Below are 56,993 nucleotides of genomic sequence, written 5' to 3' on the forward strand. Positions count from 1 at the left end.
CCGAGAACAGTGAACCACGTCGGACGGCGGCGCGACAGTCGACGAGACAACAACTTCGTAAATATCCTCGCGGGCTCTGTCCGCCCGTTCTTCTACGATCGACACGAGCACCGAGGGAGTGAGAGACAGTGAGCACGACGACCGACGCACCGGCCTCCTCGTTCGGCGGAATGCTGCTCGGACGAGCGCTGGCGGGAACGCCGCCGGGAGAGTCTCCGCTGACCCATGCGGCGGAGCTGCCGGGACGTGAGTCCCGGTACGCCGCATGGCCGCAGTGGCTCGAGCCCGCGGTCGTCGAGGTCTTCCAGGACTGCGGGATCCCGCAGCCGTGGACCCACCAGGCAGAGGCCGCGTCGCTCGCGTGGTCGGGCCGCAACGTGGTGGTCTCGACGGGCACGGCGTCGGGCAAGTCGCTGGCGTACCGGATGCCCGTGCTGTCCCGTCTGTCGACCGACGCGCGTGCCACCGCGCTCTACCTCGCGCCCACCAAGGCGCTGGGGGCAGACCAGCTTCGGGCTGCAGTGGACATGACGGACTCGCTCGCCGCGCGGGGCTTCCCGGACATCGCACCGAGTGCGTACGACGGCGACACACCCCTCGAGGTGCGCCAGTGGGCCCGGGCGAATTCACGGTGGATCTTCACCAACCCCGACATGCTGCACATCTCGCTGCTCAAGGGCCATCAGCGGTGGGCGCACTTCTTCCGCAACCTGGCGTACGTCGTCGTCGACGAATGTCATTCGTATCGCGGGGTGTTCGGCTCCAACGTCGCCCTGATCCTGCGACGACTCCGGCGCATCGCCGCGCGCTACGGCGCCGCGCCCGTCGTCGTTCTCGCCAGCGCCACCGCGTCGAATCCCGGGGCCGCGGCCAGTCGCCTGGTCGGTGCACCGTGCGAGGAGATCACCGAGGACGGATCTCCCCACGGTCCCCGGACCGTCGCCCTGTGGGAGCCACCGCTTCTGGACGTCACGGGTGAGAACGGGGCGCCGATCCGGCGCGCCGCCGGTTCCGAGGCCGCACGCATCATGGCCGACCTCGTCGTCGAGGGCGCCCGAACACTGACGTTCGTCCGTTCCCGACGCGGCGCGGAGCTGACGGCACTGGGTACCGCGCGGTTGCTCGCGGACGTCGATCCCGATCTGCCGCAGCGCATCGCGGCATACCGGGCCGGATACCTCGCCGACGACCGCCGCGAACTCGAGCGGTCGCTGTCCGACGGCACCCTGCTCGGCGTGGCCACCACCAACGCACTCGAGCTCGGCGTCGACATCGCAGGGCTCGACGCCGTCGTCGTCGCCGGCTTCCCGGGGACGGTCGCGTCGTTCTGGCAGCAGGCCGGCCGCTCCGGTCGCCGCGGCCAGGGATCGCTGGTGATCCTGGTGGGCCGGGACGACCCGCTCGACACGTACCTCGTGCACCATCCGGCCGCGTTGCTGGACAAGCCCATCGAGGCGACGGTCACCGATCCTACCAACCCCTACGTGCTGGGGCCACAGCTGCTCTGCGCGGCCATGGAACTCCCGCTGACCGACGACGAGGTGATCGAGCTCGGCGCTCAGGACGTCGCGCAGTCCCTCGCGGACCGGGGTCTGCTCCGCCGTCGGCCGCACGGGTGGTACATCACCGCGGACGCGACCCCCCATGCGGCGGTGGACATCCGGGGCGGTATCGGGTCGCAGATCGCGATCGTCGACGGCTCCACCGGACGCATGCTCGGCACCGTCGACGCCGGCCGCGCGCCCTCGACGACCCACCCCGGCGCTGTCCACATCCATCAGGGCGAGTCGTTCGTCGTGGACACGCTCGACTTCGAGGAAGGCCTCGCGGTGGTGCGCCCCGAGGAGCCCGAGTGGACCACCTCGGCGCGCGAGATCACCGACATCGTGATCGAGGACGTGCACGAACAGCAGTCGTACGGGGAGGTCGACGTCGCGCTGGTGCAGGTCCAGGTGAGCCACCAGGTGGTCGGATACCTCCGCAGACTGCCGTCCGGAGAGATTCTCGACTCCGTGGAACTCGACATGCCGATGCAGGAACTCCACACGCGCGCAGTCATGTACACGATCACGCCGGAGTTGCTCGAGTCCGCCGGCGTGACCGCCGAACGTGTCCCCGGGTCGCTCCACGCGGCGGAGCACGCGGCCATCGGTCTGCTGCCCCTCGTCGCGACATGCGACCGATGGGACATCGGCGGCGTGTCGACGGCACTGCACGCCGACACCGGCCTGCCGACGGTCTTCGTCTACGACGGGTACGACGGTGGCGCCGGATTCGCCGACCGCGGCCACGCCGTCATCGGCACCTGGCTCTCCGCGACCCGCGAGGCCATCGCGTCGTGCGAGTGTGTCTCGGGGTGCCCGTCCTGCGTGCAGTCACCCAAGTGCGGCAACGGAAACGATCCGTTGGACAAGGACGGCGCCGTGCGCGTGCTCGACGCCGTCCTCGCCTGTCTGGAGGGTTAGGCAGACACGGTGGCCGGTTCGCCGAGCGCCACCGGTAGCGTGCGGAACCCGTGCAGCACACGGGTGTCCCGCTTGACGCCGGTGCCGGCGGACGACAGATGCGGGAAGCGGTCGAACAGCGTGCGCAGTCCCACCTCGCTCTCCGCGCGCGCGAGTGCGGCGCCGAGGCAGTAGTGGCGCCCACCCGAGAACGACAGGTGCTTGTTGGCGTTGGACCGACCGACGTCGAAGGTGTCGGCGTCGTCGAAGACCTGCGGGTCCCGATTACCGGCCGCGAGGACGCACACCACCAGATCGCCGGCCTCGAGGTCCATGCCTTCGAGGGTGACGGAACCCTTCGCGACGCGGGCCGTCATCTGCACCGGCGACTCGAGCCGCAGCATCTCGTCGACGGCCGTTCCCCACAGCGACGGATCGTCCTGCAGTCGCGCGAGCTGGTCGGGGTTGTTCATCAGCAGATTGATGCCGCTGCCGAGCAGGTTGACCGTCGTCTCGAACCCTGCCGCCAACACCAGACCCGCGGTGGCGCGGAGTTCCCGATCGTTCAGGTACACCCCGTCCTCGGACGCCGCGATGAGCTGACTCATCAGATCGTCGCCCGGGTTGTCGCGCAATCCCGCGATGTGGGTGGCGAGCCACCGGTCGAAGCCCTCGAGGCCCTGCTCGACCTCGCGGAACTGCGACCACGTCAGACCGACGTCGAGACTGGGCGCCGCGAGTTCGCCGAATTCGAGCACCTTGTCGCGGTCCGCCTCCGGCACGCCGAGGATGTCGCCGATGACGGCGACCGGAAGCTTCGCGCAGTACGACGAGACGATGTCGACCGTGCCGCCGCCCGCGGCCACGAGTTCGTCGAGGAGCGTGTCGGCCACCTGCTGCACGTTGTCGCGCATCGCGTTGACGGCGCGCGCGGTGAACACCGACGACACCAACTTGCGGTAGCGGGTGTGCGAGGGCGGCTCGACCGACAGCAGCGACGGCGGCGCCAGCGGGTGCAGAGCGGCGGTGCGGGTGCGACGCTCGATCGCCCGTAGCGGCTTCGGGAGGTTGCCGCCCACGACGACGGTGCGGTAGTCGTCCGAGCGCAGGAGGTCGAAGATCAACCCGTGGTCGACGGTGAGGTAGGCGACGCGGCCCTTGACGATCCTTCCCCGGTCGCGAATCTCCTGGTAGACGACACCGGGGTTCGCGCGAGTCACCGGATCGGCGATGAGCTTGGCCTGCGGGTCACCGATCTTGATGCCGCGTGTGGCGAAGAAGCGCACCACTCCGTGCACCGCGAACCACCGCAGCCGCGATCGTGCCTCGTCCTTGACGTCCGCCACTCTCGACATTCCGATTCCCCCGATGCTCGGCCTGCGATAACCCGGTTGCGCGTTACCGCACGTCACACGTGTGACTCACCTCATGATGCGCCGGTCACGACGCCGGTGTCTACCGTCGTGTCATGACCCTGCGTCGGAGCGTCGCCTCCTTGTGGATCGCCACAGTCCTCTACTGGCCGATGCAGGTGATCGTCTCGCGTTCCTGGACCACCCCGTACAGCTGGCGTGACGACGTCATCAGCGCCCTCGGTGCGGCGACGTGCACCGACTACTGCTCGCCCGATCACGTCGTCATGAACGCGACGTTCGTGGCCGTGGGCGGCGCCACCGCAGCGGGCGCGGCGCTCCTGGTACGTCCCTCGGTGGGCATCGCACGGACGGGGTGGATCCTCGTGGCGCTCTCCGGTCTCGCGACGTGCGCCGTCGGGTTCCTCCCGATGGACGTCGCACCGGTCCCCCACACCGTCGCGGCGCAGGTGCACTTCGGCCTGCAGCTCGCCGGAATGCTGTGTGTCGCACGATCCGTCGGTCGAGTCGCCTCGCGATTCACCTACGCCTGCAGTGCGATCGCCGTGGTGGGCGGCATCGCCTTCCTCAGCCCCGGGAAATGGGGACTGGGCTCGGGTGTCACCGAGCGGCTCGCCCTCGACACCCTGAACGTGTGGACCATCGGCATGGGCGTGCTCCTGCTGGCGCGATCGTGGAATCCAGGCCCCGGAATCCGGGGTCGATAGTCCACGATCACCGAGGCACCAGTTGCGTGTCTCTGTGAGGCGGGCTGCTGCACGAGCCGCCGTGGCCGCCAGCGCGAAGACCGGCCGCCCCGTCGCACCGGAAGTACGCAGGCTCGCCGAGTCGCGCTGACCGACATACCGAGGTGCTGGTTCACTCCTTCACCGGCCCCGCCCGCGCAGAGGCCACCGCATCCCTCTCCCCTAAGCGCAGCAGCGCGATCCGCACTCGCACCCGGACCTGCACGTCCCACTCCTCCACCGCGCATCCGTCCAGCACCGCATCCATCCGGGCAGCCGATGCCGTCGCCGCCGCGCACCCTGCCTCGGACCCCGACGTCAGTGCGGCGGCACCCGCCAGCGCGGCGAGGTCCGCCGCCGACTGCGCCTGATGACGGGCCGAGACGGCGGCACCCACCGAGACCACCGCCGCGGTCACCACCACCAGCGCCGCCGTGACGAACGCTCCCAGCACAGTCGCCGAACCGCGGTCATCCACCCGTCGGCTCCGCCGTCGCCACCGCACTCGCCGACACCGTCAACCCGGGCAGCGGCGACGACGCCTCCACCCGCACCGTCACCAGATCGCCGACGCGCGACACCGTCACCCGCGCACCGGGCGGGGCCACCGCCGTCGCCGACGTCACCGCGCTCTCGTCTCCGAGCGCCGAGAGCCGGGCACCCTCCCGCGCCGCGTCGATGCACCGGATGTGCTCGGTGACGGTGACCAGCGCACCGAGGCACAACACCAGGACGGCGACGATCGACGAGATCGCCAGCGCCGCCTCGACCGTCACCGCCCCGCTGTCGCCCGTGAGACCCGAGTCCGCCGTCAGACCTGTGTCTGCAGCGCCTTGTCGATGATGGACGTCAACGCGGTCACGATGCTGTCGCCCGTCACCACCGTGTAGAGCACGGCACCGAACGCCGCCGCCGCGATGGTGCCGATGGCGTACTCGGCCGTCGACATCCCGTCGTCCTCCCGCGCCACCATCAGGATGCGCGCGCCCACCTCGGTCAGGAACTTGCTCATGTTCTCCCCCTTCGTGTTCCGAGGAGGACGTTCCCCCTCGGCGTTCTCGGGCGGGGGTCACATCACCCCGCCGTTCAGGACCGACCCGGCAAGCCCGATCACCACGGGCACGATGCCGAGGCAGACGAACGCGGGCAGGAAGCACAGCCCCAGCGGTCCGCTCACCATCACTCCGGCGCGTTCGCCCGCGGCAGCGGCGGCATCGTCGGCCCGCACGCGCAGATCGGCTGCCGCCTCGGCGGTCGCGTCGGCCATCGAGGTTCCCGACCGCGCCGAGCGGAGGATGACGCGTGCCACCGACTCGGTGTCGGGATGCGCCGCCAGCGCCGACCAGGCTGCATCGGGATCCGCTCCGAGAGTGAGCAACTGGGCGGCGCGGCGCAGTGCCGACGCCATGGGTTCGGGCGCGACGGAGGACACCGCCGAGGATGCGCTGCCGATGTCGAGTCCCCCACGGAGACAGGCGGACAGCAGGTCCAACGCGCCCGCGGTGGCGTGGTGGTCCGTCGGTGCGACCCTTACCGATGCGGAACCGTTCGCGCCCGGCACCCGGAGCCGGGCGCGCACACCGACGGCGGGCGGGAGCGCGAGCACCGCGGCGGCGAGGAGCACGAGAGTGATCGTCACGGTGCCACCTTCGCGACGATGGCGTCGGTCCAGAGCAGCCCGGCGCAGGCGAGGGCCACTCCGACGACCAGCATGATGCCGCCGGCGCCGCCTCCGGTGAGAACCGCGAGGGGCGCTGCGCCCATGGCCTGGCCGAGCAGGACGCCGACGGCGGGCAGCGCGGCGAGGACCATCGCCGTGGCGCGCGGGCCGGCCATGGACGCCTCGATGCGCCGGGCCGAGCGTCCGCGATCGCGCAGATCGGAGCGCACCGCGTCGAGCAGTGCCGCGAGACCCAGCCCGTGCACCTCGGCCACGCACCACACGGCACCCACCCGGTCCCACGCCTGCCCGTGTCCGCCGACACGCACGGCATCCGACATCGTGCCGCCCAGTTCCGCACGGGCCGCGGCCGCCGCGAAGACCGTGCCGACCGGTCCGGGGTGCTCACGCGCAGCGGTGCGGCAGGCTGTGGCCGGGTGGGCTCCCACGCGGAGTTCGGCCACCACCGTCTCGAGCGCCGCCGCCAGGGTGTCCCCCGCGCGGCGACGGTCCGCCCGCACGGCGCCTCGGGTGCGCCGCACGGCGACGGTTCCCAGCACCACGGCCACCGCGGCGCCCACCGCGGCACCGAGGCCCAGCGCTGCCACGCCTGCCGCCACCGGTATCCAGGCAGGCGCCGGCACTCGCACGGACACGAGCGAGTGTCGGCGCACCGGTCCGAGGCGCCGGCGCGCGTCCGTGCAGGGCAGCACCAGCAGAGCCGCCGCGAGACAGACCGCCGCGAGCATCACGCGGACCCCTCCCGCCGACGCAGGATCGCGGTGAGAGCGTCGAGTCCTGGACCTCGTGCCCGCGTTCGCGACCAGGCGTCGACCACGGTGCACAGCCCGCGGTCGTCCCGTTCGAGCACGCCGATGGACGACAGCACACGCTGACCGCTCGGCGTGCGGGCGGTGTGCAGCACCACCTGCACCGCGGCGGCGAACTGGCTGTGCAACGCCGCCCGGTCCATGCCACCGAGGGCCGCCAGCGCTTCGAGTCGTGCGGGTACCTCGTCGGGCGAGTTGGCGTGCACGGTGCCCGCGCCGCCGTCGTGTCCGGTGTTGAGCGCGGTGAGCAGGTCCACGACCTCGGCACCGCGGACCTCGCCCACCACGATGCGATCGGGACGCATGCGCAGGGCCTGACGCACCAGATCGCGCACCCCCACCTGGCCCACTCCCTCCACGTTCGCGGGCCGGGCGACGAGCCGCACCACGTGGGGGTGCGAGGGCGCCAGTTCGGCGGCGTCCTCGACACAGATGATGCGCTCGGCCGCGTCCACCTCACCGAGCAGTGCCGCCAGCAGGGTGGTCTTCCCCGTCCCGGTGCCACCGACCACGAGGAAGGCCAGGCGTCTGGACACGATGCGGCGCAACAGATCTTCGGCGCCCTCGGCGAACGCGCCGGTCGCGGCGAGGGCCGAAAGCCCCTGTGTCGCGGGGCGCAGGACGCGGAGCGACAGGCACGTCCCGCCCTGCGCCACCGGCGCGAGAACGGCGTGCAGTCGCACTCCGAACGACCCGGGATCGATTCCGGGCAGACGACCGTCCACCCACGGCTGCGCATCGTCGAGCCGCCGCCCGGCCGACAGCGCCAGCCGCTGGGCGAGGCGGCGCACGGCGGCCTCGTCCCCGAACCCGACGCCGGCTCGCCGCAGACCCTGGCCCCGGTCTACCCACACGTCGTCGGGTCCGGTGACCAACACGTCGGTCACGCCGGGCTCGCGCAGGACGGCGTCGAGCACGCCGGCACCGCGGAACTCGGTGTCCAGGAGATGCAGTGCGCGCAGCAGATCCGCGTCACCGAGCACGCCGCCCGCCTCGGCCCGGAGCGCCTCCGCGATGAGGGCGGGCGTCGGATCCCGGTCGGCGTCGACGAGGCGCACCCGGACGCGATCGAGCAGATCCGTCGACACCCATCCCGTCATGTCGTGGGCGCCGAGGTGAGCAGTGCCAGGACGTCGCCGGCAGCTCGCGCCAGGGGAGATCGGCGGCCGAGGACCAGTCCACGCCCGTCGAGCATCGCGGCGAGTCGACGCTCGGGGCGCACGGAGGCGAGCAGGGGAAGACCCACCACGTCGGCCACCTCCGCGGCCGTCAGTCCGGACGGCGCGGGACCGCGGACCACCACTCCCACGTTGGCCGATGTCGAGGTGATCGACCGGGCGAGACACTGCGCCGCCGCGGCCGACCGCACCGTCGCCGGGACCAGCACGACCACCAGATCTGCCGCCTGCACGGACATCTCGTGAATGGGGCCTGCGCGCGGTACGTCGCATACGACGACCTCGCCCGCCGTGACTCCGGCGTCGACGACGGCGCGCCAGGCCGCTGCCGTGATGGTGTTCGTCTGCTCGCGCCGGGTCGAGAGCACCGCCAGATCGCCGCGCCCGGGCAGCGCGTGATGCAGTGCGTCGGCCGTGACGGTTCCGCCGTCGATCACCAGTTCCGGCCAGCGCAGGCCCGGTGTGCCGTCGAGTCCCGTGACGAGGTCCATCCCGCCGCCCGCCGCGTCTCCGTCCATCAACACGGTGCGCCCGGACCGGGACGCGACGACGGCCGATGCCGCGGCGAACACGGACGCACCGGCGCCGCCGCAACCGCCCACCACCGTCACGACCACACCGCCACCGACGGGGACACGTGCGGCCGCGGACAGCACCCCCATGAGATCGGCCTCCTGCGCCGGCAGCGCGAGCACACGGGAGGTGCCGAGCCGCGAAGCGCTCTGCCAGGCCTCGACGTCCGCCGGTCCGTCGGTCACGACGACGACACCGGGATGCCTCGGAAGGTGTTCCCGCACTGCTCGTTCGGCAGCTGCCGTTCCCAGCACGACGATGTCGGAGGACTGCCACAGCGCGCGGTCCGGCAGCGCGCCGAGGTGCGTCGACTCCCGACCCGCGGCGGCGGCGATGCGCCGGACGCGATCGGAGAGTGCGGCGTCGGGCACGATCACCAGGAGTGCTGAATCGAGGTCGGTCACGCCGTCGATCGTGCGGCGTCCGCGGTCGGTCCGCCAGGGCGACGAGCCGAACCTGTGGACAACTCGGTACCCGGGGACGGCGCCTGCGCCAGCGCGGAGAAGGTGCTAGCGCACCGGAAGTAGGGGACGACCCCCGCCAGGGGGGGGAGGAGGCGGGGGTCGTCGGAGTTCAGCCCCGGGGGGTCGGGCTGAACACGCCCGGTTCGAGACCGGGTAGTCGAAATCTTACACCGCCGACCACCCGCACCGACACGGACGACCGTCGGTCCGTCGCGCCGTCGAAGCAGGTGGAGACACCGTGACCCGCGATCCACCTCCGGGCACCCTTAGGCTGACGGGGTGAGCACACCCCTCCGCCCGGACGCCCCCGGCCGCGTCGCCGCGTTCTTCGATCTGGACAAGACGATCATCGCCAAGTCCTCGACGCTGGCCTTCAGCAAGCCCTTCTTCGACGGGGGTCTCATCAACCGCCGGAGCGTGCTCAAGAGCAGCTACGCGCAGTTCCTGTTCCTGGTGTCGGGCGCGGATCACGACCAGATGGAACGGATGCGCATCCACATCGCCAACATGTGTACCGGCTGGGACGTCGAGCAGGTCCGAGCCATCGTCGCCGAAACGTTGCACGACATCGTCGATCCGCTGGTCTTCGCCGAGGCTGCCGACCTCATCGCCGACCACAAGCTGCGCGGCCACGACGTCGTCATCGTCTCGGCCTCCGGCGAGGAGGTCGTGGCGCCCATCGCGGAGGCTCTGGGCGTGGACCACGACATGGGTACCCAGATGGCCGTCGAGGACGGCAAGTACACGGGCGAGCTCTCGTTCTACTGCTACGGGCCCGGCAAGGTCACCGCCATGGAGGAGTTGGCCGAGCGCGAGGGATACGACCTGTCTCGGTCCTACGCCTACTCGGACTCGATCACCGATCTGCCGATGCTCGACGCGGTCGGACATCCCACCGCGGTGAACCCGGATCGAGGCCTGCGCCGCGAGGCGTCGGCCAGGGGATGGCCGATCCTCACGTTCTCCGACCCGGTCTCGCTGCGCGCCCGGTTCCAGGCCCCGTCGTCGGGCACGGTGGCCGGCATGGCCGCCGTCTCGTTCGGCGCCCTGGCCGCGGGCGCCGCGACGTACACGCTGCTGCGTCGGCGACGCTGAATCGATCGGGTTCGCGAAACCCTTGCTGTGGCGCGAGTCACAGAGTACAAATGGTCGTACGGGAAGACGGAAGGCCAAGAGCGGGCCGGAAGAGAAGGATCGCTCTCCCAGCCGGGCTTTCCCCAGCACGACCGATCAGTACCCACGCGTAGCGCGCCGCTATGATGGCACAAGCGTTGTGGGCCTGCGAAAGTCGCGCATCAGGGATGAGAACTTCGCACTGGTTGCGGACACGAGTCCCGGGCGCACGATTTCTCGCCGAGGCCTCGCGGAGTCCGCTCCGCCGCAACCCACTCTGCACGCCTGGTAACCGACGTTCGTGCTGACGGGCGACGTCGTCGAGGTGAGAACTCGGCAGCGTCGCCCGTTTCATGCGTCAGACAGAGTTGTCCGCGATGGTGGTCGCCTCGGCTGCTCCGGCCTCGAAGGTGCCGCAGCACAACAGCACCCAGCTCCCCACGCCCTGCTCGGTGCCGCGGGCGAAACCGTCGGCGCCGGTGCGGTACGCGGCGAGCCGCTTCGCCCAACTGATCTCCGGGACACCGAGATTGTGGGGGTCGAAGCCCGTGGACACGGCCACCAGCCGCGAGGCCGCCCGGGCCACGATGCCGTCGGCCGTGCCGAACGGCTTCAGCGCCAACAGTTCTCCGTGCACCACGGCGGCCAGCACCGGGGCGGGCGCCTTCGTGGCGCCGGTCACGAGATCCGCCAGGAACGCCAGGCGGTCGGCTGCGTCCGCACGGGGTCGTCCGAGATCGTCCTGTGTCGTCGCCAGGTCCGCGGCGGCCAGGAGGTGCAGCCGCGCGAGTGCCTGCAGCGGCGCCCGCTGCCAGACGCCCACCATGATCGGCAGGGAGTCGCCGTCGAGAGCCTGGGCCACCCGCAGCGCGCCGGCGAGCAGGGGCGGAGCGGCCTCACCGTCCTCGGGCATCGCCGTGGAGGAACCCTCCATCGCGGCGGAGGCCCGCGCGGCCCGGACCGCCGCCTCGGCTGCCGTCGCCTTCCATCCGCGCCGGTTGGCCTTGTGCCGGTGCACCTCGCCCAACGCGTTCCGCGCCCGCTCGGCGGCGTCGCGCACCCCCTCGAGCTCCAGGATCGGGCCGAGGGGATCTGTGGCTGAGCTGGTCATCCGGTCAGGCTATCGGTGGTCCTACGTCGCGGCGGATCCGGCGTTCCGCTCGGCAGCCATCAACTCGGCACGCTCGCGGCGCCGGACGGCCTGCTGCTCCGGGTCCGGAACGGGCACCGCGGCGAGCAGCCGCTTCGTGTACGGGTCGGCCGGCGAGCGCAGGATGGTGTCGGTCCGATCGAACTCCACCAGCTTGCCCGCACTCATGACGGCGATGCGGCGAGCCAGCACCTCGACCACGGCGAGGTCGTGGCTGATGAACAGGCATGCGAAGCCGTACTCCCGCTGCAGCTCCTGGAAGAGCTCGAGCACCTTGGCCTGTACGGACACGTCGAGCGCGGACGTCGGCTCGTCGGCGACGAGGAGGGTGGGTTCAAGAGCCAGGGCGCGGGCGATGCCGACACGCTGGCGCTGACCACCTGACAGCTGATGCGGGTAGCGGTTGCGCATGTCCCGCGACAGGTGCACCTGATCGAGCAACTCCTCGATCTTGGTGTTGCGCTGACCACGGTCCATCTCGGTGTGCAGCAACATCGGCTCGCCGATCGACTGGCCGATGGGCCACCGCGGGTTCAGCGACGAACCCGGATCCTGGAACACGATGCCGACCTTGCTGCGCACCGGACGCAGGTCGCGGGTCGACATCGACGTGATGTCCGTTCCGGCGATGGACAACGACCCCGAATGCAGCTTGAGCAGGCCGACGGCTGCCTTGCCGATGGTCGACTTGCCCGATCCGGACTCACCGACCAGACCGACCACCTCGCCCGGCTCGATGGTGAGGCTGACACCGTCGACCGCGCGGAAGCCACCGGAGCGACGCGAACCCGGGTACTCGATGACGGCGTCGACGAGTTCGAGCGCGTACCGCACGTCGGGGGTGTCGTCGGTGCCCGCCTGTCCGGTCCGGGAACCGAGGTGGGGCACGGAGGCCAGGAGTTCGCGGGTGTAGGCGTGATCGGGACGATGGAAGATGTCGCCGGAGGTGCCCTGCTCGACGATGTCGCCACCGCGCATGACGAGGATGCGGTCGGCCATGTCGGCGACCACGCCCATGTCGTGGGTGATGAGCAGGATCGCCGCGTCGACCCGACCGCGGAGGTCGCGCATGAGCTGCAGGATCTCGGCCTGCACGGTCACGTCGAGTGCCGTGGTCGGCTCGTCCGCGATGAGCACGGACGGCTCGGATGCCAACGCCTGGGCGATCATCGCGCGCTGGCGCTGGCCACCGGACAACTGGTGGGGGTAGTACTTGACGCGCTTCTCCGGCTCCGGCATCTCGACGAGCCGCAGCAGCTCGATGACACGGTCCTTGGCCTGCGCCTTACCGAGCTCGCTGTGCGCGCGGATGGCCTCGGTGATCTGCCACCCGATGGTGTAGACGGGGTTCAGAGCCGTCATCGGCTCCTGGAAGATCACGGCGATGTCCTTGCCGCGCACCGAGTTCAGCTCACGTTCCTTCAGGCCGATCAGTTCGCGACCGTTGAGCGTGATGCTGCCGCTCACGCGGGCGTTGTCGGCCAGCAGGCCGGGCACCGCCATGGCGGTGGTGGACTTACCCGAGCCCGATTCGCCGACGATGGCGAGGATCTCGCCGCGAGCGAGGTCGAACGAGACGTCGCGCACGGCGGTGCGCCAGGTCTTGTCGACTTCGAAGTCGATCGTCAGATCCGAGACTCCGAGAATCGGGCCGGTCTTGTCGTCACTCATGTCCGTCAGCTCCGTTTCGGGTCGAGCGCATCTCGCAGCGCATCGCCCATGAGGATGAAGGCCAGCACGGTCACCGACAGGAACCCGGCGGGGAAGAGCACCAGGTGCGGCGAGGTGGAGATGTAGTTCTGGCCGAGGTTGATCTGCAGGCCCCACGAGATCGCCGGCAACTGCAGCCCGATACCCAGGTAGGACAGCGTGGCCTCGGCCGCGATGAACGTACCGACGGCGATGGTCGCGTACACGAGCACGGGTGCGAGGGCGTTGGGCAGGATGTGGCGGACCAGGATGCGGAACGTGCTCGCGCCCAGTGCCTGTGCGGCCTGCACGTACTCGCTCTGCTTGATCGAGATGACCGACGAGCGGACCAGTCGCATGGCCGTCATCCACCCGAAGGCGATGAGGGCCAGCGCCACCGTGGTGACGGTCCGCTCACTGGTGACGGTGAGCAGGACCAACGCGCCGAGCAGGAGCGGGATGCCGAAGAAGATGTCGGTGAAGCGGGCGAGCAGGCTGTCGAGAACGCCGCCGAAGTACCCGGCGAGCGCGCCGATCAGGACGCCGATGATCAGCACGCCGATGACGGCGAGCAGTCCGATGGTCAGCGAGATGCGGGCGCCGTAGATGACGTTGGCGTAGTAGTCGCATCCCTGCAGGTCCGTTCCGAACCAGTGCTCGGAGCTCGGCGAGAGCCGGGTGTCCGACAGGTCGCAGGCGCGCGGATCGATCCCGCGAGCGAACAGCTGGGGCACCACGGCCATCAGGACGAGCACCGCGGTGATGACGGCACCGAACCAGAAGAAAACGCTGCGCCGCAGCTTCTTCCACGCGTTACCCCACAGGCTCGCCTGGCCGACCAGCTCCTGTGCCTCACCGGTCACGACGTTGCCCGGCTCGCCCTCGGCGGCGACATGCTGTGCATCGTTGGTCATAGCGCCTACTCGTATCGAATTCGGGGATCGAGGAGCGCGTAGAGCACGTCCACGACGAGGTTGAAGAAGATGTAGAAGAAGACCATCAGCGTGACGATGCCGACGACCACCGCGCCTTCCTGACGCTGCACGGCGTCGAAGATCGCGCGTCCGAGGCCCGGCAGGTTGAACACCGACTCGGTGACGATGGCGCCGCCCAGCAACGCACCGATGTCCGCGCCGATGAACGTCACGACGGGAATCATGCTGTTGCGCAGTGCGTGACGCAGGACGATGCGCCGGTACCCCACGCCCTTGGCGCGGGCGGTGCGGATGTAGTCCGCCGCCATGGCCTCCGACACCGCGGACCGCGTGAGACGCGCGACGTACGCCATGGACAGCGACGCCAGGACCAGGCCAGGCAGCAGGTAGCTGTACCACCCGTCGTTGATACCCGCGATGGGGAACAGGTCGAACTTGTAGCCGAAGAGGTACTGGGCGACGAAGCCGAAGACGAACACGGGAACCGACACCAGCAGCGTCGTCGACACCAGCACGAGGTTGTCGAAGAAGGAGTTGCGGCGCAGACCGGAGAGTACACCGGCCGCGATGCCGATGACGGCCTCGAAGACGATGGCCACGATGGTCAGCCGCACCGTCACCGGAAGACGCTGGGAGATGGTGTCGAGCACCGGGCGCCCGGCGAAGTCGGTACCGAAGTCACCCTGCAGGAGCCCGCCGACGTACTTGACGTACTGCACCAGGAACGGGTCGTCGAGGTTGTACTGCGCACGCAACTGCGCGACGACGGCCGGGGCGAGCGGGCGATCGCCCGCGAGCGCGCGGATGGGATCGCCGGGAAGGGCGTACACCATCGCGAAGATCAGGAACGAGGCGCCGATCAGGACCGGGATGGTCAACAGCAATCGGCGCGTGATGAAGCGACCCACTGGGTTCTCCTCTTCGGGGTCTCACGGTTCACGCGTCGGTGGGGCGCCCTGCGTCTGCACGGCGCCCCACCGAGTCGAGAGAGAGGTCAGCTGACCGTGACGTCCGCGACCTCGATGTCACCGAACAGGTCGATCTTGACGTTGTCGACCCGCTCGCTCCACACGGCCTGGTTCAGACCGTAGAAGAGCGGAGTGGCCGGCAGGTCGCGGAACAGGATGTCCTCGGCCCGCTGGTACTCGGTCGTCGCGGCGTCGATCGACTCCGCGTTGTTGCCCTGCGAGAGGGCGGCGTCGAACTCCGGGTTGGAGTAGAAGCTGACGTTCGAGCCCGCCGGCGGCAGTGCTGCCGAGCTGTAGACCGGCGACAGGAAGTTGTACAGCGACGGGTAGTCCATGATCCAGCCCGAACGGAACGGACCGGTCATGCCCTGCGCGTCCTGCAGCGGGAGGTACTGCGCGAACTGCAGATCGCCACGGAGCACGTAGTCGACTCCGAGGTTGGTGCGCAGCTGGTTGCCCACGGCGGTCATCCAGGTGTCGTGTGCCGCACCGGCGTTGAACCACAGCTCCACCGGCTGCGACCGGTCGAAGCCGGCCTGGTCGAGCAGCGTGTTGGCCTGAGCGGCGTTCAGCTCGCACTTGGTGCCGCAGGCATCGTCCCGGTAGCCGTCGACGACGGGCGAACCAAAGGAGGTGGCCGGCGTGCGGGTGTTGGTGAAGATGGCCTCGGTGATGGCCTGACGGTCGATCGCCATCGAGAACGCCTCACGCACACGGGGATCCGAGAAACGCGGGTCGTAGGTCGGGAACGCGAGCGAGGTGATGTCGGGGCGAGCGCGCTCGCCGTACCGGTCACCGAACTGGTCACGTGCGGTCGCCCAGGCGTCCGGCGGCAGATCCAGCATGACGTCGAGGCCGCCGGCCTGAACGTCGGTGTAGCCGGTGCTCAGCTCCGTGTAGACCTTGAACTGCACGCCCTGCGACTGTGCCGGGTTCTCACCCTTGTAGTCGGCGTACTTGGTCAGGGTGATGCCCTGGCCCTCGACGAAGTCCTCGTCGGCCTTGAACGGGCCATTACCGATCGGGCGACGTCCGAAGGCGTCGGGATCGGTGAAGAACGCCTCGGGCAGCGGCGAGAACGCGCTGTAGCCCAGGGTCACCGGGTAGATCGCGAAGGGCTCCTTCAGAGCCACGCGAATCGTGGTGTCGTCCACGGCCTCGAGGCCGGTCATCGTGGTCGCGGTGGGCTCAGCGCCCTCGGCGGCCTGCAGATCGTCGTAGCCCTGGACGTTCTCGAAGAAGTACGAGGCACCGAAGGCGTTGGTACTCAGCGCGGTGTAGTTCCACGCATCGACGTAGGACTTCGCGTCGACGGGCGTGCCGTCGTGGAACGTCCAGTCCGGCTTGAGCTTGATCGTCCAGTTCTGCTGGTCGTCGGACTCGACCGACTCGGCGACGCCGGTGTACTCGACCTCGCTGCTCTCGTCGTTGTAGTTCACCAACGGCGTGAACAGGGCCTTGAGGACCTGGTTGCCCTCACTCTCGGTGGTGTTACCGGGAACGAGCGGGTTCTCGGGCTGGCCGATGTACAGGCTGTAGGTGCCCTCGGCGCTCGAGGACCCACCCCCGCCACCACACGCCGCGAGCATGCCCACGGCGGCGATGGCCACCGAGACCACCGCGATCGTCTTCTTGACTCTCAACATGTCCTCCATCGAATCCGGCACGAACAGGGTCGACTGCACGCACCGTCCGCGGGTGGTCCGCGGGTGTCGGGTGGGCCACGGGCGATGACCGGCGTGACCCGGATATTTGCTTGACTTTAGACACACTCACAAAGGTCTGTCGTGCACTCCCCCGAAATCGGAACGACCCGGGTCCGCCCCGAAATACGGACGTAACCTGACAGGACTGGACCTCACCGGTCAGACAGCCTGATGAGAGGCGATTTTGGTGTCTCGTCACCATCCATCGCTGCTGCACACCGCCCGTCGCGCAGAACGCACCTCTCGCCGCACGTCCCGGGTCGCAGCCCTCTGCAACGGTGCGGCGCCGGTCACACGTGACTACCCTCACAGTCGCGACACACCGAACCGACACACCAGCTTTTCCGAGAGGGGCCAGGTACCACGATGACCGAGACCGTGACCGACGACGGCGCGACCAGGGACACGGAATCGGAGCACCCGGTGTCCTATCCCCCGAGTGACGACTTCGTCGCGCAGGCCAACGCCGGATCCGAGCTCTACCAGGCGGCGAAGGACGATCGCCTCGCGTTCTGGGCCGAGCAGGCGAACCGGTTGCACTGGCACACGCCGTTCGAGCAGGTGCTCGACTGGTCGGACGCCCCCGTCGCGAAGTGGTTCGTCGGCGGTGAACTGAACGTCGCCTACAACTGCGTTGACCGGCACGTGGTCGAGGGCCGCGGCGACCAGGTGGCGATCCACTGGGAGGGCGAGCCCGGGGACAGCCGCGAGATCACCTACTCCGACCTCCTCGCCGAGGTCAGCCGCGCCGCGAACGCCTTCACCGATCTCGGGCTCGTCTCGGGTGACCGCGTCGCCATCTACATGCCCATGGTCCCCGAGGCCATCGTCTCGATGCTCGCGTGCGCCCGCCTCGGACTGACCCACAGCGTCGTCTTCGCAGGCTTCTCGTCCTCCGCACTGCGCTCGCGCATCGACGACGCCGAGGCCAAGCTCGTCGTCACCACCGACGGCCAGTGGCGCCGCGGCAAGGCCGCGCCGCTCAAGGACTCGGTCGACGAGGCCGTGGACGGCGCCGCGTCGATCGAGCACGTCCTGGTGGTCAAGCGCACCGACATCGACGTGCAGTGGACCGAGGGCCGCGACCTCTGGTGGCACGACACCGTCGGGTCCGCCTCCCCCGAGCACGAGGCGCAGGCGTTCGACTCCGAGCACCCGCTCTTCATCCTCTACACCTCGGGAACCACCGGTAAGCCGAAGGGCATCATCCACACCTCCGGCGGCTACCTGACGCAGACCGCCTACACGCACCACTACGTCTTCGACCACAAGCAGGGCAAGGACGTCTACTGGTGCACGGCCGACATCGGCTGGGTCACCGGGCACAGCTACATCGTCTACGGCCCGCTGGCCAACGGCGCCACGCAGGTGGTCTACGAAGGCACGCCCAACTCTCCCGACGAGCACCGGCACTGGAACATCGTCGAGAAGTACGGCGTCACCATCTACTACACGGCGCCCACGCTCGTGCGCACGTTCATGAAGTGGGGACGACAGATCCCCGACGCACACGACCTCTCCTCGATCCGCCTGCTCGGCAGCGTCGGCGAACCCATCAACCCCGAGGCGTGGCGCTGGTTCCGCGACGTCATCGGCGCCGGCAGCGCTCCGATCGTCGACACCTGGTGGCAGACCGAGACCGGCGCGATCATGGTCTCGCCGCTGCCCGGCGTCACCGCCACCAAGCCGGGATCGGCCCAGACACCGCTCCCCGGCATCTCGGCCGCCATCGTGGACGACGACGCGAAGATGCTCGGGCCCGGTGGCAACGGGTACCTCGTACTCGACGAGCCGTGGCCGTCGATGCTGCGTGGCATCTGGGGCGACATGGAGCGCTACAAGGACACCTACTGGTCCCGCTACGCCACCGAGGGTTGGTACTTCGCCGGTGACGGTGCGCGCTTCGACGACGACGGCGACCTCTGGGTCCTCGGACGCGTCGACGACGTCATGAACGTCTCCGGTCACCGCATCTCCACCTCCGAGGTGGAGTCGGCTCTGGTGACCCACCCCGGTGTCGCCGAGGCAGCCGTCGTGGGCGCGGCGGACGAGACCACCGGCCAGGGCATCGTCGCCTTCGTCATCCTGCGCGAGGGCATCGAGAACACCGGCGACGCGCTGATCACCGAGCTGAAGGCTCAGGTGTCGAAGGAGATCTCGCCGATCGCCAAGCCGCGACAGATCACGGTGGTCCCGGAGCTCCCCAAGACGCGCAGCGGAAAGATCATGCGCCGCCTGCTCCGCGACGTCGCCGAGGGCCGGGATCTGGGCGACACCTCGACCCTCGTCGATCCGGCGGTCTTCGACGCGATCGCCAAGGCCGGCCAGAAGTAACCACGCGTCACGCAGAGAGGGGCTCGTGCACCGAGTGCACGAGCCCCTCTCTGCTGTCGGCAGTCCGTCAGGACACGGTGTCGAGATCGCGTCCGCGCGTCTCCTTCATGACGACGAGTGCGAACAGCGTCAGTGCCGCGGCGACGGCCAGGTACACGCCCACCCACGCGACACCGTAGGAGTTCACCAGCCAGGTCGCGATGAACGGCGCCACGGCCGCTCCCAGGATGCTGGCCGTGTTGTAGGAGATACCCGATCCGGTGTAGCGCACGTTGGTCGGGAACAGCTCCGGCAGAACAGCACTCATCGGTCCGAAGGTCAGACCCATCAGCGCCAGGCCGACGCACATGAACAGCAACATGCGACTCTCGGTGGCGGACTCGGGAGCAGCGAACCACTTGAACGACAGGCCGAACAGGATGATCGCGGTCGTGATGACGATCAGTGTGATGCGGCGGCCGAACCGATCCGCGAGCCAGCCGGAGACCGGGACGAACGCGGCGAAGAACAACACCGAGATGAGCTGCAGGCCCAGGAAGTCCGTGTAGGCGATGGTCACGGCGACACCGCTGTGATCGACCACCTTGCCGGTGCCGTAGCTGACCACCCACGTCGTCATGACGTAGAACAGCGTGTACGTCGCGAGCATGACGAACGTGCCGAGGATCAGCGGACGCCAACTGGTCTTGAAGACCTCCGCCACCGGCGTCTTGACGCGCTGGCCGTTGGCCACGGCGCGCTTGAACACCGGTGTCTCCTCGAGCTTGAGTCGCACGTAGAGGCCGATGATCACCATGATCGCGCTCAGCAGGAAGGGCACACGCCATCCCCACGTGAGGAAGGCGTGGTCCGATCCGGACGTCTTGGAGTCGTAGTCCATCGACAACGTCAGGATGAGGAAGATCCCGTTGGCCATCAGGAAGCCGATAGGGGCACCGAGCTGCGGCCACATCGCGGCCCAGGCCCGCTTGCCCTCCTTCGCGGTCTCGGTGGCGAGCAGTGCAGCGCCCGACCACTCGCCGCCCAGGCCGACACCCTGCGTGAAACGCATGAGCGCCAACAACATCGGGGCGATGATGCCCACGCTGTCGTACGTCGGCAGCAGTCCGATGAGGAAGGTCGCGACGCCCATGGTGAGCAGGGACCCCACCAGGGTCGCCTTCCGGCCGATGCGGTCACCGAAGTGTCCGAACAGCACCGAACCGATGGGCCGCGCGACGAAGGCGAGGCCGAACGTCGCGAACGACGCGAGCAGGGCCGTCGTGTCGTTGCCCGCGGGGAAGAACAGCCGGGGGAAGACGAGGACGGCGGCGGTGGCATAGATGTAGAAGTCGAAGAACTCGATGGAGGTTCCGACCATCGAGGCGATCACGATGCGACTGCGAGGTACGCCGTCCACTGCATCGAGATCGGAGTCCGGACCGGCGATGTTCGAACCGTCGGGGTTCGGAACGCGGTCCGCGGAAGTGCTTGTCACGGGTTTCTCCTGTTGGGAGGCGGGTTCGTCAGCAGGAAGTTACCCGACGCATCGTGACGTGAGGGCCGATACCGGCCACTCGGTTCGTGAGTGCTCACCACGCGGGGACCGACGTCCGGCGGGACCGGCCCCGTCCGGCGGCGATAGTGTGAGCCCCGAACGGGTAAGGACATAGGGTTGGCCGGTATCGCCGGACGATCACTGTCGAGCGCGACGAACATCTTCGAAGGGACTTGCACGTGAGCAGCAGCCGAGGCACCGACACGAGCGGTCGGACGACCGCTCCGGCCAGTATCTCCTCGATCCCGCTGACGGACGTCGACAGTCGCAGCAACCCCGCCACGGCCAGCATCGGCACCCTGGTCAAGGACGCGACGACACAGGTCTCCACGTTGGTCCGCGCCGAGGTCGAACTGGCCAAGGCCGAGGTGACCGGCGAGATCAAGAAGGGCCTGCAGGGCAGCGTCCTCTTCATCCTCGCGCTCGCGGTCCTGATCTTCAGCTCGTTCTTCTTCTTCTTCTTCCTCGCCGAGCTGCTCAACGTGTGGGTCACGCGGTGGCTCGCGTTCCTCATCGTCTTCCTGATCATGGTGGTCATCACGGCGCTGCTCGCGTTCCTCGGCTACCTCCGGGTGAAGAAGCTGCGCAAGCCCGAGAAGACCATCGACTCGCTGAAGGCGGCCTCCTCGGTGCTGCCGGGCCAGGGCGACGGCGCATCGCCGAAGAAGCAGCTGGACGCGCTCGACGTGCGCGCCCCGCTCTCGCGCTGACACCGCGCCCGCGTACCGACGACAGTGGCCGCACCCGACCCGTCGACCGTCCGATATCCCGGCCCGTGGCAGCACCGCGACATCCGCGCCAACGGCATCCGGTTCCACATCGCCGAGGCGGACACCTCGGCGTCCGCCGACCCGGGACGCCCTGATCCGAGTCGGCCGGCGCCGCTGGTCGTCCTCGTCCACGGCTTCGCCGACCTCTGGTGGTCGTGGCGCCACCAGCTGACCGCTCTCGGCGCCGCCGGCTATCACGCCGTGGCAGTGGATCTGCGGGGCTACGGCGACAGCGACAAGCCGCCTCGCGGCTACGACGGCTGGACCCTCGCCGGTGACATCTCCGGCCTCGTTCGCGCGCTCGGACACTCCGAGGCGGATCTCGTCGGGCACGCCGACGGCGGACTCGTGTGCTGGGCGACCGCAGCGCTGCACCCTCGCGCTGTTCGCTCGATCTCGCTGCTCGCCTCACCGCATCCGATCTCGTTGCGACGGGCCGCGATCCGGGACTCGGCGCAACGCGCGGCGCTGCTGCCGTCGTTCCTGCGCTACCAGGTTCCGCTCGCACCCGAAAAGACGCTCGTCGCCGACGACGGTGCCGAGGTGGAGCGACTCGTCCGTGCCCGGTCGTCCGCGCAGTGGCAGTCGTCCACGGAGTTCGGCGACGTCGTGTCGAGGATGCGGTCGGCCGTCCGCATCCCCGGTGTCGCACACAGCACGTTGGAGTATCAGCGCTGGGCGTTCCGCAGCCAGTTCCGTTCCGACGGTCGCCGCTTCCGCGCCGCGATCGACCGGACCGTCGATCTACCGGCGCTGCAGATCCTGGGATCTGCCGACCCGTACGTCCTGCCGACAACGGCGCGCCGCGACTCCCACTGGGCACCGCAGCTCGTGGAGCATCGCGTGACGGGATCGGGGCACTACGTGCACCAGGAACGCCCGGACGAGGTCACCGACGTTCTCCTGCGCCATCTTCGAGCGAGCGGTCAGCCCCTGTAGGGGTCGACGAGGGTGCTCTCGATGATCGCCTCGAGACCGACACGGACGCGTCCCGACGGAGGCGGTGTCCCGCGCCCGAACAACCGCACCACAGCGGCCACCGACGCGCCGCCCAGCGCCACGTCACTCCCCAACTGCGGCCACGTCGACAACGTCGTACCGATGTCCGGCAACGATGCCGCCATGCGCGGCGTGATGCGCTCCATCTCGAGGATGCGCCCCGCCAGTGGCGCCTTCTCCCGCGGCGTCATCCCCGCGACCGCCGCGGCGTCGACGTCGCCGAGCAAACCGTGGAAGTACGGTCGGTCGGGCTCGAGGTCGTAGCGCTCGATGTCGAGCACGCCCCCGTCGCTGGTCTCCATGATCACGGGAATCCCGCGGCGACGGCACTCCTGCCGCACCAACACCTTCGCGTCGATCGAGTCGCACTCCTCGACGACGATGTCGAGGTCGGCGAGAAAGGCGTCCGTGGTCGCCTCGTCGATCCCGGTCGGGAACGTCGTCACCTCGAGGTACGGATCCAGTTCGGCGATGCGGCGAGCCGCCAGCACCGCCTTGTTGACGCCGAGGTCGAACACCGACGCGGGCACACGGTTGAGGTTCGACAGGTCCAGATCGTCGAAGTCGGCCAACCGGAGCTCGCCGCACAGCCCTTCGAGAGCGAGGGTGTGCGCCACCGCGTGGCCGACGCTCAGACCCACGACGCCGACGCGCAGGCGCCGCGCTGCATTCTGCTCGTCCACGGTGATCTTGTTGCGGTTCCGGTCCAGGCGCAGCAACCGGAACCCGCGCGGACCGAGCACCCGCACGAGCGAGCGACGCCAGGGGTAGTGCACCCACCGGGTCGGCTCGTCCAGCAGCTCGGACGACGGAGTGGGCAGCAGTGCGTCGAGCGACTGGAGCTGCTCGGCGGTGGTGTCCAGGATCGCGTCGTCCCCGATCTCGGACATCAGTCGATCGAGAACCTCGTGATCGCCGAGGTCGGTCGGGTCCAGGACGCGATGCTCGCGCATGCTCACTCCTCTGCCCTCACGGGAGGGGTTCCGTCTTGTCGCGGCGCTGCACCGGCGTCAGGGTCGGTGACCACCGGACGACGTCCTCCATCGCGAATGCCACTCGATCGCGGCCCGCCGTCTTCGCCGCGTACAGTGCGCGGTCGGCCGCGTAGGTCAGTCGGTCGAGGGTGGCCTCGACGTCGTTGCCGCCTCTCTCGTCGAACACCACGTTCGCCTGCGCCACTCCGATGCTGACGGTGACGTCGCACGCGGAGCGGACGCTCTCGAGCACCTTCTCCTCGAGCCCCGCGACGGACTTGCTGAGGCCGAGCACCAGGAACTCCTCCCCGCCCAGCCGGGCGACCACCGCGTCCTCGGGAACGTAGGCGGCGATCGCCTCGGCGACCGTGGTGAGCACGACGTCACCGGCCGCGTGACCGCGAGTGTCGTTGACGGACTTGAAGTGATCGACGTCGACGAGCGAGACGACGATGGCGTCGGACTTCTCCGATGCCTCCGCGAGCATGGCGCTCACCCGCGGCAACATGCCGCGGCGGTTGAGCAGGCCGGTGAGCGGATCGGTGTTCGCCAGGGTCTCGAGGCGGGCTGTCACCGATTCGAGCGAGCTGCGCATGGTGGCGATCAACACCGCCGGCACCACCACGGTGGTGACCGCGGCGCCGGCCGCGACGAACCGCACCGCGCCCTCGGAGCCGTTGATGCTCAGTGCCGTCGCCATGATCACCGCGGCGCCGGTGAGCGAGATCGTGACCTTGGGCGGCGATCCGGACGCCGCGATGGCGGGCACGACCGCCAGCATCGCCGTGACCGCGCGGGACCCCGACGGATCGGCGATCAGATAGGCGGAGATGGCGACGCCGACCATGCCACCCGACCCCAGCACCGTGAACTGCCGGTCGGACAGACGACCGGCACGCAGGGTGATGCCCACGGTGACCACGGTGAACGCGACGATGACGGCCAGGAGCGGCAGCGTGCCCGGCCGTAGGAACGTGGGCTGGAGAATCGCGATGACGAGCAGGGGCAGCGCCCCCGAGGCACTTGCCATGACCGCCTTCGACCGCGTGTCGAAGTAGTTGCCGGCCGCCGTCAGCTGCCGACCGCCGCGGCGGCCCATCCTCGCCTCGTCTCCCGTCGTCACCGTCACCCGTCACATCCCGTGTCCGCGCGCCGCAGACCGTCGGATGATTCCCCGGGAACCGTCGGACCAATCGGACACACGTCGCGCGCCCCTCGAACAACCCGTGTCGTGATCGCCACGTCACGGCGTCGACGTACCCCCATCGATGCTCCCCCCGTCGAGCCGGGGACGCGGAGTACGTCGTCTCCTCGCCACCTTCGTGATCACGGTACGCGGTGCGGGCGCTCCTCGGCGTGACAGCCGATGCATCCTCACCCGACGCAGGATCCCGTACCGGCAGGTTGCCCGTTCTGCAGCCCCGTTGCCACCTCGTCGGCGACTTCTGCTGCGGTCAGCACGAATCCGGTATCGGAGTTGTCGACGGCGGCGCCGAAGACGACGCCGAGAACCGTGCCGTCGGTGGCCACCAACGGTCCGCCGGAATTGCCCTGACGGATCGATCCGCGCACTGTGTAGACCTCCCGGTCCACCGTCCCGGTGCGGTAGATGTTCGGCCCGGTGAGGTTCAGTGTCTCGCGCACCCGCGCGGACGATGCCGTGTACGGGCCACCGCCGGGATACCCGAGCACCACCGCGTCGGTTCCCGATTCCGCGCGCCCCGTCGCGAACGGCAGGACGTCGGCGGTCAGATTCGGCACGTTCAGCACCGCGATGTCGACGGCGGGATCGAACAGGACGACCTCCGCGTCGAGCGGGCCGTCCACGGTGTCGACGGCCACCGACGAGGTGCCGGCGACGACGTGCGCGTTGGTGATGACACGGCCCGGCCCGATGACGAAACCGGAGCCCTCGAGCGCCTTCTGGCAGCTCTCGGCGATACCGCGGATCCGCAGCACGCTGTCCTGGAGGTCCGCCGCGATCGGCGACGCCAGCACGCTGGGATCCGGCGGACCGACCTCGGCCACGGGAGTGCGGCCGAAGGGGCCGATGACGTCGGGGAGACCCGACGTGTCGAGCAGAGCCGAGAACTCGTTGGGGATCTCGCGGACCCACTCGGGCGCCACATCGTCCACGGCGCCGAGGATCGACGATCCGCGCACGGCCGCGGCGATCTGCGGTTGCGACGCCGCGGTGAGCGGGACGGCCAGCAACCAGGCCGCGACGAGCACGGCCACCGCCTGCAGACCGGCACCGATGACGCTGTCCACCGAACGCGCCGCCGGGCTGTGGATCCCGCTGCGCAACGCTCGTCCCAACACCATGCCCGCGATCTCGCCGACGATCACCATGACGACGATGAGGGCGACGCCGACGAGCACGCGCATCCGCCCTTCCTCGACGTGGTCGAGGACGCGCGGTGCGAGCAGGATGCCGGCGACGGCACCGAGGACGACACCGAAGAAGGCGAAGGCGGACGCGACCGCGCCCTGCCGCCACCCCGACGACGCGGCGAGCAACGCCACCAGTGCCACACCGATGTCGAGCCAGGTCGATCCCGTCACGGGTGCAACTCCTCACCGACGGCGGCGAGCGACGTCTCGAGGTCCCGGACGTCCTCGGTGTCCCAGGGGGCACCCCAGCCCGCCGTCTCGAGGACGCCGGACAGCACTCCGGCCGTGAAACCCCACACGAGCATTCCTCCCACTGCGAACGCCGGGCCCCGATAACCGAGGGGGTGGCGCACCACGAATCTGTTGACCGGATCGAGAAGATCGGTGAGCGGCACGGCGACGACACGCTCCGTCTCGGCGGTGTCCACGACGGACACCTCGCTCGGGACGCGCCAGTACGCGATCACCGGTGTCACCTCGAAGCCCGACGGGGGCACGAAGATGGAGTCGAGCACCGTGAGCGGCTCCACGCCGTCCGGGTCCACCCCGGTCTCCTCCTGCGCCTCCCGCAGAGCGGTGCCGACGGGTCCGTCGTCGCCGGGATCGGCTGCGCCGCCGGGAAAGGCGACCTGACCGCGATGTTGCCGCAGCGAGGACGCGCGTTGGGTCAGGAGCACCGTGGCGTCGGTGGGCAACTCCGCCGCGTCGGGCCGCCCGCCGAAGAGCACCAGCACCGCGGCCGGTCTGCCCGTCGCCCCGTCCGGTGCGTGGCGGGCGATCACCGGGTTGCTCGCGTCGTCGCGCACGGTGTGCACGGCGGCCAGACGGGACAGCCACGGCGGCGTGCCCGCGGGATCCGTCACGCCGAGACTCCGAGGTGGGTGCGCACGGCGTCCGCGATCTCGTCGACGGAGCGGAACGGCTGCGGGAGAACCGCGGCGACGGATCCGTCGGCGGCGAGCAGCACGCTGACGGGCAACACGGCCGGAGCTCCGACGGCAGCGGCGACGGCAGCGGACGGATCCTGCACGCCGGGTAGTCGGACGCCGTAGTCGGCCAGTCGGGTCAGGGCGTTGCCCTGGCGGGGATCCTCGTGCACCGTCACCACGGTAACGGCACCGCCCGCACGCTCGGCGTACTGCTGCAGATACGGCAGTTCCTCCGCGCACGGGCCGCACCAGTAGGCCCACAGGTTGAGCAGAGTCGGTGTGCCGGCGACGGCCGCACCGAGATCGACCGGCGCTCCGTCGGCCAGGCAGGTGGTGCGCAGACCCGCCAGTGGGCCGGCGGGCGCCGGGGCGCCGGCCGCCGGCACGGGGCACGCGGCGAGCGCGGCCTCGGTGCGCAGGGGGGCCAGCTCCGTGTCCGTCGCGTCGTCGGTGGGCGCCGCGCCGAAAGTGTCGCGGTAGTCGGCGAAGCTCGCCGGTCCCGTCGGATCGTCCCCGCGCGGCCAGATGGCGACGATGAGGGCGACGACCACCACGAGCGCGGCCAGGCTCCACCTCGCCGCGGACGACCTGCTCACGTCTCGATGCCGGCCAGGGCGAGGATGTGGTCCGTCTCCGGCCCCTTCACCAATGCCGCGGCCTTGACGGGGTCGGTCGGCCCCAGCCCGTACGACGGGCAGTCCTTCGCCAGCAGGCAGACACCGCACGCCGGCGTCCGCGAATGGCACACGCGGCGGCCGTGGAAGATCACGCGGTGGGACAGGATCGTCCACTCCTTGCGCGGGATCAGCGCACCGATGGCGTGCTCGACCTTGACCGGATCCTCCTCCTCGGTCCAGGCCCAGCGGCGGACGAGTCGGCCGAAGTGGGTGTCGACGGTGATGCCGGGAATGTCGAACGCATTGCCGAGGACCACGTTGGCCGTCTTGCGCCCGATACCGGGCAGCGTCACCAGCTCCTTCAGCGAGGCGGGAACCTCACCGTCGTACCGCTCGAGGAGCTCGCGGCCCAGCCCGATGAGGGAGTTGGCCTTGTTGCGGTAGAAGCCGGTGGACCGGATGTACTCCTCGAGCTCCGTCCGGTCGGCCTCCGCGTAGTCGCGCGCCGACCGGTACTTCGCGAAGAGTGCCGGCGTGGTCTCGTTGACCCTCTTGTCGGTGCACTGCGCGGAGAGGATGGTGGCCACCGCGAGCTCGAGCGGGGTGGTGAAGTCCAACTCGCAGTAGACGTGCGGAAAGACCACGCCGAGGTCGCGATTCATCCGGCGTGCCCGGCGCGTGAGCGCGAGGGCGGACTCGTCTCGTTTGCCCACGTGAGAGGGACCGGCGGCTGATTTCTGCACGCCACGACTCTACGGAACGCCCCCGACAGCACGCTCCGGTCGTGTCCGCACCGGTGACCCCGCCGTGTTCTTTTCGAGACGTCGACAGTGTTTACTCCTCGGTATGCAAGCACTCGCTGTGGTTCTGTTCCCGGTCTTGCTGATGCTGTTCGCCCTCGCCATGGAGCGCTTCGAGGCGCGGCTGAACCGCGCAGGAGTCCGCGAGCAGGAGGTTCAGGAATTCCTGGACGCCGCCAGTTCCGCCGAGGTCGCCACCCTGGCCGCGGAAGGCTTCCCGAACGCCCTCGCACGGTTCCGCACCCGACGTCGCCGCGGTGGCGACGTCATGGAGGAGGACGTCGCTCTTCTCGACGACAGGGCACGCCGCGCCAGCTGAGCACCCGCCGACACGGCCCCCGGTCCGACGCCGACGCGTCGAGGGTGGCTGTGATCACTCCTGTGGCCGCCCGGCGACGTAGACTCCGACCGGACACATGAAGACGACACATTCGTAGATCTGCCGATCTTTCAGGGCAAGGGAGTACACGTGGACGAGGTACTGGCACGAGCCGGCATCTTCCAGGGGGTCGAGCCGTCTGCGGTGTCGGCGCTGACCAAGCAGCTGCAACCGGTCGATTTCCCGCGTGGCCACGTGGTCTTCAACGAGGGTGAGCCCGGCGATCGGCTGTACATCATCGTCAGCGGCAAGGTGAAGCTCGGCCGCCGCTCCCCCGACGGTCGCGAGAACCTCCTGACCATCATGGGTCCGTCCGACATGTTCGGTGAGCTCTCGATCTTCGATCCCGGCCCCCGCACCTCCACCGCCACCACGGTCACCGAGGTGCGCGCGGTGAGCATGGATCGCGACGCCCTGAAGGCCTGGATCGATCAGCGCCCCGAGATCGCCGAGCAGCTGCTCCGGGTGCTCGCCCGCCGGTTGCGTCGTACCAACAACAGCCTGGCCGACCTCATCTTCACCGATGTTCCCGGCCGCGTCGCCAAGGCACTGCTGCAGCTCGCACAGCGTTTCGGCACCCAGGAGGCCGGCTCGCTGCGCGTCGTCCACGACCTCACGCAGGAGGAGATCGCTCAGCTCGTCGGCGCCTCTCGCGAGACCGTGAACAAGGCGCTCGCCGACTTCGCGCACCGCGGCTGGCTCCGCCTCGAGGGCAAGAGCGTGCTCATCTCCGACTCCGAGCGACTCGCCCGGCGCGCACGCTAACCGCGCAGATACGTCAGCTGGGCCTTGACCGACATCCGCGCCGCGGGCCACAGCTTCTTGTCGACGTCCGCGTAGACGTGACGCACCACCTTCAGTGGGGTGGCGTCGGGTCCGAGGACGTCGAGCGCCGCCCGCACCTGGTCGAGTCTCTGTTCGCGATGGGCCCGGTAGGCGCGCGCGAGCACCGCGGTGTCGGGCTGGTCCGGTCCGTGGCCGGGCAGCGCGACGCGTCCCTCACCGAGTTGTTCCAGTCGGTCGAGTGAGGCCAGGTAGTCACCGAGATCCCCGTCCTTCCCGTCCAGGACGGTCGATCCGGCACCGAGGATGGTGTCCCCGGTCAGCACCGCGTCGTCGAGGACCAGGCTGACGGAATCGGCGGTGTGGCCCGGTGTCGCCGCGACGGTGAGTTCCACCCCGGCGGCCGCGATCACCTCGCCGTCCACCAGCGGCGCGGCGTCACCTCGGAGGTACGTGGACGTGACCGCGCGCACCGGCGCGGACGTCGACCGGTGCAGCCGGGCGATACCGCCGGTGTGATCGTGATGGCGGTGGGTGATCAGGATCAGCGCCACGCGTCCCTGCGCCGCGATGCGGTCGACGTGCGACCGGGAGCGCGGGCCCGGATCGACCACGATGCACTGCTCGTGCCCCGGGGCTCGCAGAATCCACGTGTTCGTGCCGTCCAGCGTCATCTTCCCGGGGTTCTCGGCCAAGAGGACGGACGCGGTCGACGTCACGCGCCGCAGCCGTCCGTACGCGGGATGCTTCTCCGATGCCGTGGGATCCTTCTCCGCCATGCGACCACTGTGCCAGCCGACGCAGGTTCGGTGCAGACCGGGACAGAACCTAGGCTCGCACCATGAGAATCGGTCTGATCGGTGCCGGACCCTGGGCTCGTCAGGCCGCCGCACCCGCACTCACCGCGCATCCCGACATCGAGTTCGCCGGCATCTGGGCCCGCCGTCCCGACGCCGCGGCACAAACGGCTCCCGAGGTGCCGTACGTCGACGACGTCGATGCACTGATCGACTCCGTCGACGCCGTCGCGTTCGCGGTACCCCCCGAGGTGCAGTTCGATCTCGCCCGTCGGGCGGCTGCCGCGGGTCGACATGTGTTGTTGGACAAGCCGATCGCCGGTTCTGCGGCGGATGCGGCCACTCTCGTGGCCGCGATCGACGAGGCCGGGGTCTCGTCGATGGTCACGCTGACGCGTCGCTTCGCACCCGAGACCCGAGCATTCCTCGACGCCGTGCGCGACACGGAGGTCGCGACCGTGACGGCGACCTGGCTGTCCGGCGCCCTGCTCGGCGGCGAGTACGCCGGCTCGACGTGGCGGCAGGAGGGCGGCGCCCTCATGGACGTCGGCCCGCACGTTCTCGATCTCGCGATGGAGGTGCTCGGACCGGTCGAGTCCGTGGCGTGGGCGAGGCGTGACGACGCGTCCGACACGTGGTCGCTGGCTCTGCAGCACGGGAGCACCGCCGGAGTCCGGACGAGCCTGGTGACGCTGTCCATGCGGACGCCTGTGCGCCCGTCGGTGCTGCGGGTCGGCGCGAGCGGACCGGGCGGCCTGGTCGAGTTGTCGGACCGCACCACGCCACCCGACCGGTGTTACGCGGTACTGCTCGACGAGTTCCTGGAGTCCATCCGGACCGGCACCCGCCACGAGTGCTCGGCACATCGCGGACTCGCTCTGCAGCGCGTCATCGAGCAGTGCCGGACCCTCGTGGCGAGCGGTCGGTGACGCGCACCCGTCAGGCGGGTGCGACCTCGACGATCATCTCCACCTCGACGGCTGCGCCCAGGGGCAGCTCGGCGACTCCGACAGCCGACCGAGCGTGGATGCCGGCGTCGCCGAACAGCTCACCGAGCAGGTTCGACGCACCGTTGATCACGCCGGGCTGACCGGTGAATCCCGGAGCCGACGCGACGAATCCGACGACCTTGACGATGCGGACCACGGAGTCGATGCCGACCAGCGCGTCGATCGCGGCCAGTGCGTTCAACGCACAGACGCGGGCGGCGGCGGTCGCGTCCTCGGCCGACACCTCGGCCCCGACCTTGCCGGTGGCGGTCAGCGCGCCGTCCACCATGGGCAGCTGACCCGAGGTGAAGACGTGGTCTCCCGACCGCACCGCGGGAACATAGGACGCGACCGGCGGCACGACGGGCGGAAGGGTCAGCCCGAGCTCGGCCAGCTTCTCCGTCACACCCATGTCAGCTCTTCGGGCGCTTGAAGTAGGCGACCAGGTTCTCGCCGGTGGGGCCGGGCATGACCGTGACCAGCTCCCAGCCGTCGGCACCGAAGTTGTCGAGGATGGCCTTGGTGTTGTGGATCAGCAGGGGTGCGGTGAAGTATTCCCACGTCGTCGATGCGCTCATGGCAGGAGCCTATAGCGCACCGGGTCAGTAAGGTCGAGGACGTGTCGGAGACAGCAGGTGCGACGTCGCACCCCACCGGATCGTCCCCCCAGGCGGAGCGAGGATGGCCGCCCGAAGCGGACCGCGCTCGACTGCACTTCGTCTCGGGCAAGGGTGGGACGGGCAAGAGCACCGTCGCCGCCGCGCTCGCCCTGGCCCTCGCCGCAGGTGGGCGCAAGGTTCTGCTGGTCGAGGTCGAGGGACGCCAGGGCATCGCCCAGCTCTTCGACGTCCCCCCGCTGAGCCCGGTGGACACCAAGGTGGCCTCCGCCGACGGCGGTGGTGAGGTGTACGCGCTGGCCATCGACATCGAGACCGCGTTCCTCGAGTACCTCGACATGTTCTACAACCTCGGCTTCGCCGGCCGGGCGATGCGGCGGGTGGGAGCCATCGAGTTCGCCACCACCATCGCCCCCGGTCTGCGCGACGTGCTCCTCACCGGCAAGGTGAAGGAGCGTGCGGTCCGCACCGAGAAGAACGGTCGCCTGCTCTACGACGAGATCGTCGTCGACTCGCCGCCGACGGGGCGGATCGGGAGCTTCCTGGACGTGACGACGGCGATGCGCGACCTCGCCAAGACCGGCCCGGTGCGATCGCAGAGCGAGGGTGTGGTGAAGCTGCTCCACTCCGAGCAGACACTGGTGCACCTGGTGACGCTGCTCGAGGCGCTGCCGGTGCAGGAGACCGCCGATGCTGCTGCGGAACTCGCAGCGGCCGATCTCCGACTGGGCACCGTGGTCGTCAACCGCACCGAGGAGTCGTTCCTTCCGGCGGAGGCGCTCGCCGAGGCGGCCTCCGGGAACCTCGACGCCGCCGCGATCGAGAAGAAACTCGCCGATGCCGGAATCACGCTGTCGGAGGACGACTTCGCCGGCCTGCTGACCGAGTCCATCGAGCACGCGTCGAGGCTCGCGGCCCAGCGCGAGAGCGAACAGCGTCTCGGTGACCTCGCGGTGCCGCGCCTGACGCTCCCGGCTCTGGCCGACGGCATGGACCTCGGCGGACTGTACGAGCTCGCCCACCACCTCACGGAACAGGGAGTGCGATGAGCACCGTTCCCACTCTCGACATCGGGTCCATCCTGACCGATCCGTCGTCGCGGATCGTCGTGTGCTGCGGCTCCGGCGGTGTCGGCAAGACCACCACCGCGGCGTCGATGGCGTTGCGGGCAGCCGAGAACGGGCGCCGGGTCGTCGTGCTGACGATCGATCCCGCACGGCGCCTGGCCCAGACTCTCGGCGTCGGCGAGCTGGACAACACTCCGCAGCCGGTCGCCCTCGGGCCCGGCGCCACCGGCGAACTGCACGCGATGATGCTCAACATGCGTCGGACGTTCGACGAGATGGTGATGGAGCACTCGACGCCGGAGAAGGCCCAGCAGATCCTGAACAATTCCTTCTATCAGACTGTGGCGTCGTCCTTCTCGGGGACGCAGGAGTACATGGCGATGGAGAAGCTGGGGCAGCTCGCGGCCAGCGGTGACTGGGATCTCGTGGTCGTGGACACGCCGCCGTCGCGCAACGCGCTGGACTTCCTCGACGCCCCACAGCGTCTGGGGTCGTTCCTCGACGGTCGCATGATCAAGCTGCTGATGGCCCCGGGTCGCGGGCTGGGCCGAGTGGTCACCGGCGCCGTGGGTCTCGCGATGCGCGGCGTCTCGTCCATCGTCGGCAGCCAGATGCTCTCCGACGCTTCCGCTTTCGTGCAGTCGCTGGACTCGATGTTCGGTGGCTTCCGCGAACGTGCGCGCCACACGTACGACCTGCTGCGTCAGGACGGAACCCATTTCGTCGTCGTCGCGGCCGCGGAGCCCGACGCGCTGCGGGAGGCATCCTTCTTCGTCACCCGCCTGTCCGAGGACGGCATGCCGTTGGCCGGACTGGTGCTCAACCGCACGCACCCGACGCTGAGTTCGCTGCCGTCCGACCACGCCGTCACGGCCGCCGACCAGTTGGACGCCGAAGGCACCCCCGATGCCGCTCTGGCCGCGGGAGTGCTTCGCGTGCACGCGCATCGGGCCGTCACCGCGAAGCGCGAGATCGGACTGCTGCGTCGTTTCACCGCCGCTCACCCCCGTGTTCCCGTCGTGGGGGTGCCCTCGCTGCCGTTCGAGGTGTCCGATCTCGACGCACTGCGTGCCGTCGCCGATCAGCTGACCGGCACCGCCTGAGCCTCTGCGCTCAGGCGGTGAGCCGCAGGCCCGCGCCGGGGCCGCCGCTCTCGTCGATCGCACGCAGGATCGACACCAGGTCGGTGACGACGGCGGGGCCGATGCAGGGTGCCACGAGGTAGGCGTTCACCATGCCGACCACGGACGTTCCCCGCACCACCGGCGCACCGGAGTCCCCGGCGTTCACGCACACCTGGGCGAACACCTGCTGGGAGTTCAGGATGTCACCGTAGGAGACTCCACACGTCGCACCGGTCGTACGACCCTGCTTGCACACGGTCTCGGCCAGCCGTGCGGGATCCCCGACAGCCGTGATGGTGGTGCTGCCGACGGAGGCCACCGGGGCCACCCGCTCCGCGTCGAACTCGATGATCGCCGTGTCGTACGCGGGCAGAGCCGCGACAACGGAGCCCACATCTCCTGCGGCGGAATCGCTCTCGCTCGCCACGGTGTCGCCGACCCGCCCGCAGTGACCTGCGGTGAGCCCGATGGTGCGCCCGGCGGTGTCCGCACCGATCACGGTGAGACTGCACAGGGTCTCTCGTCCGTCCTGCGTCAGGACCAGCCCGGAACCCCCGCCCAGCTCCACGCGCTCGGCGGCGGAGGCCTGAGCCCCGCCGCCGAGAACGAGCGAGCAGAGGACGGCGAGACCGACCAGAAGTACTCGCATCGGTGTGACTACTTCTTCACTGCGGGCGGCGCCTCGAGCAGCGTGACGAACTGCTGCGCATTGGCCACGGCGGAACCGAGACCACCGATGGCGGTACCGGCGAGCGATCCACCGGCGCCGAGCAGCAGGGCGCCACCGATGCATCCGGCGATCGGGCCCGCACCGAAGAGGAGCGCGACGGGAGCGGAGACGACGCCGGCCGCGGCCGCACCGAGGAGGCAGCCGCCGACGAGACCGGTTGCGGCACCGAGGAATCCACCGACCGTGGCGGTGAGCGACAGGTTGTCCTTGACGCCGGCGACCGCGGCGGGCAGGTCCACCTGGTTCAGGCCCGGAATGTCGTAGACCGGCGCGGCGGGCGCAGCGGCGTCGACCGCGAGGGTCGCGGTGTTGCCCTCGACCTGAGCGGACACGGGATGCGCCAGTCCGTCGACGGCGAGAGCCAGCGGCACCGAATCGACGACGACACCCGAGTCGTCGCGGATGACCAGGTGGTTGTTCTCGTTGCTCAGGGTTCCCGAGTCGGTGGTCACGAGCAGCCCTGTGCCCGCGGCCACGGCGTTCCAGTGCACCTCGGGAGCAGCGGCGGGTGCCGGATCGGCGTACGCGGTCGCGGAGGCGGTGCCCAGCGACACGATCGTCATCGCGGCGACAACCGCGATCTTGTTCATCTTCATGCCCGTCGAGTCCTTTTCGCAGTGGGAGCGAATCCGCGCTGATCGTCGGATCCGTCAAGCGGCGAGTGCCGAGCAGGATTCAACGGTCACGGTGGGACGGTGTCAATCGACGTGCGAGACAACGGAAAGCGAACCGCGAGGGACGGGCCGACACACGGACCGGGCCCGGCCGGAGCACCGAACGCCGGGTCCGATTCGGTGCCGGGCACGACCGGCGCGGCGGCGGGCGAGCGGGCGCCCCCACGGTCCGCTTCGACGACGGCGCAGGTCAGAGCGTGGAAAGCCTTCCCGCGCGGGCGCGGCAGCCGAGCGACCGTGCGTCACGCTTCTTCCGATACGACCGATTCCGTTGTGACGCACACAGACTCGATGGAGGTCCGATTCGTCCGCGCTGTCGCGTGTGGTCGATCGACACGGGCGGGCGTGACAGACACCCCGCGCCCCGGACGGGTCCCGACGCGTCGTCGGGCGTTCACGAAGAGTTCATGCGGTGCGACGAGAGATCTCCCACCGCGAATCGGACATCGCGGTGGGAGATCACAGGAACCGTGGCCGGTCGCCCGGCGGCGGCGTGGGTCAGACGGCCGACTGGTGGTGACGCTGGGTCTCGAAGAACTCGGCCCAGGAGTCCACCTCGGGGTGCTGCTTGATCAGGGCCCGGCGCTGACGCTCGGTCATGCCGCCCCAGACGCCGAACTCGACACGGTTGTCGAGGGCGTCCGCTCCGCACTGCATGAGCACGGGGCAGTGACGGCAGATCGTTGCGGCCTTGCGCTGCGCGGCGCCGCGGACGAACAGTTGATCGGGATCCACTCCCCGGCATCGCGCCTGCGATACCCATGCGATGCGCGCTTCGGCTTCCCCGATGTCGAGCGCTGCATTCGGCGTTCCTGTGTGCATTCGTTGACCCCTTACCGTCGGCGAACACCGTTTCCCTGGCGTTCCGGGCGTCCCACCCGCCGACGCAGCTCACGCTGCACAGCGAACTGAGGAGCACCCCACTAACTGATGTGATTGTTATCTGAATCACATCGTGTCCATCAATGTAGGGGAAAGGCCGCGCGGGAAGCAAGGTGGGGGATCACTTTTCTGGTACGCCCGTGCGATCGGTCACATCGGAGAAGGTCAGCCGTCCACATGTCCGGTACGGGCTGTGTCCCGGAGGAGCCACGTACTCTGTTGTTCGTGCCGATCGCCAAGACTGTCGCCAAACTCGCCGGGTGCTCCGCCCTGGCCGGCGCGCTGCTCGCCGGAGTCATGTTCCCGCTCGCCGGCGGGTTCGGATTCGCGTCCAACCGCGCCGCCGACACCGTGGACAACGTCTCCGCGGAACTCGTCGAGGGAACGGTGCCCGCCGTGTCCACGATGGTGGACTCCGCGGGCAACCCCATCGCGTGGCTCTACGAGCAACGACGCTTCGAGGTGCCGAGCGACCGCATCTCCAACGAGATGAAGCTCGCCATCGTCTCCATCGAGGACCGCCGGTTCGCCGAGCACGAGGGCGTCGACTGGCAGGGCACGGTGCGCGCCTTCCTGACCAACACCACCAGCGGACAGGTGGAGCAGGGCGCGTCCACCCTCGATCAGCAGTACGTGAAGAACTACCAACTGCTCGTCGTCGCCAAGACGGACGCCGAACGCCGCGCCGCCATCGAGACCACTCCCGCGCGCAAGATCCGCGAGATCCGCATGGCGCTGACGCTGGACAAGCAGCTGACCAAGGACGAGATCCTCACGCGCTACCTCAACCTGGTGCCGTTCGGTAACTCGTCCTACGGCATCCAGGACGCGGCACAGACGTACTTCGGCATCGACGCGAGCCAGCTGAGCCTGACGCAGGCGGCGATGCTCGCGGGCATGGTGCAGTCCAGCTCCGCCCTCAACCCGTACACCAACTACGACGGCGTGATGGCGCGACGGAACACCGTTCTCGACACGATGATCCAGAACATCCCGGACCGCGCGGCGGAGATCGAGGCCGCCAAGGCCGAGCCGCTGGGCGTGCTGCCGGAGCCCAACCAGTTGCCGCGCGGCTGCATCGCCGCCGGTGATCGTGGCTTCTTCTGTGACTACGCGCTGCAGTACCTGGCCGACGCCGGCATCAGCAAGGACCAGGTGGACAAGGGCGGTTATCTGATCAAGACCACTCTCGACCCGGCCGTGCAGTCCTCCACGAGCTCCGCCCTGTCCGGGAACAGCAGCCCGGATCTCGACGGTGTCGCGACGGTCATGAACGTCATCGCGCCGGGGCAGGACTCGCACCGCATCCTCGCGATGGGGTCGTCGCGGCGCTACGGCCTGAACGGCGACGCCAACGAGACCGTGCAGCCGCAGCCGTACTCCCTGGTGGGCAGCGGTGCCGGGTCGATCTTCAAGATCTTCACCACCGCCGCCGCGATGGAGAAGGGCCTCGGCACGTCCGCGGTCCTGCAGGTGCCCAACCGCGTCGAGGTCAAGGGACTCGGCGACGGCGGTGCGCGCGGGTGCCCTCCCTCGACGTACTGCGTGACCAACGCCGGCAACTACCCGCAGTCACTCTCGGTGACCGACGCGCTGGCACAGTCCCCCAACACCGCCTTCGTGAAGCTGATCGAGTCGGTCGGCGTCACCCCGACGGTCGACATGGCCGTCCGCCTGGGCCTGCGCTCGTACACGCTGCCCGGCACAGCCGGCCAGGGCACCGACCAGAGCCTCGCCGACTACCAGAAGGAGGCGAACCTCGGCTCCTTCACGCTCGGACCGACCTACGTCAATCCGCTGGAACTGTCCAACGTGGCCGCGACCCTCGCGTCCGGCGGCAAGTGGTGCCCGCCCAACCCGATCGACAGCGTCTTCGATCGCAGCGGCAAGCAGATCCCCGTCACGCAGCAGGCGTGCGAGCAGGTCGTGGAGCCGGGACTGGCGAACACACTGGCCAACGCGATGAGCAAGGACGATCAGCCCGGCGGCACGTCGGCGTCCGCCGCGAGCTCGGTGGGCTGGTCGTTGCCGATGTCCGGCAAGACCGGCACCACGGAATCGCACCGGTCCTCGGGATTCCTCGGATTCACGAACCGGTACGCGGCCGCCGCCTACACCTACGGCGATTCCCCGACTCCCAGCGAGATCTGCTCCTTCCCCCTGCGCCCGTGTGGTTCGGGCAACCTGTTCGGCGGTAACGAGCCTGCACGGACCTGGTACGACGCGATGGATCCGGTGGCCACGAACTTCGGCGACGTCGGACTCCCGGCCGTCGACCAGAAGTACGTGCGCGGATCGGCCAACGGCCAGGTTCCCGACGTCACGGGCCTGACGCAGAACTCCGCGACCTCGCAGTTGCAGGCCGCAGGGTTCCGCGTGCAGGTGGCGACCACCGCGTCGTCGGAGGGTCGGGGCACCGTGGTCAGCACGTCACCCTCGGGTTCCGCCATTCCGGGATCGACGGTCACGATCTACATCAGCGACGGGTCCGTCCGGGCGGCACCGGCAGCCCCGGCGCCGGGGATCCAGCTTCCGGCGTTGCCGCCCGGGGTCACCCTGCCCGCGATCCCCGGGCTGACGGCACCGCCGCGCTAGCTGCGGCAGTGCCGTGCGGCGGCGAGTGCCCTACAGCCGAGCCTTGACCGCGGCCGAGATGCGGGAGCCGTCGGCCTTGCCGGCGGCGATCGCCGTGGCGGCCTTCATGACCTGTCCCATCTGTCGCATCGCCGGGCGCTCACCGAGTTCCTCGGCCACCTGCGCGATGGCCGTGTCGGCGACGTCGGCCAGTTCGGCGTCGGTCAGCGGCGTCGGCAGGTACTCGTCGATGATCTGCGCCTCGGCACGCTCGGTGGCGGCGAGTTCACCGCGCCCGTTCTGGGTGTAGATCTCGGCGGACTCGCCGCGCTTCTTCGATTCCTTGGCCAGCACGCGCAGCACGTCCTCGTCGGTGAGCTCGTGTGCTTCCTTACCCGACACCTTCTCGGTCTGTACCGCCGACAGCAGCATTCGCAGCGTCGCCGTCCGGAGCTTGTCCTTCGCCTTCATCGATGTCGTCAGATCCGCCCGCAGGCGCTTTTCCATGTCACAGTTCTCGGCCATGTCGGAAACGGTACTGTCGATGAGGTGTCCGGTACATCAGCGTTCCCCCGTCGCTCGGCGCACCCGCTCCCGAGTCTGCAGTCGGCCGCGCGTTCTCTCGCCACTCCCGGAGGGATCGCGGCTCTCGCCGCGGGATCGGCGGCGGTGGGGTTGACCTACGCCACGGCCATCGAGCGGAACGCCTTCGCGCTGCGGGAGACCACCATGCCGGTGCTCGCCCCGGGGTCGTCGACGCTGCGTGTCCTGCACATCAGCGACCTGCACATGATGCCGGACCAGAAACTCAAGCAGAACTGGGTGCGTGAGCTCGATCGGCTCGAACCCGATCTCGTCGTGAACACCGGCGACAACCTGTCCCACCAGCGGTCGGTGCCGGCCGTGGTGCAGTCGCTCGGGTCGCTCCTCGGTCGGCCAGGGCTGTTCGTGTTCGGCTCGAACGACTACTTCGCGCCCGTGCCCAAGAACCCCCTCAAGTACTTCTCGAAGAATCACAAGAAGGTGTTCGGGAACCCGCTGCCGTGGCAGGACCTGCGGGCGGCCTTCACCGAGCGCGGGTGGATGGACGTCACCCACGTCCGCCGCGAGCTCGAGGTGTCCGGCGTCCGGATCGCGACGGCCGGGGTGGACGATCCGCACCTGAAGCGTGATCGCTACGACACCATCGCCGGCGCGCCGAACCCCATCGCCGACGTGAGCATCGGCATCACCCACTCTCCCGAACCGCGCGTGCTCGATCGCTTCGCGGCGGACGGATACGACCTGGTGCTCGCGGGACACACCCACGGCGGCCAACTGTGCCTCCCGTTCTACGGCGCACTGGTGACCAACTGCGAGCTCGACCGCTCTCGCGTCAAGGGACCCTCGCGCTGGGGTGCCCACACCCGACTGCACGTCTCGGCCGGACTCGGGACGTCGCCGTATGCGCCGTACCGCTTCTGCTGCCGTCCCGAGGCCACCCTGATCACCCTCGTTCCGGCGAAGCGTCCGCCCAGGACCTCACCCGAACAGGGCGTTTCGCGTTCCGAAGCCATGGTGCGATAGAGTTGCAGAGCTGCCCTGACGGGGAGTGAACGGCCACGGGGTGTGGCGCAGCTTGGTAGCGCGCTTCGTTCGGGACGAAGAGGTCGTGGGTTCGAATCCCGCCACCCCGACTCGTGGTTGAGACACGAAGGAAGGCCCTGCACCGGGATGCCGGTACAGGGCCTTCCGTCATGTCGGGGTCAGGGCCAGGGGACAGTGGCCTGCAGAACCGCTTCCTGCAGCGCAGTCGTGCGGAGCTCCGTCACCTTCTGATACTCCGGATCGGCCACCATCTCGCTGAATGCCGTTCGCGAGGGATAGCGGACGAGAAGCACCGCGTCCCAGCTCTGTCCGGTCTCCGCGACGAGCGGTGTCGAGCCGTCGCCCGCGAACAGGACCTCGCCCCCGTGGCGGGGGAGGAAGGTCTCGTCGAGCTCACGCGCGTAGTCCGCGTACGAGTCCCGACCACCCTCCGCGAAGCGGAGGAGGTTGAGCATCACCACCGGTCCCCCGGGATCGTCTTCCAGGAAACGCTTCAGGTCTCTTCCACGAGGATCGATGGCCATGTCTCCAGTATGAGAGACACTCGCCGTCGGAACAGCCGAATCCCGGCGTCAGACCGGTGATGCCACGAGCAGCCGGACCGTCCCGATCGGGCCGTCGTCCTGCAGCCGACGCTTCGCGCGCTGGTACGCCACGCGCAGTCGCACGCTCGTCGTCAGGTCCCCGAAGACGTCGGGTTGGGCCAGGAACGCACCGGGGCTGTCGTGGTCGGCCCGCGCCAGTGCGCAGAGCTGATCCGCCGCCCGGTCGGGCAACGCCACTCCCCCTTCGATGCATGCGCACCACGCCGCGAGCATCAGGGCCGCGTGATCGATCGACCGGTCGTCGCGCAGTCTGTCCCGCACGACGGGCAGGACGAACTTCGGGATGCGCGACGTCGCGTCGACCACCTGACGCGCCACCGTGTCCTGCACGGCCGGGCTGCCGAAGCGTGCGAGCAGATCGTCGATGTACGTGTCGAGGTCCACGCCGGGAACGAGTCCCACGGTGGGCGCCGCCTCGTGGCGCATGTACGAGGCCACGAAGGCCCCGAGGTCGGGGTCGGCCATCACCTCGTGCACGAACGTCTTCCCGGCCAGCACACCGAGGTACCCGAGCATCTGATGGGAGGCGTTGAGGAGTCGGAGCTTCATCCGCTCGAACGGCACGACGTCCGTGACCACCTGGACGCCCACGTCCTCGAACGGTGGCCGCCCGTCGGAGAAGTCGTCCTCGAGAGCCCACTGCGCGAACGATTCGGACCGCACCGGCCAGGCGTCGTCGATGCCCGTCCTGCGGCGCACCGAGTCGATCACGGCCGGCGACGTCGCAGGGGTGATCCGGTCCACCATGGAGTTCGGGAACGCGACGGAGTCGTCGATCCAGTCGGCGAGCGCGCCGTCGTGGTGACGGGCGAACGACACCAGCGCGGCACGGGCCACGGCACCGTTTCCGACGATGTTGTCGCACGACATGACGGTGAACGGCGCGGTGCCCTCGTCGCGGCGACGGCGGAGTGCCACCGTGAGGAACCCGAGGACGCTGACCGGCGCGTCGAGAGACATCAGGTCGTGGCGCGTGGCGTCGTCCCGGGGATCGAAGGCACCGGTCGCGTCGTCGATGCCGTAGCCCGACTCGGTGATGGTGAGCGAGACGATGTGCGTGGTGGGTGCCGCGAGCGTCGCGACGACGAGATCCGGGTCGTCCGGCGCGTAGAGGTAGCGGGCGATGGACCCCACGATGCGGGTGTCCTCCGCGCCGTCCGGATGCACCGTGCTGAGGGTGTAGAGCTGGTCCTGGGCAGCGGCGGTGTCACGCGCCGCCGCGTCGGCGGGCATGACACCGACACCGCAGATCGCCCAGCCGAGGTGCCCCGCGGCGAGCAACCGGTCGACGTACATCGCCTCGTGCGCTCGATGGAAGGCGCCGACACCGATGTGGACGATGCCGCACACCAGGGTCGAGCCGTCCACTCGATGACGCGGAACCGTCACGCCCGCAGGCGGTGCGGTGAGGGCGTCCTGGATCGAGATGGTCACGGCAGCGGTGCCTTTCGAGTGGTACGACGTGGAACGCGGTGGCGCTCCCGTTCACCGGGATCGAGCCGGTGAGACAGAAGAGCGCCACCGCAGCTGGGGACGGCCGGTCAGCAGGCCGACTTGTACACGTACTGCGCGCCGTCGCCGTCGATCGTGTCCGCGGTGATGACGTGGAAGCCGGTCGAGATGTCCTTCTCGGTGGCCTTGTCCTCGAGGGAAGCCACGGCCTGCTCCACTCCGTCGGTGCCGATGGTCGCGGGCTGCTGGGCGATGAGCGCCTGCACGGTGCCCTCGCGGAGCTGCTTCACCTGAGCGGGGCCGGCGTCGAACCCGACGATCTTCACCTGCTCCTGCTTGCCGGTCTGACGGACACCGGTGGCCGTGCCCTCCGCCGCGAACGTGTTGGTGGCGAAGACACCGACGATGTCGGGATCCTTGGCGATGGCGGCGGAGATCAGACGAGCGGCCTCGGCCGGATCGTTGTGGCTGTACTGCACGCCGAGGTACTGGAAGGCCGAGTTGCCCGCGGCTGCATCTTCGAATCCCTTGACGCGGGCGTCGGTGGTGGAGACGCCGGGGTCGGTGGAGATGACGATGACCTTGCCGCCGTTCGGGTTCAACCCCTCGATCGCGTTGAACGCCTCGGCGCCGCCGCCCTCGTTGTCCGACGAGATGGCCGACACGGCCTTCGACGGATCCTCGAGCGTCGTGTCGACGAGGACGACCTTGATTCCGGCCTGCGCGGCGGCGTCGAGCGGTGCCTGCATCGCGGACACGTCGGTGGGGGCGATGAGAATCGCGGCGGGACGAGAGGCGACGACCGAATCGACGATCGGCTTCTGCAGGGTCGGGTCGAACTTGGCGGGACCCTGGACGTCGACCGTGTAACCGGCGGCCTGAGCGGCGTCCTGGATGCCGCACTGCATGCTGATGTAGAACTCGTCGCCGCTGACGCCCTGGATGAACGCGAGCTTCTTCTCACCGCCGCCCGAGTCGGACGAACAGCCGGCGAGCACGAAGGTGGAGAGTGACGCGGCTGCCAGCGCAGCGGCGGCGACGGTCCGGGATGTACGCATGGGTGAGTGATCTTTCCGGTAGGCCGAGCGTGGTGAGTGGAGTGTGCGATGAGGCCGAGCGACGGTGGTACGTCAGGGGTTTCGAGCCCACAGTCGTTTCAGTGAGGACGTCGACGCCCCGCGGGTGGCGGCGGCTCGGCGGCGTTGATCGAAGTACACGGCGGCGATGAGCACGGCACCGACGGCGACCTGCTGCCAGAATGGCTGCACACCGACGATGACGAAGCCGTTCTGGAGCACGGCGGGAATGAAGAGTCCGATGACGGTGCCGAACATGGTGCCCACACCGCCGAAGAGGCTGGTGCCGCCGATGACGACCGCGGCGATGACGTTGAGGTTGGTCTGCGACTGGCCGGCGATGGCCGTGGTGCCGTACTGCGAGAGCGACAGGATGCCCGCGAGACCGGCGAGCGTGCCGGACAGCGCGTAGACCTTGATCAGGTGCAGGTCGACCTTGATGCCGACGCGCCGGGCGGACTGCTCCTTGGACCCGACAGCGAAGGTGTGCAGGCCGAACCTTGTGCGGTGCAGCACGATACCGAACACGATGACGAACACCAGGGCGATGAAGGAGATGAGCGGGATGGTGGTCGCGGGCACGTTGCCGTAGCCGATCGTGTCGACCAGCACCGGCGGCACGTCGCGGATGTCGACACCACCGGTGATGACCTGGGCGAGACCCAGTGCGCCGCCGAGCGTACCCAGCGTCGCGATCAACGGAGGCACCTTCGCGATACCGATGAGGAACCCGTTGAGCAGCCCCCACGCCAGCCCGCAGGCGACGGCCACGAGGATACCGATGACGGCCACACTCCAGCCCTCGCCGCCGACGGCCCGCATCACCTTCGCGGCGACGACGCCGGAGAAGACGAGGACAGAGCCGATGGAGAGATCGATACCGCTGGTGACGATGACGAACGTCATCCCGATGCCGAGGACGGCGAGGATCGAGACGTTCTGGATGATCTGCCGGATGTTGCCCCACTCGGGGAAACTGTGCGGCGCGAGAATCGAGAACAGGATGCTGATCGCCAGCAGCACGATGACGATCTGGAACACCTGGACACGGGCGAGGCCGGCGAGGCTGCTCCGCAGATCGAACGAGCTGCCGTTCGACGACGGTTCGGGGGCCGAGGATCCCGCTGATTTCGGCAAGGTCTGATTGCTCATCTCGCGGCTCCCACCGTCGCGCCGGTCATCGCGCCGACGAGTGCTTCCATGGTCGTGTTCTTGGCATCGAGCGTCGCGACGCGCTTGCCCAGGCGCAATACCTGGACGCGGTCGGCGACCTCCATGACGTGCGGCATCGAGTGGCTGATGAACACCACGGCGACGCCCTTGTCGGCCACTCGACGAATGGTGTCGAGCACGTTGCGGGTCTGGACCACGCCGAGTGCGGCGGTGGGTTCGTCGAGGAACACCACACCCTTGGCCCAGGCCACGGCGCGGGCGATGGCGATGGCCTGCTGCTGGCCACCGGACATGGCTCCGACCGGATCGGTGAGGCTGCGGACGGTGGCCCCCAGTTCGTCGAGCGCCGCACGCGACTGCGTGCGCATCTCGGCCGTGTTCAGGAAGCCGAGCTTGCCCAGCAGGCCCGCCGCGGGAATCTCGCGCCCCAGGAACATGTTCTGGGCCGCGTTGAGGTGCGGAGCGAGCGCCAGGTCCTGGAACACCGTCTCGATGCCCAGATCTGCTGCTGCGGTGGGGTTGTCCAGGTCGACGGTCACGCCGTCGTAGAGGATCTCGCCGGAGTCCAGCGCCAGGCTGCCGGACAGCGCCTTGACCATCGTCGACTTGCCGGCGCCGTTGTCGCCGATGAGTGCGACCACCTCGCCCGCGTAGATGTCGAAATCGGCGTCGTCGAGCGCGCGCACGTTCCCGAAGCTGCGGGAGAGCCCGCGTGCCTCGAGGACGGGCGTGGCGCCGTCGGGGTGGTTGCTCATGAGAGCTCCTCGGATGAGTCGGTGTCGCGTGATGAGTCGGTGTCGTGAGCGGGTGCGAGAAGCGGGTCGTTCGGCACCTCGATGATCAGGTCGGCGCGGCGGGCCGCCGCGGCCACGATCTCCGCGTTGCGGAGGTCGACGTCGCGGGTCCACTGCTCGGCGTCCGCACGCGACTTGCCGTGGTGTCGGTGTCGGGCCACGAGTCGTTCCGCGCGCACCGTCGTCGGAACGTCGAGGTACCAGACCTCGTCGAGCTCCGAGCGCACCGCGTCCCACCCGCCGTCGTCGAGCAGGAGGTAATTGCCCTCGGTGATCACCATCGCGGTGTCGCGCTGCACGGGGACGGCGCCGGCGATCGCGGCCTCGATCGACCGCTCGAACCGCGGTGCGTAGATCGTCTCCGCCGACTGGTTCCGCAGGCGGCGCAGGAGCGCGACGTATCCGTCGACGTCGAAGGTGTCGGGCGCACCCTTGCGTCCACGGCGCCCGAGCCGGATCAGCTCCTCGTCGGCGAGGTGGAACGCGTCCATCCCCACCAGCGTGGAGTCGGTACCGAGTTCCGCCTGAAGCAGTGCGCAGAAGGTCGACTTGCCCGCGCCCGGTGCACCGGTGACACCCAGCAGCCGGCGACCGCCGGATCCGTCGCGCAGCACGGACGCCAGGTGGCTCACCATCTCGGTGAGATCGGCCGGCGCGTAGCGCCGACGGTCCTCGCGGCCGTCCGGCGTGCCGGCGTCGTTCGAAGCTGCGTACATGTCCGTCCCTCGTCGAATCGCGGAACTCGATCGACCCGACCATCGTGGGGGCGGGTCGTCGTGCGGCCCGAGCCGCATCGCGATGCGGATCAGTGTGACCCACGCAACTCGCCGTGTCACGCGTTTCGCAAAAATTCATGTCACCGGTGACATGGGCACCGATCGGTCGAGCCTCCCCGATTCGTGGAGGACACTCCCGAGAGAAGGATCAGCGCAGTTCAGCGATGTTTCTCGGCAATCGGGCGCAGAATTGCACACGGTGACGTACGGTCCGTGTCATCGATGTCATGGACCACCGCAACGGAGGTCATGACATCGATGACATCGCATCACCGCCACACCCACGACTCCCCAGAAGGCAGAACCGACATGTCGCAGAGTTCCCCGTCGAAGTTCAGCGGCCGCACGATCCTCGTCACCGGGGCCAGCGGCGGTATCGGCGCCGCCACAGTGCGGCGCCTCGTCGCCGACGGCGCCGACGTCATCGCGTCCGGACGGAACGAGGCCGCGCTCGCTGCTCTGCAGGAGGAGACCGGCGCACGTCCGCTGCCGTTCGACCTCACGTCGGAGGACAGCATCCGTGAGGCCCTGTCGGGCCTCGAGCTCTACGGCGTGGTCAACTGCGGCGGCTTCGGCGGCGAGATCGCCACCCCCCAGGACACCGACATCGACATCTTCGACAAGGTCATCTCCATCAACGCGCGCGGCAGCCTCCTCGTCATCAAGTACGCGGCTCCCGCGATGATCGCCGCCGGAGCCGGGGCCATCGTCAACGTCTCGAGCCAGGCATCGCTCGCAGCGCTCCCCGGACACATCTCGTACGGATCCTCGAAAGCGGCCCTGGACAACATCACTCGCGTCGCGGCACTGGAACTCGGGAAGCACGGCATCCGGGTCAACAGCGTCAATCCCACCGTCGTCATGACGGAGATGTCCGCCTTCTACTGGGGGCGCCCGGAGATCGAGGGCCCGTTCCTGTCGCAGATGCCGCTCGGTCGGTGGGCCACCGAGGCCGAGATCGCGGCCCCCATCGCGTTCCTGCTCAGCGACGACGCCTCGATGATCACCGGGGTGTCTCTTCCGGTCGACGGCGGGTACACCAGCCGCTGACCCGTCATACTGTCCCGGCACGTACGAAGAAGGTGGCCCGATGACCACGATGCAGGATGTCGCGACACTGGCCAACGTCAGCGCGAAGACGGTGTCCCGTGTCTACAACGACGATCCGCACGTCGATCCCGAGACTCGCGCTCGGGTCAACGCGGCGCTCGAATCGTTGAACTACGTTCCCAACACCATCGCGACGTCGTTCCGCGCCGGCCACACCGGTGCCATCGGGGTCGCCGTTCCGGACATCGACGATCCCTTCTTCGCGTCGATCGCGCGTGCGGTGGAGAACCGAGCCCGGCTGCACGACATGGCCGTCATCATGACCAGCCTCGGTCACGACGCGTCCCTCGAGAGCTCACTGGTGGAATCGCTCCTGCGCAGACAACTCAGCGGCCTGGTGATCGCGCCCATCGGTACCGATCACGCCTATCTCAAGCGGTGGGCCGAGCGCACCCCCACCGTGTTCGTGGACCGCGCGCCCTCCGGGCTCACCGCCGACACGTTCGTCGACGACGATCACGGCGGTGCCTGGACGGCCACCACCCATCTTCTCGATCGGGGCCACCGGCGCATCGCTCTGGTCGGCGACGACATCTCCATCAGCACCGCGTTCAACCGCCTCTCCGGGTATCGAGACGCGCTGGAGAGCAACGGGATCGAGTACGACGACACGTTGGTCGTCACCGGAGTCCTCGGCCGCGATCAGGCACGGGCGGCGATGCGCACACTGCTCGACTCCTCCGCGCCGCCCACGGCGCTGTTCCTGTCCAACGCCCGCACCGCGATGGCGTGCGTGCCCGAACTGCAGAAGCGCGGAGCGACGCGCCCCGCGTACGTCGGCTTCGGCGACTTCCCGCTGGCCGACGCTCTGTGCCCGCCCGTCACCGTGATCGACCAGAACCCAGCCGAACTCGGGCTCCAAGCGATCGATCGCATTCTCGGACGCATCGAGAACCCGCGTCGGCGTTACCGCCGCCGCAACGTGCTCGGAGTCGAGCTGATCGAGAGGGAATCGTGCACGCTCCCCGACGGCGCCGCGTCACCGCAGTGACACGGTGACGCCTCCCTCGGCGAGGGTGACCGTCAGCTGATCCAGGGTGTCGACCTGCAGGTCCGCGTCCAGGTCGGCTCGGTCGTGCGTGCCTCCCACACCGATCACCGTGCAGCCCGCGGCCCGTGCCGATCGCACTCCGGCGGGCGCGTCCTCGACGACCAGGCAGCGGCTCGGATCGATCCCGAGCGTGCGCGCCGCGAGGAGATAGGGCTCCGGGTCCGGCTTGCCGTGTGCCACGTCCGCAGAGGTCACCATCGCGGTGGGTGCGGCCAGACCCGCCGCTGCGAGACGGGCGTGCGCCACGGGGGGTGCACCCGACGTCACGATCGCCACCCGCGAGGCGGGCAGTGCCGAGAACAACTCCAGCGCACCGGGAGTGGGGACCACGTCGGCCACGTCGCGGGTCTCCAGATCACCGAGCCGCAGCGCCGCTGCCGGCCCCTCCACGTCGCCGAGAAGCAGCGCCATCGACTCCGCCGCCGTCATTCCGTGCGCGATGTCCGCGACCGCGAATCCGTACTCGTCGCCGACCTGGGCCCAGCACCGCGCGACGGCCGCCGTGGAGTCGACGAGAGTGCCGTCGAGGTCGAACAGCATCGCGTCGAACGTCCGCCCGACGACACCACCCCGGTCCGCGGGCGGGGACACCAGTCCCAGCGCCCGGCGGACGCGGAACAGTTGCTGCGCGGTGGTCAGAGACGCGTCGACGCGCAGATGCGGGACCGTGGGGCTCGAGTGCGGCGTGTCGGCGCGGTGGCGATCCCGGTCCAGACCGCGGTCCGCGCGGCGCCGGGCGAGCAACGCCTCGCTGCCGTCGACATGGACGACGACCACCGGCGCAGGGGCCACGGACTCGAGAAGAGCCGCCCACTCGTCACCACCCTGCAGTTCGCGGGTGAACGGCGCGACCATCACGGACCGCACGCCCACCGACGTCAGTTCTTCTGCGACGGAACGCATCACGGCATATCGACCGGCACGGATCAGGGGCGCCGCGTCGCCGGAGTCGTTCCAGTGTCCACTGCCCAGCAGCGGACTCAGCACGTCGAGCAGCGGCGCCGTCAGGGTGTCGAGGTCGAGCAACGGCGCTGCGAGATCACGGGCGACCGCTGCTCCGAGGGTCGACTTGCCACTGCCGGCGACCCCGGCGATCACCACGTGCGGGCCGCTGTTCCACGCGATCTCTTGACAGGAGGTGTGCACGATGACGATCATAGAAGACAACGTTGTCTCGCAGCAATGCCGGACCGTCACCCACCCTCGATCGAGAGTTCTCCCGTGACCCACCGCGCCAGCATCAAGGACGTCGCCGCACTGGCAGGCGTCAGCTTCAAGACTGTCTCGCGCGTGGTCAACGGTGTCGACACGGTGCTCCCCGAGCTGCGCGAGCGCGTCGAAGCGGCGGTGGCGGAACTGAACTACGTTCCCAACTCCGCCGCACGATCACTGAAGTCCGGATCCGGCACCACCATCGGCATCGTGGTCGACTCCATCGACGACATCTTCTTCGCCTCCCTGGTACGCGCGATCGAGGAGCGTGCGCTCGATCGCGGCATGGGAGTCATGGTCGGCAGCACCGGGTTCGATCCCGAGCGCGAACTGTCGCAACTCACCCGCCTCGCCGGTCAACACGTGCGCGGCATCGTGCTCGCTCCCGTCGGCGATCACTCGTCGTTCCTCACCCCGCGCCGCCACACCCTGCCGGTGGTGACCGTCGACCGCTCGATCCCGGGTTTCGACTCCGTCACCGTCGACGACTACTCGGCGGCTCGACGCGCCGTCCGGGTGCTGGTCGACGCGGGGCACCGGCGGATCGCCCTCGTCGGTCACGATGCGCGACTGCAGACGGCGCAACGTCGACGCGACGCGTACGTCGACGTCCTCACCGAGAACGGTCTCAGCGCCCCGGGCGACGGCATTCCCGAAGTGGCGCCGTCGCCGGACGCGGTGCGCCCGGTGGTGCTCGACCTGCTCGCCCTCCCTGAACCCCCCACGGCGCTGTTCGTCTCCAACGCCCGCCACGCCAGTGCCGTCGTGTCGGTCCTGCACGAGATCCACCGCACGGACGTGGCCATGGTGTCGTTCGGCAGCTTCGCTCTGGCCGACGCCGTCGATCCGCCCGTCACCTGCATCGACCAGAACCCGTACGAGATCGGAGCCGCGGCGTTCGACCGTCTGCTGCTGCGTTTCGACGATCCCACCCTCGACGCCGTGGCCGGCCTCGCCGACACGACACTCGTCGAGCGCAGCTCGCATCTCGCTCCCCCGAATCGACAGTCCCCCAGCGCTGGAAAGCGGTACCGCCCGTGAGCATGTCCCTCGTCGCCGGTCTCGACCTCGGCAGCACCGGAATCAAGATCCTCGTCAGCGACTCCTCGGGTTCCGAGGTCCTGATCGAGCAACTCGCCACTCCCTGGACGCACGGGGCCGGCGGTACCACCGACATGGCGGCGGACGATCTCCTCGACACCGTGCGTCACCTGGTGGAGATCGTCGCGCGCCGACTGCCGGACGTCACCGGTGATCCGAACGCCCGGCTCGATGCCGTCGCCGTCTCGGGCATGGGCGAGACGGGCTTCCTCGTCGACGCAGGGCTGGAGGTCGTGGCGCCGTCGTTCGCGTGGTTCGACCCGCGCGGCGGGGAGCAGGTCGCCGCCCTGCCCGAGCCGCTGCGGGCCGCGTTCGCAGCGACCACGGGAATCCCTCTCGGGGTGCAGGTCTCGGTCGCGAAGATCCTGCATCTGCAGTCCGGCGGACTGGACCTCACCGGACTCCGATGGCTGGATCTGCCCGCGTTCGTCGTCGCCGCTCTCGGCGGACGGGCTGTCAGCGAGTACTCGCTGGCGTCGCGAACGGGGCTGCTCGACCAGGACACCGGCGCCCCCTGGCGGGACATGCTGGCGCACCTCGGTGTCGACGACACCTTCCTCCCACCCCTCGTCGCTGCCGGCACCGCACTCGGATTCGCCTCGGCGCCATGGCTTCCCGAGCTCGTACGCGGGTCCGCCCTCACGGTCGCGGGCCACGACCACCTCGTGTCCGCGGTGTCCGGCGGCGACATCGCCGACGACACCTACCTCGTCTCGATGGGTACCGCGGAGGTGTTGTTGCGCGTCCTGGACACGCCACCGTCCGCGGCCAGTCGCGCGCGACTGGCCGAGCATCTGATCAACTCGGTCCGCCACGTCGTGCCCGGCAAGTACGTGCTGGTGGCCGGTGTGAAGTCGGGACTGCTCATGCGCCGCGCACTGCAGTTGTGCGACATCACCGATCGCGCCGGGCGGGACGGGCTGGACCAGCGCGTGCAGGCACTGCCGTCCGCGGGATCCGTCGCCGAGGGTGGTGTCACCGTCTCCGGTGCACGCAACGACGACGGTGTGCTCGCACTGACCATCCGGACCGACGGGGTGGACGCCGCCGAACTCTTCCGCGCCGTGCTGCTCCACGGGAACGACGAGGTGGCCCTGCTGGTCGCCGCGCTCGACCGTGAGGTCCCGCCCGCATGGCGCAGCATCCTCACCGGTGGCTGGGCGAGCATGGCCTGCGTCCGCGACGCCCGCGCCGCCGTCCTGCCCGACATCACCACCTCCGGCCGAACACAGGACACCGCCTACGGCGCAGCCCTGTTCGCCTCCAGACTGCTCGACTCGAGCGACCGAACCCCACCTCGCACCACCGACAGGAGCTCCGACATGAACGACCTCACCACACTGGAACGACGCGGCATGGCCGCCATCTCCACTGCGAACGGCAACATGCTGATCGTGGCCGGCGACCAGCGCAACGGCATGAAGGCCGTCATGAACGACGCCCCGGACGGTCCGGACTCCATCTCGAAGGATCAACTCGCCGATGCCAAGGGCGATCTCGTGAAGTACCTCGGCAACCACGCTCCCGCCATCCTGCTCGACCCGGAGGTGGCGCTCCCCCGCGTCGTCGACGAAGGCACGTTGTCGCGGGACACCGCGCTCGTGGTCGGGATGGACGCCTCGGGATTCGAGACCGTGGACGGCCTGAAGTTCACCCGCTTCGTCGACGGCGTCACCCCGCGCGTGGTGCGCGATCTGGGCGGCGATGTCGCGAAGATGTTGTGGTACATGCGCCCCGACCGTCAGACGGCGGACTCGCGGGTCGGCCAGGAGATCGCCGAACTGGTGAAGGCGTGCTCGGCCGAGGGTCTGCTGCTGATCGTCGAGATCCTCACGTACCGGCTCGAGGGCGAATCGGCCGTCGACTACGCGGAGCGCTTCCCGTCCCTCGTGGCCGAGTCCGCCCGCATCTCCGTCGAGTGCGGTGCCAAAGTGCTCAAGCTGCAGTACCCCGGATCGGCCGAAGCCTGTGCCGCCGTGACCGCCGCCGCGAACGGCGTGCCGTGGGCCGTCCTGTCCGCCGGTGTGGATCACGAGACGTTCATCGAGCAGGTGCGCACCGCCGTGGCGAACGGCGCCAGCGGCGCGATGGCGGGTCGCTCCCTCTGGAAGGACAGCATGGCCGTCTCGGCCGACACCCGCGAGCAGCTGCTGACGGACCGCGCGCTGCCGCGCCTGCGCGAGCTGGCCGAGGCCGTCGACAACCGCTGACCGACACGCGACACGCGATACCGGACCGTCGAGTCTGCCTATCATGACGGCATGACACGGTTCCGGTTCGCGGTCGCGTTCATCGCGGCGACAGCAGTGCTCGGTCTCGCCGGTTGCTCCGACAGCCCCGGTGACACACAGTTCGACGGGCTCACGGTCGGTCAACGCGTGTACGACCGCACCGGGGACTCGCTGGGTCCGGCCGACGTCGAGGCGCTGGAGCAGCGACTCGACGCGCTGCGCGCCGAGACCGGGGCCGACGTCGTCGCGTACGTCCGCGAACTGGACGCCGACTCGGACGACACCCTCGATCAGGTGGAGGCACTCCAGCAGGCGTGGGTGTCGACGGCGGACGTCGATCAGGACGTCGCCGGTGCCATCCTGATCAACCGCGAGCCCGGTACCGACGACGAGGCTCGGGCCGGGATCTTCCTCGGTTCCACCTTCGACGACGGCAATGTTCCCCGCGACGAGCAGGAAGCGATCATCGAGGACGCCCTGGTGCCGCCGCTGCGCGACGGTGACGTCGCGGGCAGTCTGACGAACGGCATCGACCGGCTCGAGTCCTCCATCCTGGTCGGGCCACCGGTGACGGCGCTCGACGAGTTCGCCGCCGGGCCGGGGTCGACGTGGCTCCCGTGGACCGGTCTCGCCGTCGTGCTGGTCGGCTCCGCGGGCGCGGCGCAGATCTACCGTCGCCGTTCGCGGCCCACGGTGTCGGCGCAGCCTCCGACGACCTACCGACCCGATCACACCACCGATCCCGCGATCGTCACGGCTCTGGTCCATCGGAGCGCGCAGGCGAGTGCGGTGCCGGCCACGCTGCTGGCGCTCGCGGCGGCCGACGCAGTGGCTCTCGAGTCCGAGCCGGGTTCCGGGTCGAAGAAACGTGGCAAGGACACGCTCCGAGTCCGACTGCTCGACCGCGGCAAGGTACGCGGCGACGTGCAGGACGCCGTCTGGACCATGCTGTCCGAGAAGGCCGAGGGCGACGTGGTGGACAGCGCCGCGCTCACGAAGCTCGCGCAGGGTCACGGCGCGACGAAGGCCGTCGTCGACGCGCACCTCGAGGCGAACGGGTGGGTGCGCCACGGTACGGCCGGACCACGCTGGGGTCTGGTCGGACTGGCACTTCTCGGCGGTGCAGTCATGGTGGGCGCAGGCGTGGTCGCTGCTTCCGGGGCCCCGATCATGCTGGTCGCCGCGATTCCCGGCGGGATCCTGCTGATCGCCGGCCTCGTCATGACGGTCGCCTACTCACGATTCTCGGCTGCCGGTCTCGACGCCGCTCGTCCCTGGGAGGCCTACCGTGACGGGTTGAAGCAGTCGGGAAAGGACGACGACTCCTCGCTCGATCTGGACGACGCACTGCCCGACATCGTCGCGCTGGGGCTCGGCTCCACGTTCACTAAGCGCCTCGAGGCGGCCACGGACGCGGACGGCGGAACGACGCTGCGTGCCTTCGCCTCACCGTCCGGATCACTGCACGCCTCGGACCCGGCACTGCTGAACTGGGTCGTCTTCTCCTCGGTGTTCACCTCGACCAACAGCAGCGCCGGCACGGTGTCCGGGGCCGGCGCGGGTGGCGGTGGCGGCGCCGCGGGGAGCACCTGAGACCATTCCGGGTGTGACCGACACTCCGTCATCACGTCCCGCGTATCGCAACGGCGCGGGCAGCAGCGCGCTGGTCGCGGGCGTCGTCGCGCTGGTCTGCGCGTTCGTGCCCTTCGTGGGAGACATCGTCGCGGTGCCCACCGGCATCCTCGCGGTGGTGTGCGGATGGGTCGGTATCGGCCGGGACGAGGACGGCACGGCCACCAACGGCCGCGAGGCGATGATCGGAGCCGCGCTGGGCGGCGCCGCACTGTTCGTCGTCTTCGTGTCCTTCGCCGCCACCACCCTCTGAGCCGACGGAGTGCCGCCGTAACGGCGCGGAAACCGAGAAGACCGACGAACGACACGGGCAGGGCCGACACTGTGTCCCATGGTGTCGTTGTCGAGGTTCACTCGCGGTCGGGCGGGCACGCATCCGGTCGACCACATTCCCCCGCTGTCGGTGCTGGCTCCACTCGGCTTGCAGCACGTGCTCGCGATGTACGCGGGCGCGGTCGCCGTCCCTCTCATCGTCGGCAGCGCCCTGGTCGCTGCGGGGGAACTGCAGTCGAGCGACCTGCCGTACCTCATCACGGCCGACCTGTTCGTCGCCGGGATCGCGACACTGATCCAGGCGGTCGGGTTCTGGCGCTTCGGGGTACGACTACCGCTGATGCAGGGCTGCACGTTCGCCGCGGTGACGCCGATGATCGCCATCGGCTCGCAGTACGGCGTCACCGCCATCTACGGTTCCGTGATCGCGTCCGGCGTGTTCATGATGGCGCTGGCGCCGGTGTTCGCGAAGCTGCTCCACCTGTTCCCGCCTCTGGTCACGGGCACGGTCATCCTGATCATCGGCCTGTCGCTGATGCCGGTGGCGGCCGGATGGTTCGGCGGCGGAACGGGATCCGAGGACTTCGGTGATCCGAAGTACATCGGGATGGGCGCACTCACGTTGCTGATCATCCTGCTGATCGAACGGTTTGCTCCCCCGGCCGCCAAGCGACTGAGCATCCTGCTCGGACTCGTCGCCGGCACCGTCATCGCGATCCCGCTGGGCATGACCGACTTCAGTGGTGTGCGGGAACAGGACTGGGTCGGCGTGACCACGCCGTTCCACTTCGGATTCCCGACGTTCGAGGTCAGCGCGATCATCACCATGTGCATCGTCGCGCTGGTCATCATGACCGAGACCACGGGCGACATCATCGCTGTCGGCGAGATCGTCGACAAGAAGGTTCCGCCTCGCCGTCTGGCCGACGGTCTGCGCGCCGACGGCCTCTCGACGATGCTCGGTGGCATCTTCAACACGTTCCCGTACACGGCGTTCGCGCAGAACGTGGGGCTGGTGGCGATCACGGGCGTCAAGACCCGCCATGTGGCCACGTTCGCCGGCGGCATCCTCATCCTGCTGGGGTTGCTGCCGAAACTCGGTGCCGTGGTGGAGGGTGTGCCGCTTCCCGTGCTCGGTGGCGCGGGCATCGCACTGTTCGGCATGGTGGCCGCGACTGGCGTCCGCACGCTCGCGCAGGTGTCGTTCAACAACACGAACATCCTGGTGGTCGCCGTCGCGGTGGGCGTCGGACTGTTGCCCACGGTGTCGCCGGACCTCTACGACCGGTTCCCCGACTGGTTCCAGACCATCTTCCACTCCGGCATCAGCGCGGGTGCGCTGTGCGCGGTGGTCCTGAACATGCTGCTGAATTCGGAGTCGTTGCGCGACAAGCTGTCCACCGACACAGATCCGCCGGCCCACGACGCTGTGCGTGGACCGGCGCTCTGATCGATCCGTCGGTCAGGACGACGCTGCGCGGAGCTTCTCGAGCAGTGGCCCGGCGGCCTCGGCAAGGAAGCGCTCCTGGGTCTCGTCGCCGACCTGCACGAGTGCGATGTCGGTGAAACCGGCCTCCCAGTAGGGCGCCACCTTCTCGACGATCGCATCGAGATCCGGTCCGCAGGGGATGGTTCCGGCCACGTCCTCCGGCCGGACGAACTGTGTCGCACCCGCGAAACCGGCCGTCGTCGGCAGGTCCGCGTTCACGGCCCACCCGCCCGCGAACCAGCGGAACTGGTCGTGCGCGAGCTCGGTGGCCGCCTTCTCGTCCGGACCCCAGCAGATGGGGATCTGACCGATCTTCTTCGACTCCCGGTTCAGGCCCGTGCCGATGTGCCTGGCCTTGTCCCAGCCCTCGACCAGCTCGGACTTCGGCTCCGTCGAGATCATGTGGTCGCCGAGCGGCGCGAACCGCTCGATCGACTTCGACCCCGAGACCGCGATGCCGATCTCGAGCGGGTGTTCGGGGGTGTCCCACAGGCGCGCCGAATCGACGCGGTAGTGCTCGCCCTGCCACGTGATCAGTTCACCCGACTGAAGTTGCCGGATGATCTTGACCGCTTCCTCGAACATGTCCTGACGCTTGTCCACCGAGGGCCAACCCTCGCCGACGACGTGCTCGTTCAGGTTCTCGCCGCTTC

55 protein-coding genes and 1 tRNA gene (1 of these 56 only partly in view) are annotated in these 56,993 nt (G+C 69.2%); 21 read left to right on the plus strand and 35 right to left on the minus strand.

Annotation, left to right across the window (positions count from 1 at the left end; genetic code table 11):
• Positions 1–170: 170 nt before the first annotated feature.
• On the plus strand, positions 171–2,465 hold the full coding sequence (locus tag OHB23_RS02990; protein WP_328811574.1) for a DEAD/DEAH box helicase: 2,295 nt from the start codon (positions 171–173) through the stop codon (positions 2,463–2,465).
• Here the strand turns inward: OHB23_RS02990 and OHB23_RS02995 are convergent.
• Positions 2,462–3,799, minus strand: coding sequence for a cytochrome P450 (locus OHB23_RS02995; RefSeq protein WP_328810847.1), 1,338 nt, complete (start codon positions 3,797–3,799; stop codon positions 2,462–2,464). The two genes, OHB23_RS02990 and OHB23_RS02995, sit on opposite strands and share 4 nt — an antisense overlap.
• Before the next feature lie 113 nt (positions 3,800–3,912).
• On the opposite strand from OHB23_RS02995, the gene OHB23_RS03000 reads away from it, so the two are divergent.
• Positions 3,913–4,524 carry a DUF998 domain-containing protein gene (locus OHB23_RS03000; RefSeq protein ID WP_222633343.1) on the plus strand — a complete coding sequence of 204 codons (612 nt, stop codon included), beginning with the start codon at positions 3,913–3,915 and terminating at the stop codon, positions 4,522–4,524.
• Between the two features lie 151 nt (positions 4,525–4,675).
• Here the strand turns inward: OHB23_RS03000 and OHB23_RS03005 are convergent, their stop codons facing one another.
• From OHB23_RS03005 to ssd, 7 genes are read right to left on the minus strand one after another with little or no spacing between them, the layout of a single operon-like run.
• Positions 4,676–5,020 (minus strand): Rv3654c family TadE-like protein, encoded by a 345-nt coding sequence (locus OHB23_RS03005; RefSeq protein ID WP_328810848.1) that lies wholly within the window; start codon positions 5,018–5,020, stop codon positions 4,676–4,678.
• Positions 5,013–5,318: a TadE family type IV pilus minor pilin gene (locus OHB23_RS03010; protein ID WP_285187117.1), complete on the minus strand. Its 306-nt coding sequence runs from the start codon at positions 5,316–5,318 to the stop codon at positions 5,013–5,015. The genes OHB23_RS03005 and OHB23_RS03010 overlap by 8 nt, the downstream gene beginning before the upstream one ends.
• A gap of 35 nt (positions 5,319–5,353) precedes the next feature.
• Complete coding sequence (locus tag OHB23_RS03015; RefSeq protein ID WP_027506707.1) at positions 5,354–5,554, minus strand: DUF4244 domain-containing protein; 201 nt, start codon at positions 5,552–5,554, stop codon at positions 5,354–5,356.
• A gap of 57 nt (positions 5,555–5,611) precedes the next feature.
• Positions 5,612–6,181: a type II secretion system F family protein gene (locus tag OHB23_RS03020; protein ID WP_328810849.1), complete on the minus strand. Its 570-nt coding sequence runs from the start codon at positions 6,179–6,181 to the stop codon at positions 5,612–5,614.
• Positions 6,178–6,951: a type II secretion system F family protein gene (locus tag OHB23_RS03025; RefSeq protein WP_328811575.1), complete on the minus strand. Its 774-nt coding sequence runs from the start codon at positions 6,949–6,951 to the stop codon at positions 6,178–6,180. Before OHB23_RS03025 ends, OHB23_RS03020 begins: the two co-directional genes overlap by 4 nt.
• Positions 6,951–8,132 carry a TadA family conjugal transfer-associated ATPase gene (locus OHB23_RS03030; RefSeq protein ID WP_222633339.1) on the minus strand — a complete coding sequence of 394 codons (1,182 nt, stop codon included), beginning with the start codon at positions 8,130–8,132 and terminating at the stop codon, positions 6,951–6,953. Before OHB23_RS03030 ends, OHB23_RS03025 begins: the two co-directional genes overlap by 1 nt.
• A complete protein-coding gene (ssd, locus tag OHB23_RS03035) occupies positions 8,129–9,187 on the minus strand; it encodes a septum site-determining protein Ssd (RefSeq protein WP_328810850.1) in 1,059 nt (352 codons plus the stop codon). Before ssd ends, OHB23_RS03030 begins: the two co-directional genes overlap by 4 nt.
• A 339-nt stretch (positions 9,188–9,526) precedes the next feature.
• Between ssd and OHB23_RS03040 the strand changes: the two genes are divergently transcribed.
• Positions 9,527–10,342, plus strand: a complete 816-nt coding sequence (locus OHB23_RS03040; protein WP_328810851.1) for an HAD-IB family hydrolase — start codon at positions 9,527–9,529, stop codon at positions 10,340–10,342.
• 376 nt (positions 10,343–10,718) lie between these two features.
• On the opposite strand, the gene OHB23_RS03045 is transcribed toward OHB23_RS03040, so the two are convergent.
• From OHB23_RS03045 to OHB23_RS03065, 5 genes are all read right to left on the minus strand, one after another.
• Entirely contained in the window at positions 10,719–11,471 is a 753-nt protein-coding gene (locus OHB23_RS03045; protein ID WP_056443385.1) for a hypothetical protein, read from the minus strand.
• Between the two features lie 21 nt (positions 11,472–11,492).
• Positions 11,493–13,181 carry an ABC transporter ATP-binding protein gene (locus tag OHB23_RS03050; RefSeq protein ID WP_442973013.1) on the minus strand — a complete coding sequence of 563 codons (1,689 nt, stop codon included), beginning with the start codon at positions 13,179–13,181 and terminating at the stop codon, positions 11,493–11,495.
• 5 nt (positions 13,182–13,186) lie between these two features.
• The gene (locus OHB23_RS03055; RefSeq protein WP_051613564.1) at positions 13,187–14,113 is read right to left on the minus strand and encodes an ABC transporter permease; all 927 of its coding nucleotides are present in this window, start codon (positions 14,111–14,113) and stop codon (positions 13,187–13,189) included.
• 5 nt (positions 14,114–14,118) lie between these two features.
• Positions 14,119–15,042 carry an ABC transporter permease gene (locus OHB23_RS03060; RefSeq protein WP_027506699.1) on the minus strand — a complete coding sequence of 308 codons (924 nt, stop codon included), beginning with the start codon at positions 15,040–15,042 and terminating at the stop codon, positions 14,119–14,121.
• 86 nt (positions 15,043–15,128) lie between these two features.
• Entirely contained in the window at positions 15,129–16,745 is a 1,617-nt protein-coding gene (locus OHB23_RS03065; RefSeq protein WP_328811577.1) for a peptide ABC transporter substrate-binding protein, read from the minus strand.
• Between the two features lie 429 nt (positions 16,746–17,174).
• On the opposite strand from OHB23_RS03065, the gene acs reads away from it, so the two are divergent.
• Positions 17,175–19,142 (plus strand): acetate--CoA ligase, encoded by a 1,968-nt coding sequence (acs, locus tag OHB23_RS03070; RefSeq protein WP_222633336.1) that lies wholly within the window; start codon positions 17,175–17,177, stop codon positions 19,140–19,142.
• A gap of 67 nt (positions 19,143–19,209) precedes the next feature.
• Here the strand turns inward: acs and OHB23_RS03075 are convergent, their stop codons facing one another.
• Positions 19,210–20,502, minus strand: coding sequence for an MFS transporter (locus OHB23_RS03075; RefSeq protein WP_222628740.1), 1,293 nt, complete (start codon positions 20,500–20,502; stop codon positions 19,210–19,212).
• A gap of 356 nt (positions 20,503–20,858) precedes the next feature.
• Here OHB23_RS03075 and OHB23_RS03080 point away from each other — a divergent pair, with 356 nt between their 5' ends.
• Together OHB23_RS03080 and OHB23_RS03085 are read left to right on the plus strand one after the other, a co-directional pair.
• The gene (locus tag OHB23_RS03080) at positions 20,859–21,389 is read left to right on the plus strand and encodes a phage holin family protein (protein ID WP_056443376.1); all 531 of its coding nucleotides are present in this window, start codon (positions 20,859–20,861) and stop codon (positions 21,387–21,389) included.
• 24 nt (positions 21,390–21,413) lie between these two features.
• Positions 21,414–22,388: an alpha/beta fold hydrolase gene (locus tag OHB23_RS03085; protein ID WP_222638941.1), complete on the plus strand. Its 975-nt coding sequence runs from the start codon at positions 21,414–21,416 to the stop codon at positions 22,386–22,388.
• On the opposite strand, the gene OHB23_RS03090 is transcribed toward OHB23_RS03085, so the two are convergent.
• The 6 genes from OHB23_RS03090 to nth form a co-directional block, all read right to left on the minus strand.
• Positions 22,376–23,401, minus strand: a complete 1,026-nt coding sequence (locus OHB23_RS03090) for an Rv1355c family protein (protein ID WP_328810852.1) — start codon at positions 23,399–23,401, stop codon at positions 22,376–22,378. The two genes, OHB23_RS03085 and OHB23_RS03090, sit on opposite strands and share 13 nt — an antisense overlap.
• 16 nt (positions 23,402–23,417) lie before the next feature.
• Positions 23,418–24,545 carry a GGDEF domain-containing protein gene (locus tag OHB23_RS03095; protein ID WP_155957104.1) on the minus strand — a complete coding sequence of 376 codons (1,128 nt, stop codon included), beginning with the start codon at positions 24,543–24,545 and terminating at the stop codon, positions 23,418–23,420.
• A 251-nt stretch (positions 24,546–24,796) separates the two neighbouring features.
• A complete protein-coding gene (locus tag OHB23_RS03100) occupies positions 24,797–25,987 on the minus strand; it encodes a MarP family serine protease (protein WP_328810853.1) in 1,191 nt (396 codons plus the stop codon).
• Entirely contained in the window at positions 25,984–26,679 is a 696-nt protein-coding gene (locus OHB23_RS03105; protein ID WP_374107175.1) for an NUDIX hydrolase, read from the minus strand. The genes OHB23_RS03100 and OHB23_RS03105 overlap by 4 nt, the downstream gene beginning before the upstream one ends.
• Positions 26,676–27,341 (minus strand): TlpA family protein disulfide reductase, encoded by a 666-nt coding sequence (locus tag OHB23_RS03110; RefSeq protein ID WP_056443364.1) that lies wholly within the window; start codon positions 27,339–27,341, stop codon positions 26,676–26,678. The genes OHB23_RS03105 and OHB23_RS03110 overlap by 4 nt, the downstream gene beginning before the upstream one ends.
• Positions 27,338–28,024 carry an endonuclease III gene (gene nth / locus OHB23_RS03115; RefSeq protein WP_081821412.1) on the minus strand — a complete coding sequence of 229 codons (687 nt, stop codon included), beginning with the start codon at positions 28,022–28,024 and terminating at the stop codon, positions 27,338–27,340. The genes OHB23_RS03110 and nth overlap by 4 nt, the downstream gene beginning before the upstream one ends.
• A 184-nt stretch (positions 28,025–28,208) precedes the next feature.
• Here nth and OHB23_RS03120 point away from each other — a divergent pair, with 184 nt between their 5' ends.
• A complete protein-coding gene (locus tag OHB23_RS03120; protein ID WP_027506689.1) occupies positions 28,209–28,481 on the plus strand; it encodes a hypothetical protein in 273 nt (90 codons plus the stop codon).
• A gap of 150 nt (positions 28,482–28,631) precedes the next feature.
• Entirely contained in the window at positions 28,632–29,306 is a 675-nt protein-coding gene (locus tag OHB23_RS03125; protein ID WP_027506688.1) for a Crp/Fnr family transcriptional regulator, read from the plus strand.
• Here the strand turns inward: OHB23_RS03125 and OHB23_RS03130 are convergent.
• Positions 29,303–30,103: an MBL fold metallo-hydrolase gene (locus OHB23_RS03130; RefSeq protein ID WP_056443358.1), complete on the minus strand. Its 801-nt coding sequence runs from the start codon at positions 30,101–30,103 to the stop codon at positions 29,303–29,305. The genes OHB23_RS03125 and OHB23_RS03130 overlap by 4 nt on opposite strands.
• A 62-nt stretch (positions 30,104–30,165) precedes the next feature.
• Here OHB23_RS03130 and OHB23_RS03135 point away from each other — a divergent pair, with 62 nt between their 5' ends.
• A complete protein-coding gene (locus OHB23_RS03135) occupies positions 30,166–31,050 on the plus strand; it encodes a Gfo/Idh/MocA family protein (RefSeq protein ID WP_328810854.1) in 885 nt (294 codons plus the stop codon).
• Between the two features lie 10 nt (positions 31,051–31,060).
• Here OHB23_RS03135 and OHB23_RS03140 read toward each other — a convergent pair whose 3' ends face one another.
• Together OHB23_RS03140 and OHB23_RS03145 are read right to left on the minus strand one after the other, a co-directional pair.
• Positions 31,061–31,522, minus strand: a complete 462-nt coding sequence (locus OHB23_RS03140; protein ID WP_027506685.1) for a RidA family protein — start codon at positions 31,520–31,522, stop codon at positions 31,061–31,063.
• A 1-nt stretch (position 31,523) separates the two neighbouring features.
• The gene (locus OHB23_RS03145; RefSeq protein ID WP_197027831.1) at positions 31,524–31,688 is read right to left on the minus strand and encodes a hypothetical protein; all 165 of its coding nucleotides are present in this window, start codon (positions 31,686–31,688) and stop codon (positions 31,524–31,526) included.
• A gap of 41 nt (positions 31,689–31,729) precedes the next feature.
• Between OHB23_RS03145 and OHB23_RS03150 the strand changes: the two genes are divergently transcribed.
• Both OHB23_RS03150 and OHB23_RS03155 read left to right on the plus strand, forming a co-directional pair.
• Complete coding sequence (locus tag OHB23_RS03150; RefSeq protein ID WP_307109624.1) at positions 31,730–32,776, plus strand: ArsA-related P-loop ATPase; 1,047 nt, start codon at positions 31,730–31,732, stop codon at positions 32,774–32,776.
• Entirely contained in the window at positions 32,773–33,897 is a 1,125-nt protein-coding gene (locus OHB23_RS03155) for an ArsA family ATPase (RefSeq protein WP_328810855.1), read from the plus strand. The genes OHB23_RS03150 and OHB23_RS03155 overlap by 4 nt, the downstream gene beginning before the upstream one ends.
• A gap of 10 nt (positions 33,898–33,907) precedes the next feature.
• On the opposite strand, the gene OHB23_RS03160 is transcribed toward OHB23_RS03155, so the two are convergent.
• The 3 genes from OHB23_RS03160 to OHB23_RS03170 all read right to left on the minus strand — a co-directional run bounded on the left by OHB23_RS03160 (position 33,908) and on the right by OHB23_RS03170 (position 36,144).
• On the minus strand, positions 33,908–34,567 hold the full coding sequence (locus tag OHB23_RS03160; RefSeq protein ID WP_328810856.1) for a serine protease: 660 nt from the start codon (positions 34,565–34,567) through the stop codon (positions 33,908–33,910).
• Positions 34,568–34,575: 8 nt separating this feature from the next.
• Positions 34,576–35,244 carry a hypothetical protein gene (locus OHB23_RS03165; RefSeq protein ID WP_056443346.1) on the minus strand — a complete coding sequence of 223 codons (669 nt, stop codon included), beginning with the start codon at positions 35,242–35,244 and terminating at the stop codon, positions 34,576–34,578.
• A gap of 576 nt (positions 35,245–35,820) precedes the next feature.
• The gene (locus OHB23_RS03170; RefSeq protein ID WP_027506681.1) at positions 35,821–36,144 is read right to left on the minus strand and encodes a WhiB family transcriptional regulator; all 324 of its coding nucleotides are present in this window, start codon (positions 36,142–36,144) and stop codon (positions 35,821–35,823) included.
• 285 nt (positions 36,145–36,429) lie between these two features.
• Between OHB23_RS03170 and OHB23_RS03175 the strand changes: the two genes are divergently transcribed.
• Positions 36,430–38,799 (plus strand): penicillin-binding protein, encoded by a 2,370-nt coding sequence (locus tag OHB23_RS03175; protein WP_328810857.1) that lies wholly within the window; start codon positions 36,430–36,432, stop codon positions 38,797–38,799.
• A gap of 30 nt (positions 38,800–38,829) precedes the next feature.
• On the opposite strand, the gene OHB23_RS03180 is transcribed toward OHB23_RS03175, so the two are convergent.
• Positions 38,830–39,303 carry a GatB/YqeY domain-containing protein gene (locus tag OHB23_RS03180; protein ID WP_027506679.1) on the minus strand — a complete coding sequence of 158 codons (474 nt, stop codon included), beginning with the start codon at positions 39,301–39,303 and terminating at the stop codon, positions 38,830–38,832.
• 75 nt (positions 39,304–39,378) lie between these two features.
• On the opposite strand from OHB23_RS03180, the gene OHB23_RS03185 reads away from it, so the two are divergent.
• Positions 39,379–40,344: a metallophosphoesterase gene (locus OHB23_RS03185; protein ID WP_051613580.1), complete on the plus strand. Its 966-nt coding sequence runs from the start codon at positions 39,379–39,381 to the stop codon at positions 40,342–40,344.
• A 36-nt stretch (positions 40,345–40,380) separates the two neighbouring features.
• Positions 40,381–40,454: transfer RNA gene (locus OHB23_RS03190), tRNA-Pro, on the plus strand.
• Positions 40,455–40,523: 69 nt separating this feature from the next.
• On the opposite strand, the gene OHB23_RS03195 is transcribed toward OHB23_RS03190, so the two are convergent.
• The 6 genes from OHB23_RS03195 to OHB23_RS03220 form a co-directional block, all read right to left on the minus strand.
• Entirely contained in the window at positions 40,524–40,889 is a 366-nt protein-coding gene (locus OHB23_RS03195) for a DUF1330 domain-containing protein (protein WP_328810858.1), read from the minus strand.
• Between the two features lie 48 nt (positions 40,890–40,937).
• Complete coding sequence (locus OHB23_RS03200) at positions 40,938–42,404, minus strand: mannitol dehydrogenase family protein (RefSeq protein WP_328810859.1); 1,467 nt, start codon at positions 42,402–42,404, stop codon at positions 40,938–40,940.
• A gap of 107 nt (positions 42,405–42,511) precedes the next feature.
• A complete protein-coding gene (locus OHB23_RS03205; protein ID WP_328810860.1) occupies positions 42,512–43,480 on the minus strand; it encodes an ABC transporter substrate-binding protein in 969 nt (322 codons plus the stop codon).
• Between the two features lie 72 nt (positions 43,481–43,552).
• Positions 43,553–44,650, minus strand: coding sequence for an ABC transporter permease (locus tag OHB23_RS03210; protein WP_328810861.1), 1,098 nt, complete (start codon positions 44,648–44,650; stop codon positions 43,553–43,555).
• Positions 44,647–45,426, minus strand: a complete 780-nt coding sequence (locus OHB23_RS03215; RefSeq protein WP_027506672.1) for an ATP-binding cassette domain-containing protein — start codon at positions 45,424–45,426, stop codon at positions 44,647–44,649. The genes OHB23_RS03210 and OHB23_RS03215 overlap by 4 nt, the downstream gene beginning before the upstream one ends.
• Complete coding sequence (locus OHB23_RS03220; RefSeq protein WP_328810862.1) at positions 45,423–46,181, minus strand: nucleoside/nucleotide kinase family protein; 759 nt, start codon at positions 46,179–46,181, stop codon at positions 45,423–45,425. The genes OHB23_RS03215 and OHB23_RS03220 overlap by 4 nt, the downstream gene beginning before the upstream one ends.
• Positions 46,182–46,550: 369 nt before the next feature.
• Between OHB23_RS03220 and OHB23_RS03225 the strand changes: the two genes are divergently transcribed.
• Complete coding sequence (locus OHB23_RS03225; protein WP_027506671.1) at positions 46,551–47,291, plus strand: SDR family oxidoreductase; 741 nt, start codon at positions 46,551–46,553, stop codon at positions 47,289–47,291.
• A gap of 40 nt (positions 47,292–47,331) precedes the next feature.
• The gene (locus OHB23_RS03230) at positions 47,332–48,342 is read left to right on the plus strand and encodes a LacI family DNA-binding transcriptional regulator (protein ID WP_328810863.1); all 1,011 of its coding nucleotides are present in this window, start codon (positions 47,332–47,334) and stop codon (positions 48,340–48,342) included.
• Here OHB23_RS03230 and OHB23_RS03235 read toward each other — a convergent pair.
• Positions 48,331–49,548, minus strand: a complete 1,218-nt coding sequence (locus tag OHB23_RS03235) for an HAD-IA family hydrolase (protein ID WP_328810864.1) — start codon at positions 49,546–49,548, stop codon at positions 48,331–48,333. The genes OHB23_RS03230 and OHB23_RS03235 overlap by 12 nt on opposite strands.
• A 75-nt stretch (positions 49,549–49,623) precedes the next feature.
• Between OHB23_RS03235 and OHB23_RS03240 the strand changes: the two genes are divergently transcribed.
• The 5 genes from OHB23_RS03240 to OHB23_RS03260 all read left to right on the plus strand — a co-directional run bounded on the left by OHB23_RS03240 (position 49,624) and on the right by OHB23_RS03260 (position 56,301).
• The gene (locus tag OHB23_RS03240) at positions 49,624–50,655 is read left to right on the plus strand and encodes a LacI family DNA-binding transcriptional regulator (RefSeq protein WP_328810865.1); all 1,032 of its coding nucleotides are present in this window, start codon (positions 49,624–49,626) and stop codon (positions 50,653–50,655) included.
• Between the two features lie 2 nt (positions 50,656–50,657).
• Positions 50,658–52,925 carry an FGGY family carbohydrate kinase gene (locus tag OHB23_RS03245; RefSeq protein WP_328811579.1) on the plus strand — a complete coding sequence of 756 codons (2,268 nt, stop codon included), beginning with the start codon at positions 50,658–50,660 and terminating at the stop codon, positions 52,923–52,925.
• 51 nt (positions 52,926–52,976) lie between these two features.
• The gene (locus OHB23_RS03250) at positions 52,977–54,539 is read left to right on the plus strand and encodes a DUF2207 family protein (RefSeq protein WP_328810866.1); all 1,563 of its coding nucleotides are present in this window, start codon (positions 52,977–52,979) and stop codon (positions 54,537–54,539) included.
• Positions 54,540–54,552: 13 nt separating this feature from the next.
• Complete coding sequence (locus OHB23_RS03255) at positions 54,553–54,831, plus strand: hypothetical protein (RefSeq protein ID WP_328810867.1); 279 nt, start codon at positions 54,553–54,555, stop codon at positions 54,829–54,831.
• 78 nt (positions 54,832–54,909) lie between these two features.
• The gene (locus tag OHB23_RS03260) at positions 54,910–56,301 is read left to right on the plus strand and encodes a nucleobase:cation symporter-2 family protein (RefSeq protein ID WP_328810869.1); all 1,392 of its coding nucleotides are present in this window, start codon (positions 54,910–54,912) and stop codon (positions 56,299–56,301) included.
• A gap of 12 nt (positions 56,302–56,313) precedes the next feature.
• On the opposite strand, the gene OHB23_RS03265 is transcribed toward OHB23_RS03260, so the two are convergent.
• Positions 56,314–56,993, minus strand: partial view of an LLM class F420-dependent oxidoreductase gene (locus OHB23_RS03265; RefSeq protein WP_027506666.1) — the 3' portion only. 310 nt of this gene lie beyond the right edge of the window; the window shows 680 of its 990 coding nt (coding positions 311–990); its start codon lies beyond the right edge, outside the window; its stop codon occupies positions 56,314–56,316.

It is taken from the genome of Rhodococcus sp. NBC_00294 (assembly GCF_036163995.1).
In the GTDB taxonomy this organism is placed as follows: Bacteria; Actinomycetota; Actinomycetes; order Mycobacteriales; family Mycobacteriaceae; genus Rhodococcoides.

Excerpts from the sequence above, each read along its gene's own strand:
- nth (WP_081821412.1), bottom strand. The coding sequence starts at position 28,024 with ATGAATCGCGACCTCGGCGTGGTCTTTCCGCACGTCTACTGCGAGTTG.
- OHB23_RS03050 (WP_442973013.1), bottom strand. The coding sequence starts at position 13,181 with ATGAGTGACGACAAGACCGGCCCGATTCTCGGAGTCTCGGATCTGACG.
- OHB23_RS03130 (WP_056443358.1), bottom strand. The coding sequence starts at position 30,103 with ATGGCGGAGAAGGATCCCACGGCATCGGAGAAGCATCCCGCGTACGGA.
- OHB23_RS03215 (WP_027506672.1), bottom strand. The coding sequence starts at position 45,426 with ATGAGCAACCACCCCGACGGCGCCACGCCCGTCCTCGAGGCACGCGGG.
- OHB23_RS03075 (WP_222628740.1), bottom strand. The coding sequence starts at position 20,502 with ATGGTCGGAACCTCCATCGAGTTCTTCGACTTCTACATCTATGCCACC.
- acs (WP_222633336.1), top strand. The coding sequence starts at position 17,175 with ATGACCGAGACCGTGACCGACGACGGCGCGACCAGGGACACGGAATCG.
- OHB23_RS03000 (WP_222633343.1), top strand. The coding sequence starts at position 3,913 with ATGACCCTGCGTCGGAGCGTCGCCTCCTTGTGGATCGCCACAGTCCTC.
- OHB23_RS03135 (WP_328810854.1), top strand. The coding sequence starts at position 30,166 with ATGAGAATCGGTCTGATCGGTGCCGGACCCTGGGCTCGTCAGGCCGCC.
- OHB23_RS03195 (WP_328810858.1), bottom strand. The coding sequence starts at position 40,889 with ATGGCCATCGATCCTCGTGGAAGAGACCTGAAGCGTTTCCTGGAAGAC.
- OHB23_RS03245 (WP_328811579.1), top strand. The coding sequence starts at position 50,658 with ATGTCCCTCGTCGCCGGTCTCGACCTCGGCAGCACCGGAATCAAGATC.
- OHB23_RS03045 (WP_056443385.1), bottom strand. The coding sequence starts at position 11,471 with ATGACCAGCTCAGCCACAGATCCCCTCGGCCCGATCCTGGAGCTCGAG.
- OHB23_RS02995 (WP_328810847.1), bottom strand. The coding sequence starts at position 3,799 with ATGTCGAGAGTGGCGGACGTCAAGGACGAGGCACGATCGCGGCTGCGG.
- OHB23_RS03165 (WP_056443346.1), bottom strand. The coding sequence starts at position 35,244 with ATGAAGATGAACAAGATCGCGGTTGTCGCCGCGATGACGATCGTGTCG.
- OHB23_RS03140 (WP_027506685.1), bottom strand. The coding sequence starts at position 31,522 with ATGGGTGTGACGGAGAAGCTGGCCGAGCTCGGGCTGACCCTTCCGCCC.
- OHB23_RS03225 (WP_027506671.1), top strand. The coding sequence starts at position 46,551 with ATGTCGCAGAGTTCCCCGTCGAAGTTCAGCGGCCGCACGATCCTCGTC.
- OHB23_RS03145 (WP_197027831.1), bottom strand. The coding sequence starts at position 31,688 with ATGAGCGCATCGACGACGTGGGAATACTTCACCGCACCCCTGCTGATC.
- OHB23_RS03030 (WP_222633339.1), bottom strand. The coding sequence starts at position 8,132 with ATGACGGGATGGGTGTCGACGGATCTGCTCGATCGCGTCCGGGTGCGC.
- OHB23_RS03025 (WP_328811575.1), bottom strand. The coding sequence starts at position 6,951 with ATGCTCGCGGCGGTCTGTCTCGCGGCGGCTCTGCTGGTGCTGCCCTGC.
- OHB23_RS03160 (WP_328810856.1), bottom strand. The coding sequence starts at position 34,567 with ATGCGAGTACTTCTGGTCGGTCTCGCCGTCCTCTGCTCGCTCGTTCTC.
- OHB23_RS03055 (WP_051613564.1), bottom strand. The coding sequence starts at position 14,113 with ATGACCAACGATGCACAGCATGTCGCCGCCGAGGGCGAGCCGGGCAAC.
- OHB23_RS03205 (WP_328810860.1), bottom strand. The coding sequence starts at position 43,480 with ATGCGTACATCCCGGACCGTCGCCGCCGCTGCGCTGGCAGCCGCGTCA.
- OHB23_RS03090 (WP_328810852.1), bottom strand. The coding sequence starts at position 23,401 with ATGCGCGAGCATCGCGTCCTGGACCCGACCGACCTCGGCGATCACGAG.
- OHB23_RS03230 (WP_328810863.1), top strand. The coding sequence starts at position 47,332 with ATGACCACGATGCAGGATGTCGCGACACTGGCCAACGTCAGCGCGAAG.
- OHB23_RS03260 (WP_328810869.1), top strand. The coding sequence starts at position 54,910 with ATGGTGTCGTTGTCGAGGTTCACTCGCGGTCGGGCGGGCACGCATCCG.
- OHB23_RS03250 (WP_328810866.1), top strand. The coding sequence starts at position 52,977 with ATGACACGGTTCCGGTTCGCGGTCGCGTTCATCGCGGCGACAGCAGTG.
- OHB23_RS03120 (WP_027506689.1), top strand. The coding sequence starts at position 28,209 with ATGCAAGCACTCGCTGTGGTTCTGTTCCCGGTCTTGCTGATGCTGTTC.
- OHB23_RS03180 (WP_027506679.1), bottom strand. The coding sequence starts at position 39,303 with ATGGCCGAGAACTGTGACATGGAAAAGCGCCTGCGGGCGGATCTGACG.
- OHB23_RS03170 (WP_027506681.1), bottom strand. The coding sequence starts at position 36,144 with ATGCACACAGGAACGCCGAATGCAGCGCTCGACATCGGGGAAGCCGAA.
- OHB23_RS03015 (WP_027506707.1), bottom strand. The coding sequence starts at position 5,554 with ATGAGCAAGTTCCTGACCGAGGTGGGCGCGCGCATCCTGATGGTGGCG.
- OHB23_RS03210 (WP_328810861.1), bottom strand. The coding sequence starts at position 44,650 with ATGAGCAATCAGACCTTGCCGAAATCAGCGGGATCCTCGGCCCCCGAA.
- OHB23_RS03155 (WP_328810855.1), top strand. The coding sequence starts at position 32,773 with ATGAGCACCGTTCCCACTCTCGACATCGGGTCCATCCTGACCGATCCG.
- OHB23_RS03220 (WP_328810862.1), bottom strand. The coding sequence starts at position 46,181 with ATGTACGCAGCTTCGAACGACGCCGGCACGCCGGACGGCCGCGAGGAC.
- OHB23_RS02990 (WP_328811574.1), top strand. The coding sequence starts at position 171 with ATGCTGCTCGGACGAGCGCTGGCGGGAACGCCGCCGGGAGAGTCTCCG.